The organism is Agaribacter marinus, from assembly GCF_030160655.1.
GTDB lineage: Bacteria > Pseudomonadota > Gammaproteobacteria > Enterobacterales > Alteromonadaceae > Glaciecola > Glaciecola marina.
Window position 1 is genome coordinate 173,014 of the sequence record NZ_BSOT01000009.1, and the last position, 57,671, is coordinate 230,684.

The window sequence follows — 57,671 nt, forward strand, 5'->3', positions numbered from 1 at the left end:
GACGATGCAAGCAGAGCAGAGAAATGAGTCTGCGTTTAGTCAAAATCTTCCGACAATTTCACGTTCAATCCCAGCCGCAATCAGCAAATATTTAGCGATATCTGGAGAGTTAGCAGCCTATTTGCCAAATCAATTTGAAACGTTCGAACAGATACGAGATTAGTTCAGTAGCTCCCCACTTAAAAAGGTTTCACTACTGCCAATAAGATAACAATCAGTAATGCAATTACTGGCGCTTCATTTAAGAATCTGAAAAATTTAGCGCTATGTTTATTTTGGTCTTTGGCAAATACCTTAACAAGGTGCCATAGGTAAAAATGATAGACGTAAAATAGCGATACCAATAACAGTTTTGCATGCAACCATCCGCTGACAGATAGCCACGCCGTGCCATATTGCGCAATGATTAAAACACCTAAGATAAGCGTCAGTAAAGCGAAGGGGGTAACAAAAAGCCACAGCCGCCTTTCCATTATCTTGAATTGGTCCTTAACGGCTTGGTCATTTGTGGAGGCGTGATAAACAAAAAGTCTCGGGAGGTAAAACAGACCTGCCATCCACGCGAGCATGAAAAATATATGGAATGCTTTTAACCAGAGAATGATCATTCTTCCTTCCTAAATATGTATAGCCCTATACTCAACATGCGCTAGTGTTGCCTTCTTAGTAAATATGAGTGCAACATGTTCCAAGTAATTACACCAACAACTCTGGAGGATGCAAGGTTAGTGTTTTGCAACAAATCTTCCGGTAACTCATGAATATTCATATATTGTCGCTCATCACGGCTAGATACCGTCAAATCTAAAATAACCACTGCGCCTTGTCGCCTATCTTGCAGCGCATCATGGACATCTGCCATGGTATGTTGTTGTGTTAACAGGTGCACGTCTTGAGAACTTAGGGTTTGCTCTTTTGTTTGTAAACCATAATCTAAATTCATCCATTTGTATTTTTGTACGTCTTTGCTCGCTTGATGCAATACAATTGTGTTCGGCTCAGCTTGTAGCAGGGATTTGAGCTCGTCGTCTTCTTGCGATACTACCAACTTAAACTTAGTATTCATTGCGGCCAATACGCCAGTCTGTTGCAATAAATCTCGAATTGGCGACGTAGTGTAAGGTAGGCCTTGATATTCCAGTTGCCGAATAAAAATAGAACGGTTGTTAAATATCTGTTTAGACGTTAGAAATGCACTAACAATAACGATAATGGCAGGTAGAATGACGTGTGAATCAGCGGCGAGTTCCATGGACGCAGACAAAGCCGCCATGGGAGCATGTAGCACAGATGCCAAAAAACCCGCTAAGCCTAAAAGGGCATAGGTAGTCGTTAAGTTGGTATCGTAAAAGCCTCTGAGAGGTTCAAATAGGATGACGCCGAGTAACATGCCTATTACCATTACTGCACCAATGATACCCCCCGGAATTCCTAGAGATATCGCAATGATGGCTAGTACAAACTTTGCTATAAATAGATAGACTAAAAATGAAAACGCATAGTCACTCGATAACAAGTTATCTACACTAATAAACTCTGCGCCTAAAGACTCAGGAAAGAAGTATCCCATGATGCCCGTGACCGTGCCAGCTAATATAAGACGATAAAACATGCCTACGCGCCTGAACAAACGCATCAGTAGCATTAACTGGCTATTGAATAGTGCGGCGGCTGTGCCAATACAAATTCCAAATACGATGAGATAAACGAGTTGTACGCCTGAGATAGGTTCAAAGCTTAAAAAGCCTAGTTCAGTCACGTTGCCAAACACTGCACGTGTAACCATTGAACCAACAGCTGCTGCTAACATCACAGGGATAAAAATATGTACTTTGTATTCGCGAAGTACCACTTCCATTACAAAAATTATCGCCGCAAAAGGGGTATTAAATGCCGCAGCAATCCCGCCTGCAATGCCACAACCCGCAAGTATCCTTAAGCTATTAAAAGGTAAATGTAGCCAGCGCCCTAGATAATGACTAGTCGCCGCTGCTAAGTGCACAGTTGGCCCTTCTTTGCCAACGACAAAACCGCTACCGAGAGCTAGTACACCACCAATGAATTGGTTGATAGAATTTCGCAGTGGGATGTGACCGTAGTAAATTTTTAAACGATGTATGACAAAAGGAATGCCCATTCGGTAATGCTTAAAGCCTGTAAGGCGTGCCACAAAAAATATAATGAAGGCTGCAAAAATAGGGAGTACTAATCGATTCCAATCAGACGTTTCAATATAACTGCCGACATTCCCAATTAATGAATATTGCCATAGGCCTATCAATGCTCTAAACACGACCACGACGGTCGCCGCCATTAAACCGCCAGCCAACCCAATCAAGCACAGTTGAATTGATGTGCTAGGAATTGACAGTATTTGGCGTAAAGACTGAAGCGACATTGATGTAAAGCCTGCTATTCTATGTTATTCGTTTGATTTTTATACCGTGTAGGGAAACAGATGTGTAGTCGTCTACATGAAGCCCTAATTTTCTTTAGATAATAAATGTATACTACCATAGAGAATTAGTGTTGGAGATTTTTGTTGCAAATAAATAAGTATAAACAACAAGTTGGATTTGTCCGCTTTTATGGAACGGTATTATTTGTCATTGCCTTAAGTTTTTGGGCTGGGTATGAAATTGCCACGACTAATCACACAAATGCACTTGAAGAAGTCGCGATGATCAACCAATCGATGGATAATTTGATGGAGGATAATCAGCGTCTTAATTCCGCGCTAAATAAGCGCAAGATTGAATTGGATGTTCAGCGCCTGACGAATGAAAAAACACAATTAGAAATACGTGAACTATTAAAGAATGAAACGGCGCTCAAACAACAAATTTCTTTTTATCAACGAGTGATGGCGCCAGAAACTACTCAAGATGGTTTTGTGGTAGAGCGAGTAGAAATAAATGCAACACAAAGTACTAACAATTTCGAAATGAAGCTAATGCTATTACAGCATGAAAATATCAAAGCGGTAATCAAAGGCACCTTGAATATTCAATTGGTGGGAAGCTTGAATGATGAGCCAAAAAGCTATGCAATCGATGATTTGCAAAATGTACCTAAAAACAGTTTAGACTTTGGATTCAAGTATTTTCAAGTATTAGTACTCAACGTCACACTGCCAGAAGGCTTTGAACCTGCAAGGCTTGAAATCTCTACCGATGTCTATAAATATAAGCGAAAGCGCGGTAGTTATAGCAGCACCGTGGATTGGAGCGACGCCTATGCGAGTGAAGAGCGAATACTTGATTAAAATACTCAGGTATTAGATAATCTATCCCTAGTAAATGATCGTCCTGGCACTTGAAGTTGAAACAGTGTCAGTTTTGTTGAGGTAAATAAACAGCATGTCAGTAGAATCAGTAGTGCCGATTGAGTTTTCGGATGCGGCAGCGCAAAAGGTGAAAACACTTATTGCGGAAGAAGAGAATCCTGCGCTTAAACTAAGAGTGTATGTGACGGGAGGCGGTTGTTCTGGGTTTCAATATGGTTTCACATTCGATGAAAAAGTAAATGAAGGTGATATGACAATTGAAAAAGATACTGTAACACTGCTTGTTGATTCGATGAGCCTTCAATATCTTGTTGGCGGCACTGTTGATTACACTGAAGGCTTAGAGGGCGCAAGGTTTTTTGTGAATAACCCAAATGCATCAACCACTTGTGGTTGCGGTGCAAGTTTCAGTATTTAGCGTTCTTTTTGTAAGAATCTCAGGCATATCGAGTCATCGTTTTCTTGATGGCTCTCTAGTTTTCAATTTTTCATATAAGCCTTTCTTTTTTTGGTAAGACTTCTACCTCCATTATCTCCTTATGTTATAAAGACGTTAATTTTATCTAACATGATAAGTGCGCTGTACTACTTGTATGCTGCAATAACGTTGTATGTTGCAATAACGTTGGTTGTTATCAAATCAGTGCATCCATTTTAGTGTAGTGAGTTTATTCATGCGTTTTTGAGGTATTGCAATGTATAAAGTATTTTCGAACGCTGCAAAGGTTTTAGGTTCTATAGGGTTTATGTTTGCTGTTTCTGCAACATGGGCAAATGATGGTAGCGACTCGCTTCGTGATTTAGCAAATGACGAAAGTGCGCTACAACAGGGTAAAAAGCTTTATCAACAAGTGTGTGCATCATGTCATGCAAGAGATCTCAGTGGATCTGTTGGCTTCAATTTGAAGGATGGAGAATGGGTGCATGGCGAGGCACCAACAAAGATTTTATCAAATATTAAAAAGGGGTTCATGAATGCTGGGATGCCAGGTTTTGGTTCTGTGTATACTGAACCTCAACTGAAATCCATAGTGGCCTACATATTGTCGGAAAGGGAGGGGTTTGCAGACCTCTCTTACAAAATTTACGCGATGGAAACGCCGGAAGATAAAGTCGTGACGTCAGAAAAGCTAATCAAGTCTGGAGAACTACCTAACAATTTCGCTGATTTTCGTTTGCCTGAGGTTGAAAATTATAGGATTGAGTTTGAAGGCGATTTTTATGCCCCGAGGGATGAAGTATCAAAAATTTGGGCGCAATGGGGGAAACCACTTGATATCGTTGTCGAAGTCGATGGCGAAGCGGTTGCTAAAGGTGGAAACCCTTGGGTGCCTACATGGACATTAAAACCTGGGAAGCAACGTTTAAAGCTCATTTATCATTCAGGGACTAATCGACCAAATCAACGCGATCTTATTTTGATCGTGACGAATGAAGACATGAGTATCAAATTATTCCCTATTTCTACCCGCGCTAGACAAGCAATGTCTGATAATAAAATTGAGATTATTGCGACTGGGAAAACACTTGTTCAACGGAAAAAAGTATTGGGCGTACCGTCTTACTCCGTGTCAGTCGGTACTCCAAATAATATTAATTATGCCTTTAACACACGGACTTGCTCTGTTGTTGCGATGTGGCAAGGGGATATGTTAAACGTTGGGCCGAATGTATCAGGGAGAGGTCAAGATGGTAGCTTAGTGCTAGGGGAATTTTTGTTTAAACATCCTCAAACCTTAGATGTAGCAACAGGCAGTGACGGTAAATGTCGTTATCAAGGGTATAAAATGCAAAGTGGTGACCCTATTTTCACTTATAAATTAAATGACACTCAATATACATTAACGCCTATCGCCGTTAACAACAAACAAATTGACTTTACATACACTATCGAAGCGAATGAGATGCTAAATCTTAATCTGCCTTTTGGCGAAGGTTTTGAATGGTTTGTATCTGACCAACGAGCCGATGTGGAATATTTACAAGTGTCTCCAGATAGCAGTGGTAAGTTGACTGTTTCAGCCAGATTAGATTAGGAAGTAAGTGCATATGATTTTTTATATTCGACGATTTTGTGCGATTTCTCTCGCACTTACATGTTTCGGCCATCTAAGTGTTTCGGCGCAACAGGCGCCAGAACATAAATACAAGCCTGATGGTTACTCAATAGTGACTATTGAAACGCCAAAAGATGTGCGTTTTCACGCCACCGGTTTAGATACAGACAAACATGGTATTGTTTATGTCGCTACGCGTTTTGGTGATGTTTGGCGTTTTGAAAATAACGAATGGACGAAGTTTGCTGAAGGCTTGCATGAGGCAACAGGGATACTCATTGATGATGACGGTAGCGTTGTGGTGGCACACAAACCCGAGCTGACAAGGCTAATTGATGCCAATGAAGATGGTGTTGCAGATGAATATCAATATCTTTCAGGTGGTTGGGATTTTCACGACAATTACCATGAGTTTACGTTTGGCCCCGTAAAAACCGGTAATGGTAGCTATTATGGTACTTTGAACTTAAGCCACAATGACCCAAATGCGTTCAAAATGGGTGCAATGGGATCCTCAGGAGGCTATCGCGGGTTTGCGTTTGAAGTTAATGCAAAAGGCGAGTTTTCACCTTTTGCATGGGGGCTTCGTTCACCTGCAGGTATCGGCGCTAGTCCAACTGGAGAATTGTTCTTTACAGACAATCAAGGTGACTGGGTACCTACGTCTAAACTACATTTGCTCAAGAAGGGTAAATTCTATGGACACCCTGTCTCATTAATTGAGGTCGACGGTTTTACGAAGGAAAGTATTCAGGCGCTCTCGCTGGATGCACTAGAAGAAATGAGCGAAACGCCAGTGGTGTGGATCCCCCATGGTGAAGTCGCCAGTTCTCCTGGGAACCCAGAATGGGATACGACAGCGGGAAGTTTTGGTCCCTTTAAAAATCAAATATTCATTGGCGATCAGACACAGTCAAATATCTTCCGTGTCCTTCTAGACAAAGTAAATGGCGAATATCAAGGGGCTGTGATCAATTTCATGAATAAATTCCAGAGTGGTAATATTCGTCTGGATTTTGATAAAAAAGGTCAACTGTGGGTTGGACAAACGGCTCGCGGTTGGGGGGCTAAAGGGGGTAAACCTTTCGGTCTACAAAAAGTTGTATGGGATGGGACAAATCCATTTGAGTTACTAGATATTAAGCTGACAAAATCAGGTTTTTCCTTGTCCTTTACTGACGAACTTGATGCATCGTCTGTTGTAAAAGCTAGCCTTTCTGCCCAGCAGTGGGGATATAAGTATTCCGGTAATTATGGTTCGCCTAAGATTGACTTGAAGTCACTCGATATTGCGTCGGTTACTTTGCAGGCAGACGGTAAGACGATTGATATTACCTTGCCACTTATGGCAAAGCAGGTCATTCAGATTGATTTTACTGGCCTTCGTGATAAAAGCGGTAGAAGCGTGAGTGTAGACAAGGTGTATTATACGCTAAATCAACTTATTAGTGCGCAGTAGTGGCTTAATTCACCGGGTTTTCGCCTTATAATTGGGATAAGCGTGAGGCACTGACTTGAGCAATTAGTACGCGCTAATTCGTAGAAAAGTGAATTTCAGCGCGTATTGCAATACCAACGGATGTTCTGAAGTCTTCTTCTCGGAGCCACAATAAAAATGGCTCTACTTCTAAAAAGAGCCAGTCTCTTAAGACTTGACGTTTATATCGGAAGCTGACAAGCATCTGCTCGGTGCGGTAACTGGGTTTTGACAAGCCATCTATCATCGCCGTAAACAGGTAGCTTGTTTCATTTTTGGCCAAATATATATATTGAAATTCGTGACGCCAAAACCAATCATCTGTTTTGTCTCTGAAATTGAAACTGTTGTTAATTTCAAATGCAGAATTGTTGGTCAGTTCTACACCTAACTCACCGTTTAACTCAAAACCGAGTTTATCTCGTGAATAATAATTAGTTTCAGCAAAATAAAAGAAGTCGACACCATCACTCAGGTGATAGACATCGCTGTACCTAGCCCTTGTATACAGCTGACTACCGCGGCCAAAGCCAATTCGGTAGCGCATATTGTCACTTTCTTCTTTTTTAAATTGTAACGCAACAACGGCTTGGTCATTTGCGCCGAGCTCCCTATTTCTTGCGGCCTTTACATTCTGTCCATTAACGTCATCTTCCTCATCTGAGAACAATAATTCTACTCGGTCTTCAAAGGCTGGAAATTTAGCACGTATCCTAAAGCGAAAGTCAGACTCTGCCCAGTCTCTGCTGCGAGGTTCCCATCCAAACCTCAGTCTTCCTTTAGTGGTCGCAGTATTATTGATGTCGTATATATCATTTACTTTGAATAGATTGTTTACGCTATTCGCCGTGCTATCAATGCCGTAATTAAGATAGCAATATGCGTTATCAATCCAATTTTGTTCTAAGCAGTATTTGTAATTTTCGATGTCATTGCGAGGTTTGTCTTGTGTGTTGACGTCAGCTTTTGGTTGTTGGGCGAAGAGAAAACAAGCGCTCAAAAACACGACACGCAGACATAAACTGAAGCTTTTATTATGAGCTCGCTGCTGTTTTGTTTGTGTTCGTATTTTAGTCGTTTTCGTCAAATGCAATAATTATGTCCGCTATACAAGTAAATGCAATGATATTCATTTGATTATGGGTATAATACGAACACATACGCGTTTGTATTACAAATGTTCCAGCAATATTTGGTAAAAGGAAAATCTATGTCATTCAGTGTTTGGGAAATTATTATCGTTTTAGCAATCGTTATTTTGTTATTCGGTACTAAAAAGTTACGTAATGTGGGTTCTGATTTAGGCACGGCACTTAAAGGCTTTAAGAAAGCGATGAATGAAGATGAGCCGAAGAAAGATGCGGACTTTGACGCGGTGGAAAGTAAAACAGAAACATCTGTAGAAAGTGAGTCTCAAACAAAAGAAAAAGTAAAAGATTAAGTTAGATGTTTGATATTGGCTTTTGGGAACTATTGATTATTGGCATTGTAGCATTGGTTGTATTGGGACCAGAGCGACTACCCAGTGCTATTCGTTCCACAATGGAAACTGTGCGAAGTGTTAAAAATATGGCGAATGGCTTTAAACAAGAAGTCTCTCATCAGTTAAAAACCCATGAATTGCACGAGCATTTGAGAAAAGCTGAGCAAGAAGGTTTGTCGCAAGTCGGTGATGACGTCAAACAAAGTATCGCAGAGCTAAAAGCCGCTGCGGCCTCTGTTCAAAGCCCATATAAAGCTGGCAACGAAGGCCAGAGTATTGGCAGTTTTGATGACCATGCTCATCATGACGGAGATACAGACGAACATCTGAATAAGCAAAATATCCAGAACCGTGGTGATGTTGAAGCGCAAGATGAAATAAGTTCATTGGAAGAAAAGAAACCCACAGATGTCTGAACCAAGTAGTTTAATATCTCATTTGATCGAATTAAGAAACAGGTTACTTAAAGCGGTTATTGCCGTCTTGCTTGTCTTTTTAGCGCTGTTTTATTTTGCGCAAGAAATATATGCGTATATTGCTACGCCACTTTTAGCAACTATGCCTGACGGTGCAAGTATGATAGCGACAGATGTTGCCTCGCCATTTTTAGCGCCGTTTAAACTAACATTGGTACTTGCCTTTTTTATCGCTATCCCAGTTGTGCTATATCAAGTTTGGGCGTTTATCGCGCCAGGTTTATACAAAAATGAGAAAAAATTAGTTGCGCCATTATTAATTAGTTCTACGCTTTTGTTTTATGCGGGCATGGCGTTTGCCTATTTTGTTGTATTTCCCCTCGCATTCATGTTTTTTAACAGTGTCGCGCCAGATGGTGTAATTATCAGCACGGATATTTCAAGCTACTTAAATTTTGTATTGAAAATTTTCTTTGCTTTTGGTTTAGCATTTGAAATACCGGTGGCTATCATACTCATGTGTTGGACTGGTATGACGACGGCAAGCAGTCTGCGAAAAAAACGTCCATTTGTCGTTGTAGGTGTTTTTGTCGTGGGTATGTTACTGACGCCACCAGACATAATATCTCAGGTGCTTTTGGCTATCCCTATGTGGTTCTTATATGAAGTCGGTATTATCGTGGGGGGCATTTATTCTCGGCAGTCACAAGATGACGATGATTACGATGCAACAGCAAGTGAAGATGCTGATGAGTCCCGCGGTGAATCGACAGATTTACAAAACAAATAGTGTACTTAACTAGGGGTTGTTGATCTTTGCAACTTGGCGCTGCAAATACTTAGAACAAAGGGCAATACATTTTAGGGAGAATATATGAAAGGCTTGGCGCTATCCGTTGTTTTAGTTACGTCACTTTTTGCAAGTGAAATCGATGCAAATGATGACAAACAACAACTTCCAACTCCTCAAGATTGCAGCAAAATTGTCAGCGATACTCAACGGCTTAATTGTTATGACAATTTTTTCAAACAGGCTGTTCCATTGGCCTCAGTAGATACCTCATCACCTAAATCGATAGTGATTGAGCAGGAAAACACAGAAAAGCAAGTTGAAATTAACCAAAGTGATACAGTGAAAACGGATGTTTTTGGTGTTGAGAATTTAAGAAATGAAGACAAAAAGCAAATGTCTTCTGTCTCTGATACTGTGATTTCGATAAAGAAAAATAAATTAGGCATACGTCGCTTTACATTGAAAAATGGCCAAGTTTGGCGCGAAACAGAAACAAGTCGATTGAAAATTGCAATCAATGAGATAGTCGTTATCAATAAAGGCGCCTTTTCGTCGTTCTATTTAACAACCGAAAAGTCCAACCGTCGTGTGCGAGTTAAGCGAATAAAGTAGTATGTTTGACGCAGGTGTGAACCTATTGGATAGGCGCTTTGATCCCGTCGAAGTGATACATAATGCAGCAGAAGCAGGGCTTACCGGCATGCTGATTATTTCGAGTGACATAGAAGAGTCAGACAAAGCGAGGCAGTTTTGTCATCAATATAATGGCAAACCTATACAACTGAGATATACCGCAGGTGTTCATCCACATGCCGCGAGTACATGGACAAATAAATCTTTTGATCAACTTCGGCTATTAGCCGCCGATAAGCTATGTGCGGCGATTGGTGAATGTGGACTTGATTTTAATCGGAACTTTTCGACACCTGAAGAGCAAAAGTACGCATTTTTGCAACAGCTCAAGATTGCTGAAGTATGTAATATGGGTCTGTATTTACATGAACGTGACGCATTTGCTACGCAGGTGGATATGCTACAAAAATATGCGGAAAATGCAAAATTTAAAGTAGCACATTGTTTTACCGGAGGGATTGACAACATTAAGACATATTTAGCATTAGATTGTTTTATTGGCATTACCGGTTGGCTGTGTGATCCAAAGAGGGCAGCAGAGCTGCGTGAAGCGGTTTCTCAATTACCGTTAAACAGGCTACTATTGGAAACTGATGCACCTTATTTGTTTCCTAAAAATATCAGGCCGCGAGCAAAAAACAATGAGCCCAAGCTTTTAAATGCAATTGCAATAATGCTGTCTGAACTCATAAATGTTGATATAGTCGAAATACAGCGCTGTAGCGCTGCGAATGCGCAACGACTTTTCTTATCCAAATGAGGCATTGAATGGACGTATCAACGCTGATACCAAAAAATAAAAGTTATTGGATAGCTGGAATTGTTGCTGTTTTTGCTCTAAGTTTGTTGGTACTTACTACTACTCTCACAGACAAAGGCGATTTAAAAAGCATTAAGGTCAATGCCGACTATTTGCTTGAGTACGGCGATGCCATATCGATCACTAAAGTGGTAAGTGACAATGAACTTAAATGGCTCTCTTTTGATACCTTAAATTCAGGTTTGTCTGAATACCCTCATTGGTTTAAATCAACGGCTAACGTTCCTTTTCCATTCGAAAGTTATTTGCTCGAAATAAATTATGGCTTGCTAGACCAAATAGACGTTTGGTTTGTTGACCCTGCAAGCGAAGAGGTGCTGGGCACCTATGCGGCAGGGGATCGTTTACCTTTCACTCATCGCCCGATTCAAAATGAAAAATTTTTATTCCCTGTGCCAAAAGGCAAAGAGAGTTTCGACATTTACGTAAGGGTTAAAAGTGATGGACCAATAAAAGTACCGATGCGTATTTGGAAAAAATCCGATTTTGTTGAATACAGTGGTTCGCACAATTTATTCATGGGTTTATTCTTTGGCTATATGCTTGCGATGGCATTAAGTAATTTATTTATCTATGCGACGACAAGAAATTTCACTTTCGCAATATATACCGGCTATGTGGTTTGCTTAGCATCGGTGGTTGCTACATTACATGGCGTAGGTTTTAGATATTTTTGGAGTGAAAGTGTGTGGTTTCAAGAGCGGGCTATTGCGTTCTTCGCCTGCGCGACGCTTGTTTTAATTATTCAATTTTCCCTTGAAATTTTGACCTTGAAGAAGCATAGCCCAAAGGCTTTCAAGGTGCTCAATGGCATAAAATACGTGTTCATTTTACTATTTTTTGCCTCGGCTATTTTGCCTTATACACTTGTTTTAAAAGCAATTTTGTTGATGAATGCTTTAGCAATGCCCATCATTTTGGCATCTGGCGTTTTGCTATCCATAAATGGCAATGTTATCGCGCGATATTTTACTGCCGCGTGGGCGGTGTTGTTAGTGAGTGGCATAACAGCAACAGTAGAAAACTTAGGCCTATTTGAATTATCTATCGATGCGAGCTATTTATTGATGGTAGGGGCTATCGTTGAAACTATGTTATTGGCCTTAGCATTAGCCATCAGTTTTAGTGGACAATTTAAAGATGCAGAAACGGCAAGGGCACTTGCGATTGAAAATGAACGGCAAGCCATTGCGGCCAAAGATGAGCTATTTAAGGTACAGGAAGAAGCCAAAAAGGCGCTCGAATATAGTGTAGAAGAACGCACGCTTGAGTTAGAAATAGCCTTACGCGAACTGTCTGATGCGAATAGAGAGCTTGAGCGTTTAAGTGCGATAGACCCATTAACCGGTTTAATGAATCGACGTTATTTTGACAAACGTTTACGAGCCGAAATTCGTAGAAGTCGTCGTGAGCGCACAGCAATCACTATTGCTATTTTGGATATAGATTTCTTTAAGAAAGTAAACGATAAATACGGGCATTTGGCTGGAGATGAGTGTTTAAAGTCATTCTCTGCTACCTTGCAAGAAGTGATAAAGCGCCCGGCTGACGTAATTTGCCGGTTTGGTGGTGAAGAGTTCGTTGTTATATTGCCAAATACTGAGCTTGAAGGTGGCTATAAATTAATGCAACGAGTTCGTAAGACCGTTGAAAGCAAGGTCATTCCTTTTGAAAACGACGAAATTAACATCACAGTAAGTATAGGAGTTACATCTAGAGTCATAAGCTCCGAAGATGAGCAAGAAGTACTCATCGCCTTCGCCGATAAGTTGTTGTATCAAGCTAAGCAAGAAGGCCGAAATAAAGTCGTTACCGACACATATTAGATTGCGAATGCTAGCACCAAAAAGTCACGTTCTTTACAATCGCGTATTACAGTCCTTTGTAAAGCATAAGAATCAATATATCCTTGCGTCTTTCGTCGCTTTGACCTTGTATGTGCTGTTTTTTATAACGACTAATTTATCTGATATTGAAGACCAACATAAACCCTACAGTGAAGTATTTTACCTTTCAAATGAAGTGCTTAGTGACGATGTCTATGCCATAAAAACGCTTGATGGGCATCATTGGGAGTTGAGGGATAACCTCAATTTTGGTATGACAGATAAAGTTATATGGATAAAAGTCAAAGTTAATCCTAAACAGACAACAATAAGCCGCATAATTCGGTTTCAAGATCCTCTGGTCAATGTGTTAAACGTATGGGTGTTTGAATCTGGCTCAAACAAATTGTTTAATCAATTAGATGCCGGTGACGCGAGTCCCTTCAATCAACGAGATATCGAAAATGGTTCCTTTTTGGTTGATATCGGTGATTCAAGCAGACCGTTAGACATATACATACGAGCACAAACAAATTTAGGTATGAACCTTTCTTTTAGCTTTTGGCGTGCGTCGGATTTTATTGCATACAATAGTGACTTGACGTTGTTTTACGGCGGCGTATTTGGTTACGCCTTTGCTATATTTTTCTTTAGTTTGATGATGTATGCCACAACACAAAACATTGAATATGTTTTTTACAGCGGTTATGTTGCGTCTTTTTCAATTCATTTAGCCGCGGTCACTGGATTTGGTTTTCAATATATTTGGCCTAATGCTCCAAATTTCCAGCAACTAGTCGCGACACTTTCGTTTAACCTAACGTTCTTCTTTATTGTGCTGTTTACGCGTCACTTTGTTTTATATGTTGGAAATAAAGAATATGCGTCGTTGAAAAACAGTTGGCAGGCTAAGGTATTTACGTTTATTGCGTTCACCTACGTTGCGTTGATTTTTGCCAGTGCCATATGGCAGACAACCTTTTTGTTACAGCTGAGCATACTGCTCTTGAATGTCTCTATATTTGGGGTCGTTTACATTTGTTTTACCTTGGCTAGGCAGGGGTTTAAAAACGCCAACTTTTTTGTTTGGGTATGGTTTGGTATTTTTATCACCGTCTTACTGGTAACACTGAATCGTTTGATTTTGAATGCGGTTGGATTGGATCCAACATTCATCCTTATCATTGGTTTTTTCTTTGAAACTTTGGTTATTGGGGCGGCACTGGTACTTATTTATAACCGGAATAAAAATAGGGCTACGCGTGATAAGTTATTGGCAATAAAAGACGAACGGAAAATGTTATCTGCCAAAGATGAACTCTTAGCGCTTCAGGCTGACGCAAAACAAAAGCTCGAATTAGAAGTAAAACAGCAAACTGCGCGCTTAGAGTCAGCACTAAAAGATCTCTCTAAGGCAAGTAAAGATTTAAAGCAGCTAAGAAATGTTGATAGCTTAACGTCCTTACCTAATCGTTTTATGTTCGAAGAATTAGTACAAAAGAATATTGTAGTTTCTGTCCGTACTCGCTGCCCAATTGCTATTGCCGTAATCGATATTGATTGTTTTAAGGCAATTAATGACGAGTATGGACATATTGGCGGTGATGAAGTGCTAAAGCATTTTGCACAATTGCTGTTAGCGCTTAGCGAGATACATGGTTTTGATGTTTGTCGATTTGGTGGGGAAGAGTTTGTCGTTCTTGCTGTAAATTTTGATAATAATAAATTACTGAATGTAATCGATCGTTTTCGGCTAGATTATGCTAAATCAAAAATTCATATTGGTGATCAATACCTATACTCTTCGTTTAGTGCTGGTATTTCATCTGCTCCGCTAGATAGTCAGAAAGCTTATTTAACATTGCTTGGCGAAGCAGATAAATTGCTATATCGAGCAAAGCAAAAGGGTCGCAATCGCGTACTTGCTACTGCATAATATACATTATTACGCTCATTTAAAGGTACACATATGTTTCCTTATCATAGACCAAGACGACTTAGACGCAGTGCAGCTATTCGTGATTTAGTGGCTGAAAATGCTCTCAGCACACACGATTTGATTTTTCCTATGTTTGTATTAGAGGGTGAAAATCGAACAGAAGATATTACGTCGATGCCCGGTATCAAGCGTTATAGCATTGACCGATTAGAAGACGAAGTGAACGAGTGCATTTTGCTTGGCATAACGAGATTTGCCTTATTTCCTGTAGTATCTGAGTCAAAGAAATCGCTTATGGCTGAAGAAGCTTATAATCCAGAAGGGCTTGCGCAAACTGCCATTAGCCGTTTGAAATCACGCTTTGGCGATAGTATTGTACTGATTGCGGATGTTGCACTAGATCCTTTCACAACACATGGCCAAGATGGGGTTATCGACGCCGCAGGCTATGTTATCAATGATACTACAATGGAAGTGTTAGTTAAGCAGGCGTTAAGTCAAGCGCAAGCCGGGGTCGATATTGTTGCGCCATCCGATATGATGGATGGTCGAGTAGGCGCTATTCGTGAAGAACTAGAAGCCAATGGTTTTAGTAATACTTGTATAATGGCTTACTCTGCCAAATACGCGTCTAACTACTATGGCCCCTTCAGAGACGCTGTTGGCTCTGCGGGTAATTTGAAAGGCGCTGATAAGAAAACGTATCAGATGAACTCAGCTAACAGTGATGAAGCAATACATGAAATTGGCTTAGATATAGAAGAAGGGGCTGACATGGTCATGGTCAAGCCTGGTATGCCATATTTAGACATTGTATTGCGTTGTAAAGAAGAGTTTAGAGTGCCCACCTTTGCGTATCAAGTGAGTGGAGAATATGCAATGCATAAGGCCGCTTTTGCGAATGGTTGGTTATCTGAAGACAAGGTCATTTTGGAATCTCTGCTTTCGTTTAAGCGGGCGGGTGCAGATGGTATTTTAACTTATTTTGCTAAGGATGCGGCTAAGCTTCTCAAATGCTAACCAACCGCCATCCTAAATGATTGATCATTTGCGTTTATGTGTTGAGATTTAGCTGCAAATTATCGATTAATCTTGTTTTACCCAAGAATGCCGCAGCTAATATGACTAAGTGCTGATCTTCATGGCTTGGCGGCATGAGCGTTTCTGCACAGCATATTTCCAAATAATCCGGTTTAAAACCGAGTGTAACCAAGTTGGATTTAGTTGCGGATAATAGCGAGGAATAATCTTTTCGGCCACTTTGGATTGCCGAAGCAATATTCGTAATTTCTTGGTATAACTTGGGCGCAACGCGTTTTTCATCTTCCGTTAAGTATTGATTGCGTGAGCTGAGGGCTAAACCTTCAGTATCGCGCTGCGTTGGTACACCATGAATACTTAGGTTCATTGAGAGATCGGTTACCATTGCTTTAATGACTTGCAGTTGTTGAAAGTCCTTTTCACCAAAATACGCTTGATTTGGTTGTACCATGTTAAACAGCTTACAAACAATTGTTGCTACGCCTCTGAAGTGTCCAGGCCTGCTAGCACCGCATATCATATAGGATATGCCGGGGACTTCAACGAACGTCTGTTGTTCTAATCCTCTGGGATAAATATCGTCGTTGTTTGGCAGAAATAACAAATCGACACCTAGTGCGGTAAGTTTTTCGATATCTTGTTCTAGGGTTCGAGGATAAGCGTCTAAATCTTCATCTGGTCCAAATTGAAGTGGATTGACAAAAATAGAAGCAACTACCTTTTCTGCGTTTGCTTTAGCTTGTGTTACCAATGATAGGTGCCCTTCATGCAGATTTCCCATGGTTGGGACAAAGGCAATTGTCGTTTTTGATACTTGCCAAGCGCGGCGTATTTCTCTTAGATGATTAATATCAGTGACTATTTCCATTTCAACTACTCAAATGAATGCTCAGGTCCGGGGAAGCTACCATTTTTTACTTCCTCAATGTATTGGTGAACAGAAGACGAAATGTCTTTATTTTGTGCCAAGTAATTTTTTGAAAATTTAGGCATATAGTTCGCGCTTATCCCAAACATATCATGCATCACCAGTATCTGCCCGTCGGTTTCTGGCCCTGCACCAATGCCGATGACTGGGATATCCAATTTGGCACTAATGAGTTGCGCTAACGCACTAGGTATACACTCAAGCACTAATAGTTGAATGCCTGCTTCTTGCAAATCAATAGCGGCTGAGAGCATTTCTTCTGCTTTATCACTCGTTCTGCCTTGTACTTTAAACCCTCCAAATACATTGACAGACTGAGGCGTAAGCCCTAAATGGCCGCAGACAGGAATTCCACGTTCAACTAATCCTTTTACACTCTCCAACAACCATTTGCCACCTTCGACCTTTACCATATTTGCACCGCATGACATCAGTTTGCTGGCATTTAGGTATGTTTGTTCAGGGGTTGCATAACTCATGAAAGGCATATCGGCGACAATGAGTGTTCTTTCAACGCCGTTCTTTACACTTTTTACGTGGTAGGCAACTTCTTCAACAGTAACACCTAATGTACTATCTTCACCCTTTAGTACCATGCCCAGCGAATCACCAATAAGCAGCAGGTCTATACCACAAGTATCAAACAATTTTGCGAAACTGGCGTCGTACGCAGTTAAACAAGCAATTTTTTCTTTTTCTTGTTTCATTTTAATGAGCGTTGATATTGTTACTTTTTTCATCATGTACTCGTGTCATATTTGTGTGTTCTACGGTGTTAAATCTAACAGCACCATGTTCAATGTCATCGGACCGAAAATTGCAGATAATCAAGCAATCAAGTTTGATACATCGATGTCCATATCGATGCGTCTAAGTCCATCAAGTTGGCACTTACTTACCCATGACGATATATTTTTCCCATCATGCATAATTAAGTCCGGTTCTATTTCAAATAAAGGAACTAAAACGAATTCTCTATCTTGCATACCATAGTGAGGCACTTTTAATCTAGGCTCATCAATATTCAAACGGTTGAATAACAGGATATCAAGGTCGAGTGTTCGTGGTCCCCATCTATCTGAATTTCGCACTCTTCCATGCATGTTCTCTATACTTTGCAAGGCATCAAGCAGTTCAATTGGAGAAAATGATGTAGTTATTTTGCAGACGGCATTTATATAATCTGGTTGTCCGTCAGAGCCCATTGGAAGGCTCTGATACAGATGAGAGCACGTTTGTACACAAATTTGAGGCAGTTTATGTATGTTTGCTAAGGCATCAAGCAGCTGTTTACTCGGCTCCTCTAAGTTGCTTCCCATACCAATATACGCGATATCAGTTAGCATCTTTCACCTTGTTTGATTTACTTCGGGGACGTCGGTTTCTGCGCTTTACAGGACCAAGCATCTTGCGCCGTTTGCTGTCATCGCCATGCTGAAAGTCATGCCACCATTCTGCTAGTTCTTGTTGTTTTCCGCCTTCGACTTCGCCGCGTAACACTAAGAAATCATACCCTGCCCTAAACTTAGCATGGTTCAATAAGACAAATGGTCGTTTAGACGTCCGCTTTTCTAAGCGATATTGCAAGGACCAAATATCTCGAATTGCACTGCTAAACCTTTTTGGTATCATGATGCGCTTAATTTGCTGACTCAAAGTTTCTACGCCAGCAATGTTCATAGCGTCGTATTGTGACATACCTGATTCAAATTGTAGCTTATTTGCGAGCTCCTCTAAGGGGTACCACAGGAATGTCGCATATAAAAAAGCGGGTGTTACTCTTAGTTCGTTTATCAAACGCTGATCGGTGTTTTCCAGCATCGCCCGCATGACCATGTATTCTTTTGACGATTTGTCATGTAGCGTAGACGGTAAACAAGGAAACAGTTGAAATATCAAATGTAATTCTAGTAATTTGTCTAGTGCACTTGCACCATAACCAGACAAAAATAGCTTATTTGTTTCTTCAAACAATCGCGCCGCCGGGATATTTGCAAGTGAATTACCCATTTGATGAATTTGTTTCTGCATATCGTCCGGTATGCGCATATTCAATTTTACGGCGAATCTTGCGGCGCGTAACATACGAACTGGGTCTTCAGAGAAGCGTGTCTGTAAGTCACCAATCATCTTGATTTCTTTTCGTTCAATGGAGGCTAAGCCGTCCGCAAAATCAAGAATTTCTTCAGTTTTCGCATTAAAGTACATGGCGTTGAATGTAAAATCTCGTCTCGCAGCGTCTTCTTCAATGGTGCCAAATACATTGTCGCGCAAAATTTGACCACTATCCGCTGATAAAGCATTTTGATTCTTTGCATCGCCATCAGGTGGTTGTTCTTTATGGTGGCCGCGGTATGTTGCAACTTCGATGATTTCACGGCCAAAATGAATATGCGCTAATCGAAAACGACGCCCAATCAAACGGCAATTTCTAAAAACATTTTTGACTTGTTCGGGTGTCGCATTCGTGACGACATCAAAATCTTTCGGGTGGTAGCCCATTAAACGATCTCTGACACAACCGCCTACCGCATAAGCTTGGTAGCCATTGTCTGCGAGTCTGTCCAGTACATCTAAGGCGTGCTTAGACAAATCGGAACGTCGCATATTATGTTCTTTACGCGGAATTATCTTAGCATTCAATGTTTTTATATACTCAATTTGCTCAACGTTATTATTGTTATTTGAGTTAGCATTATTTTCCAAGTTCAGACTACCTAAGTTCACTGGGTTATGAATTCACTACCGAGTATAAGCCATTTGATTCAGAAACAATAATTTCTGATTTCATTGGCATAAATGCAGGCTGCCATTCATTAATAGACCATGTAATTATTTCATTTACATTATTACTGTCTGGTAAGTCATTTACTGCTACACCCATAAATTCAAGGCAAGTCAGCAAGTTTTCTGCAGCATGTGCATGGTCAATGGCAGGTGAATAAGATTGTTTGGCAAACTTTTTACCCAAGGCATGCACAGCCACTGGCATATGCGCGTAACTCGGAACGGAATGAGACAAACTTTTATAAATTTGCATGTGTAAAGGAGTAACATCTAGTAAATCCATGCCTCTCACTACTTGGGTGACGCCTTGCTCTATGTCATCCGCTATCGCCGCCAAATGATATGCAATAGTACCATCAGCTCTACGTAACACGGGATCTTCAACGCATAAATGGCTATCGATTGATACTTCGCCTGCTAATTCATCTGCGAATGCAGAAATACTGCCATCATTAATAAACCTAACAACATGTGACGTTAGCGGGAGTTGTCTATACCTGCAATATTGATCGTAATATTCACTGCGCGCTTTAATTTGTTTTCGGCTACATGCACAGCCATATAAAAAACCAGATTGGTTTAAACGTTGCAAATATTGTTCATAGATGTCTTGTCGGTTTGTTTGGTATACAACCTCAGTATCCCAATATAGCCCATGATTTTCTAGGCTGTGTAAAATGGATTGCGCGTGTGTTGAATCGCATCTTTCTAGGTCTATGTCTTCAATCCTAAGCAACCACTGTCCATTGTTTCTTTTTGCCATTAAAAAACTAGTAAAGGCGCATACTAATGAACCAAAATGCAAAGGGCCGGTGGATGAGGGGGCAAAGCGCCCGATTGTTGGGTGCTCAGGCATATAGTATGAAGTATTTTTTGAATCCATAGCAGATAAAGGAGGCAGTTAGAAACTCCCTCCGATAGTGGCATTCAATTAGCCTTGTAGCTGTTTCTCTTTAATTTCTGCCATTGTTTTACAGTCAATGCATAAATCAGCTGTTGGTCTTGCCTCTAAGCGTTTGATACCTATTTCAATGCCGCAAGAGTCACAAAAGCCAAAATCGTCCTCTTCGATACGCTTCAGCGTTTTTTCTATTTTCTTAATAAGCTTACGTTCACGATCTCTTGTTCTTAGTTCTAAACTGAATTCTTCTTCTTGGGCAGCTCTGTCAACAGGATCCGGGAAATTAGCCGCTTCATCCTGCATGTGGTGAACAGTCCTGTCTACTTCTTTACGTAACTGGTCGCGCCATGCAAAAAGGATGGTTTTGAAATGCTCTAATTGAGCATCATTCATGTATTCTTCACCGTCTTTTTCTATATACGATGATAAGTTTGCTAATGCTAGCAATCCAATTGATTTATTGTTATCTGATGGCATATGCCTTTCTCCTAACCAAATACGCGACATTGTCTATATCAGTGGATTAACTAAAATAGATTGGCGTTGTGTCAGTTCCATTAGTATTAAATGAGCCTAATCTTTCTCTAAATGCTATACGTTTAGCAATGGTTTTGCGACCCAAAAAAAATCAAGGACGGTAATATGGGCATTTTTTCAGAAAAAGCAATCTTTTTTTATGGATCAATACGTATTTTATTTAATATCTTTATATCAATTGTCGAGACATCCGTAAATAATACTAGGGCTTGTTGATCTTTGCTGTACAAGTTTTGTTCAATCTGAGTGCATTTGATCGCGACACTTGATTGCAGGCATAGTTATTCTACGTCAAAAGCAAGTAACAAAGAGCAAGTGCACTCAGGTTGAACCCGAAGGGCAGGGCATGTGATTCATTTCTGCTGCTTTATCACTCCTTTATGTAGAATAACTACACGACAGTCGTGCTGCATTGCATAAATGAATCACAAACCGCTGCAAAATTGCACAGCAAAGATCAACAAGCCCTGGGATTTCTGTGTACATACTCATCGTCGCTTTCCACCCACAATTGCATTTTGTAGTTTAGTGGTCAAAATATTCTTGATCAATTTGTTTGCAAGGTTTGTGTTTACACCGATAAGATGCCCTTCGGCGTCGATTGTAACGACGAATGAGTTATTCACTAATTATGTGATACTCGGAATTTATTCATAATATACAAATCAATAAGGTGAACGATTCAATATGTTAACACTAGATATTAAATTAGCGTTTCCTGAAAAACGTGGCGACAAGGATAATACGGGTAAAACATTCGAGACATCACTATTGAGTTTTGATGCGGAAGCGGCGTTTATTGGTTTACATAACTCGATTGACCTCCTGTCCATTCAACGAGCGGCGAGGAAGTTGACAGGGCTAGGGCTTATTACTGCCAAATTAGCAGGTGATTGGACGCGGGAGCAGCAATATGCGTTTATGCAGAGTTTTGTTTCTCCTGCAGCGAAGCGAGTTGTAGTGTTTTCGCCAGTCACGACTAAATTGGATTTATCATGGTTGCAGTGTCATCAAGCTGCACTACTGTTTACTCGAGAACTCATCAATAGTACACCTGAAGATCTAAGTCCAGAAGTGCTAGTAAATAAATCGATTGATTGGCTACGAGCCTTATCGCCAAAAAATGTTTCAATAAAAACGTTCGTGGGCGAAGAGTTAGTTAAGGCTGGCTATCACGGAATATATCAGGTCGGGCGCGGCAGCGAGCGACCGCCTGTATTGCTAGCGCTGGATTATAATCCATTAGACTCAAGTCATACGGATATTGCCTTGGTTGGTAAAGGTATAACCTTTGATAGTGGTGGTTACAGTATTAAAGGCAGTGAAGGCATGTTAGATATGAAATGCGATATGGGAGGTGCCGCGACAGTTACAGGAGCGCTTGGTTTAGCGATTATGCAAGGATTAAAAAAACGAGTAAAACTTTTCCTATGTTGTGCTGAAAACTTAATTAGTGGTGATGCTTATAAACTGGGAGATATTATTCAGTATAAAAATGGCGTAAGCGTTGAAATTGTAAATACTGATGCTGAAGGCCGTTTGGTGCTTGCCGATGGTTTAATTGCTGCGAATGACGCTCAGCCAAGCATGATTATTGATGCGGCTACGTTGACGGGGGCGGCAGTAATGGCCGTGGGGAATGACTATAATGCAGTATTTTCGTTAAATGACACCTTATGCTCACAATTCTTAGATATTTGCGATGCGACAAATGAACCTCATTGGCGATTACCATTGACTGAGGCGCATCAGAATAAATGCCCATCCCCTTTTGCTGATACGGCGAATAGTCGACCTCAAAAAGGCGGTGGAGCCGGCGGGGCATCTAATGCCGCTGGATTTTTAAGTCGATTTGCGGGAGACAATAAACATGCATGGCTACACATAGATTTAGCTGCTGCGTACAATCGAAATGGCACTGATACTATGCCTGAAGGTGGCACAGCAATAGGTATAAGAGCAATTAGCGAATTATTGCTAGTGTAGGTATTCTAAGGTTCTTACCTGCTAGTAGTGTTGCTTTCAATATGACGATGCTAGTGTCGTTTCCATATCATTTTAGCGCCAGCAGGTAGTTCCGAAAGGCGGTGTATTAAATACCGCCTAAGCGCTCGGCTAATTCTTTGTATTTTTCAACGTCTTCTCTTGCAAACATGGGGTTACCATTTTCGTCATTTTCTTTTGACATTAGAAGGCTTTCACGTTCTAGTCTTTGGACTCTAACTTCCTGAATAGACAAATATTCAGCGACTTCTGTTACACTCATAAGCGCCATATAAAATTACCTTTAATAAATTTAACTTGGTAAACAATATAACGACCGTCAACGCTAAATAATTAGCAAAAAATTTAAATATTAGTCTAAAAAAAGGCGTGTTATGCAAGATATTTGGGCCGCGGCAATAATGCTTTTGCTTATAATGGATCCCCTTGGGAATTTACCTATATTTATGTCAGTGCTCAAGCATATTGAGCCAAAACGGCGGAAAGTTGTCGTAATTCGTGAGCTTCTTATTGCGCTTACTATTCTTTTTATATTTTTGTTTATAGGGCAGGGCTTACTTGAATTCTTGCAGGTTGAGCAGGAAACTGTCAGCATTGCTGGTGGAATTATTTTGTTTGTCATCGCGATTAAGATGATTTTTCCTTCGTCAGGCGGCATTATGAATCTCCCCGATGGTGAAGAGCCGCTCATCGTGCCGCTTGCAGTCCCCATGATTGCAGGCCCGTCAACGATGGCCGCATTGATATTACTGGCAAATCAGTCTCCGGATAAGATGCTTCATTGGAGCATCGCGTTATCAATCGCGTGGGTGATCAGTGCGTCAATATTATTACTTTCAAATAAGGTACACAAATTGCTTGGCGAAAAAGGCTTGCGAGCGATTGAACGTTTAATGGGGATGATACTCATAATGATCGCAATTCAGATGTTACTAAACGGGATAAGTGCATACGTTAAACATATAGGAACAATAATTTGATGTCATCAAAACTCAATACATTCGGTAAATTGAGAAATTTAGACGGTAATAGCAGTTTACTTATTGCGACTGCGCTTACTCAACGTATGGTGGTCAATGCACATTTGTTTTATACCTCATCAGATAACCAAGACGCTATTAAACATATCGACAAAATTATGGACGGTTTGTGGGATATTTGTGCAAAAAAACGTAAGAAATTAAATGCTGAGTCATTGTTGGATAAGCTTGAAACGTTTATTCCGGACCCTGAAGCTGAGGACAATATTGCAGCATACTCAGTAGTTGATTGTTGCATGGCAATGAGTGCATGTATATATGCAACGCAGAAGGAAGAGGATAGTCCTGCGGTTGTTGTTGCCAAACTGAGTCAAGGCGATATAGAACGGTTTTTGCGTATTACTGGTACTGAGGAGCTGAGTATACAATCGCTAAAAGAGACTCCGATTTTTAACTATGAATTAGACATTTTGGGATCTTTCTTGGCATTTGTTGAGGAAGGAAATATCAGCAATGAAGATATTAAGGAACTACGTGAATTTATTGTCGAGCAAGATATGAGTAATCTTGGTCTTGGTGCCGGTTTGTCCTGACAAATGAGCCGCTTTTATTGCTAAATGAATAGGCAAATATAATTGTTACTGGTGAAAAACCAATAACGCGGTGTGCAGAGATTTCGTCTTTTTTTGCTTATCTATTTCAAAACAATTGGGTAAATCTAGGCGTAAATTGGCTTCATGCTCAATATAAATCTTGGCGCCATCGGTCAGTGAATTTTCTTCAATCAGTGCGTTTAGACTGCTTTTGAGTAAGTTTTTGTTGAAGGGAGGATCGACAAAAACTAGCTCAAACTGAGTGTTTTGTTTTTTTAACAACTCAAAACTATCTCCATGATGTATTTTGACCTCTTGTTCAGCATCCAATTGCTTGGCATTTTCTTGTATCAAATGATAGTTATTTTTGTCTAGTTCAAAGAATGTGACTTCAGCAGCACCTCTAGACAGTGATTCAAAACCTAAACTGCCTGAACCTGCGTACAAATCGAGTACTTTTGTGCCAACCACTTCGCCGATAAGCCAATTAAACAGTGTTTCTTTCATCCTGTCTGTCGTTGGCCTTAAGCCTTCCGCATCGCGCACAAGCAATTTTCTGCCACGATGTTTACCTGCAATAATACGAACACTGCCTAATGCGCCTTGCTTTTTTGCTGAGGTTTTTGGAACAGAATGTTTTTTGCGTCTAGTATTTGATGGCATCTTTTATCGTTGAAGTGCTATTATTGTGGGCTAGTGTATATAAATCAGTAAATTTTAACTAGGGCTTACCCAAGGCTTACGGCCTTTTGTTTTTAGTGCCCAACAAACCTCAGAGGATTCATCTTGTTTAGTTGGTTTAAAAAAGATTCTGAATCAAAAAAATCAGACACCCCCCAATCCCCTAAATCGGAAATCATTGAACAAACTAACTCAGATATTGCGACGGGTGACAACGAGAAGGGTACGCACGATGCAAACAATCGCTCAGCTGAAATTGCAAAAGATAAAAGCGCAAACACAAGCGTAGAAAGTGAGACAACAGCGCCAAGTCCAGAAAAACATCTCGCGGACACAGGCGCAGATATAGCCGATGAGCGCTCTGATGCAGGTGAGACTGGTAATATATCTGAACCTGCGGATACTGACGCGAATACAGAGAATGACTTGCCCAACAATGCAGCAAAAAAGGCGGGGTTTTTCTCTCGTTTAAAAGAGCGCTTATCTAAAACTCGCGAGAACATTGGTAGCGGTTTTGTTGCTTTGTTAAAAGGTAAAACCATTGATGACGATCTTTATGAGGAGCTTGAAACACAGCTCCTGATCGCCGATGTTGGCATGAAGACTACGCAAAAGCTTATTGGTAATTTAACGCAAGAAGCCAAGATATCTCAATTAAAGGACGGCGATGCCCTTGCCAGCCTATTGAAACAACAGTTGTCGAGCATTATTAAACCCGTGAATATACCGCTAGACTTAAACGTGCTTGATGAAAATGGTCAAAAGTGCCCGTTTGTTATCTTAATGGTTGGGGTAAATGGTGTGGGTAAAACCACTACTATTGGTAAGTTAGCTAAACAGTTCCAGCAAGAAGGTAAATCTGTCATGTTAGCCGCTGGGGATACTTTCAGAGCAGCGGCAGTGGAGCAACTTGAAGTGTGGGGAGAGCGCAATGATATACCCGTTGTATCGCAGTTTACTGGGGCTGATAGCGCATCCGTGATTTTTGATGCTGTGGCATCCGCTAAAGCGAAGAATATAGACGTATTGATTGCAGATACCGCGGGTCGTTTACAAAATAAAGATAACCTCATCGAAGAGTTGAAAAAAGTTGTGCGGGTGATGAAGAAACAAATGCCTGATGCGCCGCACGAAATCATGCTGACTTTAGACGCTAGTACTGGTCAAAATGCGGTTAGCCAAACAAAGATATTTAATGAAGCCGTCGGTGTTACTGGTATTAATGTTACTAAACTAGATGGTACTGCCAAAGGCGGTGTTATCTTTGCGCTGGCGGATGAATTCTCTATACCAGTGCGATACATCGGTATTGGCGAAGGCATTGATGATCTTCGACCGTTTGACGCTGATGATTTTGTAGAAGCGCTTTTTGACTAAGCGTGCTAGATTAGCATTAGCTTTAATTATTAAAATAATAAGTATACTCGCGAATGATTAAGTTTGAACAAGTCAGCAAAACTTACTCAGGTGGTCAGCAAGCCTTGTCTAAAGTGGACTTTCACTTGGAGCCGGGTGAAATGGCCTTTCTGACTGGCCACTCTGGCGCGGGTAAAAGTACGCTTTTAAAGTTAATTAGCATCATGGAACGACCAACCGTGGGCAACGTATTAATTAACGGTCATAATTTAAATAACATCTCCCGCAATCAAATTGCCTATATTCGTCGCGACATCGGCATGATTTTTCAAAGCCATCAATTGCTAATGGACCGTTCTGTCTTTGACAATGTTGCATTACCATTGGTTATAGAAGGCCATTCGCGTAAAAATATTGCAAGCCGAGTTATGGCGGCGCTGGATATGGTTGGCTTGAAAACAAAAGCCAAACATTCGCCGGTAATGTTGTCGGGTGGCGAACAACAACGCGTGGGTATTGCGCGAGCGGTGGTTAATAGACCGCCGTTGTTATTGGCAGATGAGCCGACAGGCAACCTAGATCCGAAGCTATCGATGGAGATCATCCGGTTATTTGAGGATTTTAATCAGGCGGGTGTCTCGGTGTTAATTGCGACCCATGATTTGGGTTTGATTGCGCGAATGAAGTATCGAACGCTTACGCTTAAGCAAGGTAAAATGATTACAGACGGCCTTGAACAAAATGACGAAGGCGTGTCTTAATGAGCATTTTGTTTAAAGGCAGGCAACACGGGGCAAAACAGCAAGGTATAAGCCGTATTCAACTTTTTGTTATGTTCTTTGTTGATCATTTACGTCAGTCTTTGTACAGCCTTGGCGAGTTATATCGTACACCTTTTGCGTCATTGATGACCATCGGAGTACTTGGCTTCAGTCTTACGTTACCTGGTACCTTATATATTGTCGTTAAAAATACTGAGCAAATAAGTGAACAATGGCAACAAGCCTCAGAAATTTCCTTATTTCTTCGAAGTGATATATCCGATGCTAATGCCAAACAGCTTGTTAAACGACTTTCGGTGTGGTCTGAGGTAGAGAGTATTAGTTACTTACCTGCAGATAAAGCACTGGAAGAATTTGAACAGCTCTCAGGCCTCGGAGACGCCATAGGTTATTTAGAAGAAAACCCCTTACCTGCGGTCCTTTTAGTCGTACCGACCTCTCGACACGCCACGCCAACTGCTGCAAGTTTATTGCTCGATAAACTGCGACAAGAGCGAGAAGTAGAATTGGGTAAACTAGATATAGAGTGGTTGGAGCGTTTATACGCAATTCTTGATGTTGCTAAAGAGCTTGTATTCCTCTTGGCGTTGTTATTGTTCTTTGCTGTGGTGTTAATTATCGGCAATACGATTCGCTTAAACATCATGAATAAAAAAGATGAAATTTTGGTGATGAAATTAGTCGGGGCGACGGATGCCTTTATTCATCGTCCCTTCATGTATACCGGATTTTGGTTTGGGTTTATTGGTGGGGTTTTTGCTTGGCTGACCATTAGTATTGTACTTTTTTGGATAGATTGGAATATGCAAGACACGCTGGCGCTATACAATCTTAATTTAGACATTACCGGCATGGATTTTGGTGCAATTGGCGTTATGCTACTAATATCCGTTGGTCTAGGTCTAATGGGGTCATTTCTTTCTGTTCGACGTCATGTAAGAGACATCGAACCTCAGTAAGTTTAGCGAACTTTAGTCACTGGGTAGTCTTTTGATACTGGGATAGAAAAGCTATTTGCCCACTTTATCGCAGACTGAAAGTATTGATTAGCTTCATTTGTTGACAATGATAACTCGCCAGCGGCTTTAAATGTAGTGTCCCAATGCGCTGATTCAAACCCTATGCACAATCGCACCATATCATGTAAAGCGCCTTTCTTATCGACTAGCGCGGTTTCAATTTCAGGTGCAAGTGTTACTTTCTGCATCAGCTCGTTAATGTCTCTGTCTAGTATTACATCAATAAGAGAAAACAAACCGGTTAAAAAGCCGCTTACACTCGCTTTTTTGCCACCGTTATGTTGCGTAAGGAGTTCACAAAAACGTGCTCTTATTAACGACACGTGTAATAACTCAGTAGTATTGCCGGTATTTATGTGGGTTAACGACACTATTGCAACAAACTTTCTAAGCATGACTTCACCAAGGTAATTTATTGCATGTTTGATCGAGTTAATTTGATGCGACTTGTTCACCATTGGATTGTTAATGAATCTAAATAGTAGATAAGACAGCGTTGCATCGTGTTCAAAAATTGCGTTTATTTTTGGGATATCTAATTCAGATTTTGCTAACTGTGAAATAAGGTCCAACATGGCAATATGACTTGCGGGTAAATCTTTCGTTGGCTCTTCTTTTCGTGATAAGAAAAAGAATCCTTGATAGTAATCAAACTCATGAGGCTTACAGCGTTCAAAGTTTTCATGGGTTTGAACATCTGTCACGATGATTTTTAGGTTGTTGTTTATTGTTTGCTGACGTAACTTTTTAACATCCATTGGTGCTACGCGATTCATACTCACTTTCACGTAATCAACGTATTTTAAGGTCAGCTTATTTACAAACTTCTTTTCGCTGCAAACAAAGCGAAAACCGAGTGCTTTTAACTCAGATATACGCGTCAGTACGTCTTCATTATTTTCTTCAATGCAGTCTATTTCAAATAGCGTATCTGCCGGCGATAGATCTTCAGGAATGTCGTTCATTAATTGAGTGAAAGAAAGGCTAATGATGCTTAGGTAGCCTTCGAGCAACTCTGTCCACGCAACACCAGAATTTTCACTTTGTTCAATCGTTTGCTCAGTAATCGTTTTGGCAAACGCGCTGTCGATGCCATCTCTAAATGTCAATTGGTAGGCGAAAACTCTACCTTTTTCGGTAAAAATTGGTTCGCGAGCAAAAACAATCATAGTTAGTCTCTTTTTCCTTGAAATACTGTCATCATTAGCTGGCACATTTTTTCATTTCTTCTGCCCATTCCATTGCTTCATAATAGGCGCTGTAAAGTGATGTTTCTTCAATTTTTAGTTGTTTGCTAAGTTGAGTTATGGTCGCAAAGTCTGCTTTTTCAAAAGCAATGCACATTTTTAATTGAGCACCGTAGAGTGTATTAGCATCTTGGGAGCAAAGCGCTTGTTTTACCTCATCTGAAAACGGCAACGATTGCGTTATTTTTTGCATTGGTATGTCAATTAGCGCGTCAACTAACGAAAACAGTCCCATAATGAAACTGCTCGGTGGATTCTGATTCATTTGCATTAGTTCTGCCTGCAATTTACAAAAATGCCCTCTTACTAAGCTCATTACCAGTAAATCAATGGGTTTACTTCCTTTGAGGTTAGCTATTGCCAACAATGCAATAAATTTTTTCAATTCTAAGCTGCCTAAGTATTTTAGCGCATGCTCTAAAGATGCTATTTTTTCTCGCTTGTTGAATGTTGGGTTATTAATGAATCGCATTAATTTGAATGTTAAACCGACATCTTTTTCAAACACCTTATTTAACGAGTCAAAGTCAAAGTCTGCTCTTGAGCTTATGCCTACTAATTCCATTACTGAAGATGCCGACGCACCAAGATTTTTGTGTTGAATCATTTCTGGTTTAGACAAAAAGTAGCCTTGGAACACGGTAAATCCCATGGATTTGAATTGTTCAAACTCTTCATTCGTTTCAACTTTTTCGGCAACCAACTTGATACCAAGTTTTTTAAATTCAGCAATTTTATTTGTGACGATGGGGTTTTCAGTGTGTAAGAATTCGGCTTCAATCTTAATGTATGTAACCAATGGGATTAGCGTGTCCCATTTGTCTGAAAAATCGAAATCGTCTAGTGCAAGTGTGTATCCTAAGCTTTTTACATGCTTGCATGCGTCAACTAGCGCTTGCGTCACTTCAATCGTTTCGACAATTTCGATAACCGTCTTTTTACGGTCAAGCGTAGTCGGAAAACGATGAATTAGCGTATCTTGATGAAAATTAATAAATGCTATTTTGTTCGATGTGATATTTTCTAAGCCAATACTCAGATGGCTATTGGCCAACATATTACTAGTGGCTTCGTCAGGGGAGATATCAGGGAAACAATTTTGTTTGCCATCACGAAAAAGCAACTCGTAAGCCACGACATTTTTGTCAGCATTATAAATAGCTTGTCGTGCAATATGTGCAATCATTTATTGTTTCCTGTTGAGAATGCAATCCATTTGCTGAGCGAACGTATAGCTTTATCGTCAATTTGGGTATTTGTATTAATTTTAATTATCAGCAAAAAGTTATATAAACTTTAGTAATGATGCTTGTGTTTTTTTTATTAATCCTTATATTTACATGTCCGATGTTATGAAAGAATTCTTAATATCCATAGGTCTAATCACTCAGTCATGCTAAAGAGTCAGTGAACTGGAGTAACAATGAAAGAAAACATGCAATCTTTTGCTCTTACAGTCCCCGCTAGCGGTAGCCTAGAAAGCTATATTCAGGCGGTGTCTAGTATTGACATGTTAACAGCAGAAGAAGAAAAAGGCTTGGGCGAGCGCTTACAAGCAGATGGCGATTTAGAATCGGCACGTAAATTAGTAATGTCTCATCTTCGTTTTGTCGTACATATTGCTAAATCATATTCAGGCTACGGCCTACCGCAAGCTGATTTAATTCAGGAAGGTAATATTGGCTTAATGAAAGCAGTTAAACGCTTCGACCCTACAGTGGGTGTTAGGTTGGTGTCATTTGCTGTGCATTGGATAAAAGCTGAAATTCATGAGTATGTGTTAAAGAACTGGCGAATTGTTAAAGTTGCGACGACCAAAGCGCAACGTAAACTTTTCTTTAACTTACGCAAAGCTAAAAAACGTTTGGGTTGGTTTACACACGAAGAAGTGCAAAAAGTAGCAGAAGATTTAGGCGTTAGTACAAAAGAAGTACTCCAAATGGAGTCTCGTATGAGCAGTCAAGATCAAGCGTTTGATTTGTCTAACGATGATGATGAGTCTTCAACGTTTAGCCCTGCTCAGTATCTGGAAGATAAATCACCAGATGTAGAAACAACCGTTATTAATAATGATTGGGATACTGCGGCAACTAAGCGTTTGTATGCGGCACTTAAAACCTTAGATGATCGCAGTCAACACATCATTGAAACGCGTTGGTTGGCCGATCAAAAAGCAACCCTGCAAGATCTTGCTGATGAATATCAAGTGTCTGCCGAACGTGTTCGTCAAATTGAAAAGAATGCGATGAAAAAGCTACAGTCCGCTATGATATAGTGTTTACTATATAGTTTAAAAGCAGCGTAATCGCTGCTTTTTTTGTACCTGAAACTTTATGAACAAGTCTTCTTTTTTGCTTAACTAATTTGCCTTTAAAAGGCTACCCAACTTTTTCAGGGAGTACCCAATACTGCCCAGAGAATTCGGCGACCGATTGTTCGTTATCTAAAATTTCTACTTTTAGAGATACTGGGCATTTCTTTTTCTTTTCTAAAATTTGAAATTTTGTTTGCACACTTTCAATGTTGCATAGTGCTCTGGGACGCATAGTAATCGGCTTGTGATAGTGAATAGATGCGTCGCCAAGGACAATTTCACCACTCAGTCCTTTTTGCTTGAGTTGTAAAAATATCATTCCCCAGCCTGTGAGCGTCGCGAGAGAATAAATACTGCCAGCAAACATACTGCCGTGCAGATTAATATTTTTATTTAATGATGCCCTTGTTTCAATTGTGCGCTCTGTATATTGATGCAGCTTTATTCCCATGTGTTCGCTGATTGGAATGCGTTCATGCCAAGTCAGTTGAAGCTCTTTGCACCATTTCGGATGAAGAATTAATGCGTGTTTATCGGTGAGCGTTTTACGCATTTGTTTGCGTTTAAGCTTTCCAAGCTCATTTGGTGCATCATCAATTATTTCAAACCCGCAACTTTCAAAAAAAGGGATAGACGCTTCGCGCGAATTGGTTACAGCCCGTTCTGCGCCCAATTCTCGTGCTACAGACTCTAGCGCCTCCATCAGTAAGTGCCCGACACCTTTACGGCGATGTACATCACTTACCGCAATATAGCGTATTTGGGCTTCTTCAGGCGTGTTAAGGTGAACTCGTCCACAGGCAAGAATATCTCCCTTGTGGTCTTTAACTATTCGGTGTTCACTGACGCTTTCGTACTCATCTTTTTCAGAACCTTCGGGATAATTCCAAGGTTTCCTTAACAATAACCAGCGAAAACTAAAATAGTCAGCGATTTCCGCTTCTGTTTTTGGTTCGTGAACGATCAGCAAGCGTTAATCCATTGAATTACTAGCAAGACAATCATTGTATAGCTAAATTTACAAAAGTGCACACTGCACTTTGTTTCAATCTTTTGCACCGACGTCTACCTACAAAGGTTATTGACCTTTCTATCGGATTTTGTACACTTACCGCGTTATTTACTTCATTTAAAGACAAAAAAGGAATTATGTCTCATGCATTTATTTATTCAAACTTCATTGAGTGTACTGTGTTGTGCAACACTACTAGCCGTTAGTACGCAACAAGCTATTGGGCAAGCGCAAGAAAAGAAACTGCCTTGCGACGAGCTAACAGAAAAAGCACTCGCTAAAACCAGTCCAGAAACCGTGCAAAGTATCACGGCTTTTACTCCTGCAAAGGTGCTACAACGAAAAGATCCTAGATACCCAAGCTTAGCGGCAAGAGACGGCAAAGAAGGTTGGGTGAAAATTAGTTATGTCATAGACACCGAAGGCAAGGTTAAAGATCCTGTGGTGGTCGACAATGGAGGGAGCTCAAGATTTAAAAAGGCGGCAATGAGTGCTATTAAAGAATGGCAATATACTCCCGCAATAAAAAATGGTAAAGCGGTAGAGCAATGCCATCACTCCATTCAAATCGATTTTTCTTTACTCGGCCAACATGGTGCGAGTAGAAAATTTATTGTTATGTATAGAAAAGCGAGTCAAGCGATGGATGAAGGGGACTTGGCTAAAGCAGAAAAAATTGTAAAGAGAATGAAGGAAAAAAGCGGCGGTAATCGCTACGAAAATGCATGGCTATGGGCATTGGATGCGTCGATAGCGACGGAAACAGGTGATTTACGCAGAGAACTTAATAGTATTGATAAGGCGCTAGCCAGCAGCAAAACTCATGAGGACGAATATAAAACATTTAAGGATGACTACCTTGCCTCATTATATCGAAGAAAATTTGCGTTACATTTGGAGTTTAATGAGTTTTCTACTGTACTTTATACGAGTAGGCAAATCAAAACGCTTGAGAATGGCGATGATATCATCGCGCCACTGCTCCCTTACATTCAGAAAGTTGAGGACTTTATAGCGTCTGAGGATAATATCGTTGTAAACCGAACACTTTCGGAATCTGGTCGTGACTTTTATTATCTAGCAAGGAGCAAGTTTGGTTTTTCAGATATCAACGGAAAATTAGATGCAGTAGAAGTTAGGTGTGATAGCCACAGAGAAAAATTCACGGTAGCGACGGATCATATTTGGTCAATACCAGAATCCTGGGGCGATTGCCAAGTACTTATAGAGGGCAAAGAGGGAACGGAATTTAAGTTGGTTGAGGTCAGCAAGGTTTAAGTTTTATATCTTATCTGTTACACCTTAAAATGAAAGGTAACGGGGCCGTCGTTGAGTAAGTTTACTTGCATGTCAGCGCCAAATATACCTGATGCGCATTGCATGTAGTGGTCATTTACATGTTTTATGAACGCGTTATATATCGCTTCTCCATGCTCTGGAGAGGCGCCTTCCGAGAAGCCAGGGCGATTCCCTTTATTGGTTTGAGCTACCAAGGTAAATTGTGACACTACTAACAGTTCGCCGCCTACATCTTTCAAGCTTAGGTTCATTTTTCCCGCGTCATCAGAAAATACACGATAGCTTAGGACTTTCTTTGCTAGCTTCTCTACTTGCACATTGCTATCTGTTTTTTCAACGCCGAGAAACAGCAATAAACCGGCATTAATACTGCCGACGCAATGTTCGTCTACAACGACACTTGCTTGCTTGACTCGCTGAATTAAGCCTATCATTGAGTTGTACTTATATTTTTTGCAATGTGCTTCATTGTTCGAAGCAAGCTCTTCTTAATACCGATTTCTTGCGCGCTATGACCCGCGCTATCAATAATACTCAGTGTTGAGTTGTGTAGATGCTCATGCAATTTAATCGAGGCGTCGACCTTACAGACCAAATCATAGCGCCCATGAATAATGAAAATTGGAATGTGCGTAATTTTATACGCGTTGTTAATGACGTGATTTTCTTCAATAAAACATCTATTGTGTATGTAATGACACTCTAGCAACGCTAGGCTTTTCATCTGCAAATTGGAAGCAATCTGATTTGGTGATGTCTTTTTATCTGGGACCAATTTAGATATTGCCACCTCCCATGAGAACCATTGCTCACAGGCCAACTGGCTTATATTTGGATCGCTTGATTGCATTCGGGCATAAAAACTGTCGGCTATGCACTGCCAACTATCTTTACAATCGACGCCTTTTACAAAGTTTGCATATTCTTTTGGAAAAACTTGAGCAGCGGCGCCGGTTGGTGACAAAAACCAAGCGTAATCTTCTTCTCGACCTAAGAATGTCCCTCGAAGCACTATATGGCTAGTTCTGTCTGGATGCTCTATTGCATACAATAGTGCAAGTGTCGCTCCCCAAGAACCGCCAAACAGCGCCCATCTTTCTATTTTTAAATATTGCCTGATAGATTCAATGTCGGCGATCAAGGCTTGTGACGAGTTGTGTTTAATATCAGCAAAGGGTTGAGACTGGCCACAACCTCGTTGGTCATAGGCAATAACAAAATATGTATCTAAGTCAAAAGGCCATTGATAAGAACCGTTTATCCCAGCACCGGGGCCACCGTGGATAAATAACACTGGAATACCATTGGGATTGCCCGCGAGTTCTACATGGAGTTGATGGTTGTTTGATACCTTGTGCTTAAACGACTTAAATGTCATTATTTTCCTATACTTTTAAGGCCGTGCATCATTTTAAAAAAGTGTCTATTCATGTGCGTTGATGCATAATAGTCACCAGATTAACAAGAAAAATGAGCAGAACTCAAATGATGTTCATTTATTCATCAGTTTTACCTTATTCAAAGGACACAAGATATGCGTAAATCCACCGTAATTATTAGCTTTTTGCTACTTGCATTGTCTGGTTGTACTTCAACTATTCAAGACACCTATTTTAATATGTGGGAAAAACTGGGCGTTGAAAAACGCGATATTCTAGTGGATCGCGTTGAAGACGCTCAAGAAACACAACAAGAGGCACAACAACAATTTTCGAGCGCCTTGGAAGAATTCAGTGCATTAATAAATTTTGATGGTGGCGAATTAGAAGATGTTTATAACAACCTGAATGATCAATTTGAGGCAAGTAAAAGCACAGCAGAAGATGTAAGTAATCGTATTGATAAAGTTGAATCGGTTGCGGGTTCACTTTTTCGTGAATGGGAGAGTGAATTAGAGCAGATCACTAATCAGAACCTGCGCAGAGATAGCCAAAAGAAGTTAAGCTCAACTAAGCGTAACTATGAGTCATTAGTACGCTCTATGCGCAAAGTTGAAGCCAGTATGGCACCTGTTCTCTCTGCATTACAAGACAATGTGTTGTATTTAAAACATAACTTAAACGCGAATGCCGTGGGTGCACTAAAAGGCGAGCTCAATACTATTCAAAAAGATGTAAAGGATCTGATTGCTGAGATGTCGGCCGCAATCAAACAGTCGGATGAATTTATTGCGACTATTAAGAGTTAACATTGCATAGGCATCTGTATACGCCGATACGGGTATAGGCAGCAAGCACAAGCTAGCCCTTACCCATCGGCATCGCTAGATGACTACTCTTAGCATGCTTCGTTTATTCTTCGTCAGACGTGTCAAGCCCCATCTCTGCCATAATCGCGCGGGCTTCGGCAGGTATTCGATGTGTGTTGTCTTTTCGTAAGTCGTTATCATCTGGCAGCGGTTGACCAGTGAATGCATGCAGAAAGGCTTCACAAAGCAATTCAGAATTTGTGGCATGACGAAGGTTATTTACCTGGCGTCTTGTTCGCTCATCCGTTAGGACTTTAAGTACATTGATAGGAATGGAAACTGTCACCTTTTTTACTTGCTCACTCTTCTTCCCATGCTCTGCGTAGGGGTGCAGATATTTACCGTTCCATTCAGCCATCGTAATACTTTTGTAGTTTGTTGTTATATCGAAATTCTAACTGGATTAAATAAAAGATCAATCTAGACGTGTAAACTGCTTTACGTCTATTTGTTTCACGCAGGCGCATACCTTGCTAAAGTGCAGATATATGAAAACGTTGATACGCACATGAATACACGTACAATTGTATAATACTTACAAAGCTGCACTTGCTTATAGCGCTCAACTGCCTATTTGTACTGGAGAACCACTTGATTACTAAAGATGATGTAACTGCTTATATTCAGACAAGAAAACCCTTGGTGTTTGATGTTTTTAAGACGTTCTTTAGCTATGTCCGCAGTGAACGGATAACGGTATCTGCAGGCCATTTAGCTTATGTAAGCTTGTTATCATTGGTGCCGGTAATTATGGTTTTTTTCATGATTATGTCGGCATTTCCTGCATTTGCTGATGTGAGGGAAGAATTAGAAAACTTTATTTTTAGTAACTTTGTACCCACTGCGGGTGATGTAGTACAAGAGTATATGGGCGGTTTTGTCGCCAATGCTTCTCAGATGGGGGCCGTTAGTATATTTTCTTTGTTGATTGTTGCCTTACTACTTATCTCTAACATTGATAAGACCTTTAATCATCTATGGAAGACACAGGCTCAGCGACCTTTAATTTTTACCTTTGCCATTTATTGGATGGTGATTACCTTAGGTCCTTTACTGATTGGCTCAAGTATTGCCGTAAGTTCTTATTTGGCAACGATTGCAGCATTTGCCGATGATTATACGCCTGGCTTTGGCACCGCATTTCTCAAACTCGTACCCAGCATCGCCGCAATTAGCGCTTTTCTTATTTTGTATATGGTTGTTCCCAATCGACCAGTACGCGCAAAATATGCCTTGTTTGGCGCTATTTTAGCAGCCGTTTTGTTTGAACTTACTAAAAAGGGGTTTGCGTTTTATGTGTCAAGCTTCCCGTCATATCAGGTGATTTATGGCGCACTTGCCACTATTCCTATTTTATTCGTGTGGGTGTACTTGTCGTGGATTGTCGTACTTGTTGGGGCCGTGTTTACCTACGCAATCACGACTGTTAGTGAGGAATATGCAGCGAAAATTGCACCTGCGGGTAAAAAGTTGGTCTAGACTGTTGTTTACTCCCCTAAAGCATAATTAAATAAAGATTGTGACTAAAAATATACTTTAGTCACAATCTTCTACCTTATTAGGTGCAACTTCATCGCACCATCATTGAATAAATATTTCATCGTCATCAATGTCTGCTGATATTTTGTGCGTATTTGGTGCGCTAGCTTGGCGTGGGGCACTAATAAAGTGCGGGTTGTCTAAATGTGCTTTATTAAACAACAGCATTAGTATGTGTAAGAAGGCCAACATAAGACAGTTTTTTGTAAGCATATAACTACACTTACAAGAAAAACTGAACAAATAAGAAAGCCTATTATCGCTAAAATAGTACACTCCACTTACGTTATGAATGCAATATTCTTTATTATAAACATAGAGATAAAAACAATTTGTTACATTTGGATATTTCACTTTTGTGCGGCGTCATCTTTGTTTAGTGAGCTTGGAGTCAATGCATAAAGCTTCGGTAAAAATTTATTTAAGCATATATTTTTTCCTTATTGACAATCTGGCACTCCAATTGAATCTGTATGAGTGAATAATTATTCAACATGCAACAACTACATCATTACACTCATTTTCAACACCAACGTTAAATGCGTTGTTATCTCAATACTTATGGAGAACTAGGATGGCTTACTTAGAACCCAGCGAATTTGCGACCAAGATGGTCGATTCGGGTGAACAAAAAGTTTTTATGTCTACACGCGACACTATCATTCGTGCTTATATGGCTGGCGCAATACTCGCGCTAGCGGCATTTTTCGCGATTACTGTTATTACTAAAACAGGTAACCCATTAATAGGTGCAATTTTATTCCCTGTAGGTTTTATCATGTTATACCTGATGAAATTTGACCTACTAACGGGTGTATTTACATTAGTGCCACTTGCTGTGCTTGACAAAAGAAGAGGGTGTACCGTGTCTACCATGCTTCGAAACTGGGGCTGGGTTTTCGTCGGTAATTTTGCCGGTGCATTGACCGTTGCATTCTTCGCTTCGTTTATCTTGACCTACGGGTATCAAATCGATGGCGGTGCAGTGGCAGAAAAGGTAAGCACAATTGGTGAATCAAGAACGCTTGGTTACAAAGAACAGGGTGCTTTGGGCTGGTTTACTATTTTCATTCGTGGCATGTTGTGTAACTGGATGGTATCGATGGGCGTTGTTGGTGCAATGATTTCTACCTCTGCTGGTGCAAAAATGGGCGCTATGTGGATGCCAATTATGTTGTTCTTCTATATGGCTTTTGAACATTCAATCGTAAACATGTTTTTGTTCCCGTTTTCAATGATTATGGGTGGTGAGTTTACTGTTGTTGATTACTTAGTATGGAACGAGATCCCAACGGCACTTGGCAATTTGGCTGGCGGCTTCTTATTCGTTGGTCTACCCATTTACTTAACTCACGTAAGAACAAAAGGTGAACGTAAATTAGGTAAAGAACAAGCCGCACTTTAAGGGTTTAAACAGTACTTAATCAATAGCTGTCGCATCTTACCAAGACAGCTACTTTGAACAAATGTTTGTTTTCTCTCAATGCTAACATTTGTTAATAATTCAGTTGTTTAGTTATTCAGGACGCTTTATATTCTTGTAATGTAAAGCGTTTTTTCTTTTAACGCGTAATTTATATCTTTGCTACCACTAGCGGTCTTACAGACAACAATGACAAAACTACTTCGCATCAGTGCTGGTCAATACAGTGCTAAAGGCCTAAAAAACATCAATCAAGACTTTTATGGCTTACACATACCCAAAAATCATGCACTCCAAACAAAAGGCATAAGTGTTGCTATTGCTGATGGCATAAGTAGTAGCCAAGTTAGTCAAGAAGCAAGCAAAGCGGCGGTAAAGGGGTTTTTAAACGACTACTACAGCACATCTGAATCTTGGAGTGTTAAAACGTCGGGTCAACGCGTGATTGAGGCGATAAATTCGTGGTTATTTGCGCAAACAAGCCGAAGCCAGCACCGGTTTAATCTAGACAAGGGATACGTGTGTACATTCAGTGCCATTGTTTTTAAATCGTCTAGTGCGCATATTTTTCATGTGGGCGACTCGCGCATTTTTCGTCTACACAATGATACACTGGAACCATTAACCGATGTCCACCGAACCGTTGTATCAAGTAGCGAATCATACTTAAGTCGAGCACTGGGTATGGGTGCGCGAGTTGAATTAGATTATTCAATCGTTGATCTTGAGCTCGGTGATACTTTTTTGTTAATGACAGACGGTATATATGAATATCTCGACAACAAGGCACTGGGTCAAATCTGCGCAGATTTTCGTGGGGATGAGCAAGGTGCCGCCGAACACATTGTAAATGCAGCGCTAAAAAATGGTAGTGATGATAATGTTACAGTGCAAGTGATGCGTGTAGCAGAACTACCCGAAAAAAGCGCCGTAGAAGCGTATCGTGATTTAAACCTGCTGCCCTTTCCACCCGCGCTGCACGCTAGGATGCAATTTGATGGTTATTCTATTGTTAGGCGGCTTCACGCAAGTGCGAGAAGTCATGTTTACTTGGCTGTCGACAATGACACGAATGAACAAGTCGTCATCAAAACATTGTCGTCAGAATTGCGTGAAAGTGCGGAACATATTGAAAAATTTCTGCTTGAAGAATGGATTGCACGGCGAGTTAACAGTGCACATTTATTAAAGCCATGCGAACAAGCCAGAGAACGGCACTACTTTTATGTGGCAACAGAGTACATTGAAGGTCAAACCCTTGCTCAGTGGATGGTAGACAACCCCAAGCCCACAATAGCCGCTGTGCGTGAAATCATAGAACAAATAGCGAAAGGGTTAACGGCGATGCACCGCCTCGAAATGTTGCATCAGGATTTGCGCCCTGAAAACATCATGGTTGATAGCACTGGCACAGTAAAAATCATCGACTTTGGCGCGACCAGAGTGGCGGGTTTACAAGAAACTTATGCACCGTTACGAGAAAACGAGATTTTAGGTACAGCACAATATACAGCACCAGAATACTACCTTGGTGAATACGGCACAGTATTGTCGGATCAATTTTCCTTAGCGGTTATCGCTTATCACATGCTGTCTGATCGTTTGCCGTATGGCATTAAAGTTTCATCTGCAAATACGCGCTCTGCGCAGCGAAAATTGAAGTATCGCTCAGTACTACATGATGACTTAGCCATTCCAGTGTGGGTTGATGATACTTTGAAAAAAGCACTACACCCTGACCCCTTGAAGCGATATGACGCCATTAGTGAGTTCGTTTACGATTTACGTACGCCCAGTACAGGATTTAAAAATCGCACACGTAGGCCGTTAATTGAGCGCAACCCTGTTGCGTTTTGGCAAGGCGTGTCGTTGTCACTTTTCATCATAATAATATTTTTAATTAAGACTTACATCATTGTTCACTAAGGACGTGATCGTTAGTTATATGTTTGTATGATGCATGTTTAAGAAAACAACTGTTTTAAAATATTGGACGTAAAGTTTTTTCGCAGATAAAAACCTCTAGGGCGAGTTAATATTTTACTGCCGTTTTCGCCAATGGCATCCGTTAAGGCTTTTCCATTGGCCGCTTTGGGTCTAATTTGCATCACTTCGCCTATGCGCGCGTTAATTTTTTCGACATGCCCCAAGCAAATCATATCCATTAGTTCTTCCCAATCTTGCTGCAAGAGAGAAAGTTCGGATGCATTGGGTTGCCAAATAAACCCTTGCCCAATAAGCTTGTCGGCGGGCACAATTTCACGTTCGCCTTGCACCGGTATCCACAATACTTTTTGTAGTTTGTTTTTAACGTTGCTGTTTTCCCATGTTAAACCAGATACACCGGTAAGTGGTGCATAGCAAACGTAGGTGGTTTCGAGTGGAGTATTGTTATAGGAGAGCGGCAGTGTCTTTAATTCGATCCCCAAGTCTGGAAAGTCTTGTTGTGGCTTGCTGCCAGCGCTTGCCCCTAACGCCAATTCTATTAATTGTCCTGTCCATCCTTTTTCACGTTTAAAGTTGTTTGGTACCGCCACATTTAGCTGTTCTGCAAGTTCGCCAAAGGTAAGCCCGGCGATTGCCGTAACGCGAGCCATTAACGCCGTTTCGTTTGCCGGGGAAGAAGGTTTGTTCAGCAATTCGTTAATCCTTTGTTAAGTTATGCTTTGATTACGCGTAAGTTTATGAAAGAATGCTGTAATATTAAAGATTTAACGCGCTAGGTAATCTGTGTGATTGATACCGAAGGATTCCGCGCGAATGTTGGCATTATTATCTGCAACAAGCAAGGCCAAGTCTTCTGGGCTAGACGATATGGCCAACATTCATGGCAATTCCCGCAAGGGGGAATTGACCAAGGCGAAACTGCTGAACAGGCAATGTATAGAGAACTATACGAAGAAGTTGGGCTAAAACAAAAAGATGTGACAATCCTTGCAGTCGGCCGAAATTGGCTTAGATATAGACTGCCTAAGCGTTTAGTGCGAAAGGGCAGTGATCCCGTGTGCATTGGTCAAAAGCAAAAATGGTTTTTGCTGTCACTTACATGTGATGAAAAAGATGTAGATTTAGCATCTAGTGGTCATCCCGAGTTTGATGATTGGCGTTGGGTGAGCTATTGGTATCCAATTCGAAATGTCGTGTCTTTCAAACGAGATGTATACCGGCGCATAATGAGTGAATTTTCGTCTGTTGTTATCAATAATAGTCGAAATCACTCAAATCAGCAGCGAAAAGGACGTAAAAAGCACAAAGGCAGGAATGCCTAACAACGAAGAGCCGCCTAATTGGATAACGTGGGAAACGTATGCTGACGATACTCAAACAAATCATTCAAGAAGTTGGTCAACTTCCCAATCTACATGAATCGTTAGATAGGCTTGCTACACTTGTAAAGCAAAATATGGGCGTGGATTCTTGCGCTGTCTATCTAGCGGATTGGAATACTAGACGGTATGTGCTAACTGCCACTGACGGACTGGATAAGTCAGCTATTGGTCAAGTGAAGTTATCATTTGATGAAGGCCTGATTGGCCTAGTGGGTGATAGAGAAGAACCCCTGAATATCGAAAATGCCCCGCAACACCCGAGTTACAAACATTTTCCAGAAGTTAACGAAGAGCAATATAACGCGTTTATTGGTACGCCGATTATTCATCAACGTAAAGTCTTAGGTGTTATTTCCCTGCAACAAGAGAGTAGCCGTAAATTTAGCGAAGATGATGAAGCTTTTTTGGTGACCTTAGCCGCCCAAGTCGCTTTATATATAGCAAATGCCGAAATGCAAGGGCAAGTTAGTTTCAATGAAGATAGAGTCTTAGACGGCAGAGACCAGCGCATTCTGAACGGAATTCCCGGTTCTCCTGGCTTAGCTATAGGCATTGGATATGCCGCCGATTTTAAGCACGAATTAAAAAATCTGGTCACCCGACGTGCCCCCGACACTGAAACACAGATTAATCGTTATCGACAAGCAGTAGATATTACTCGAAAGCATGTCGCTGAGCTTTCTACCGGGCTAAGCAATGCATTGCCAGATGACGTAAAGGCTATTTTTCAGCTCTACAACCAGCTGTTAGACGCAAATAGTTTGGGCCGTGAAGTTGAAAACAAAATAAAAGAAGGCTGGAATGCGTCGTCGTCTCTAAAGTTTGTCGTAGAAGCCTACGCTCAACGTTTTGAAAATATGGATGATCCCTACATGCGTGAGCGCGCAGTAGATATCATTGACCTGTCCAATCGAATCCTTGCAAACATTATTGGTGACGTTGAAAAGCCGCAAACCTTGGAGCCTAATATTCGCTACATTTTGGTTGCTAACGAAGTGAGTGCGCCGATGCTTGCTGAGTTTCCACCAGATCAACTGGCCGGGATTGTGTCGATTAAAGGCTCGAACAACTCTCACGCCGCAATCATGGCGAGAGCTATGGGAGTGCCGGCGGTAATGGGCTTACCTAGCGTGTCGGTAAACTTATTAAAATCTCAAGAGCTATTTATTGATGGTTACTCTGGCAGACTTGCATTGAATATTGATGTGGGTGCAAAGCAAGGGTATCAGCACCTTATTAATCAAGAGTTAGCGCTCTTTGAGAAAATTGATAGCGAAGCCGATGCACCACCAATAACGCAGGACGGCACAAAAATTTCTTTGCTGGTGAACGCGGGTTTATCTGCAGATTTGGAGTTAGAGCAATATCGTCAAGGCGATGGTGTCGGTTTATACCGGACAGAAATTCCCTTTATGATGCGCGATCGCTTTCCGTCTGAGCGCGAGCAGTGCGAGATTTACAAAGATGTCTTGGTGACTCATCCCAATAAAGAAATTACGATGCGCACCTTGGATGTTGGCGGTGATAAGCCCCTTGCATACTTTCCTATTTCTGAAGAAAACCCGTTTTTAGGTTGGCGAGGTATTCGCTTAACACTCGACCATCCAGATATTTTTTTAGTGCAGGTAAGGGCGATGTTACGGGCTAGCTTAGGCTTATCTAATTTGCATATTTTGCTGCCAATGATTTCTAGCGTGAGTGAAGTCGATGAGGCTAAACGCCTAATTAAACAAGCCTTCTTAGAAGTAAAAAGCGAAGCGATGGAGCATCAGCAAATGCTTTCTAAGCCGGCAGTGGGGGTCATGCTTGAAGTGCCTGCGGTATTGTTCCAGCTACCGCAATTAGCTCAGCGTGTGGACTTTTTCTCTGTTGGTACAAATGATATGACGCAATATTTACTTGCGGTAGACCGAAACAACCCAAGGGTATCATCCCTATATTCCAGTTATCACCCGTCCGTAGTGAATGCTCTGCAGCTAATACGGGAAGTGTCGACGCAATATAAAGTGCCTGTTACTGTTTGTGGTGAGTTAGCGGGCGAGCCAATGGGAGCACTCTTATTGATTGCGATGGGTTATCGTAAGCTCAGTATGAACGCGCACTCGTTACGTAAAATAAGTTGGGTTATCCGAAATATTTCGGTAGATGATACGCGCGAAATTCTCGATGATATTTTGCGTTACGAATCGCCTCAAGACGTACAAAGTAAATTATCTGAATACTTAGAAAATCAAAAATTAGGCGGTTTGGTAAGGGCTGGAAAGTAGTTGGATCCGCTGCTAATTACAGTATTGTTGTGTATTTTGTTAGGCGCGGTTGTGGGTCTTATGGCGGGGCTACTTGGCATTGGTGGCGGTCTAATCATCGTGCCAACGCTACTGCTGATTTTAGAAAATGTACTCAATATTGAGATTGAACATGGTATGCCTATTGCCTTGGCTACATCACTGTTTACCGTTATTTTTACTGGTTTGTCGTCTACTCGGTCGCATTATAAATTAGGAAATATTGTACCTAGCATTGTTTTATTATGCGCGGCGGGTATCGCCATAGGCTCAGTCGCCGGGGCCTTTTTTGCTACGAGCGTGTCGGGCGTGATGTTGCAGCGTATTTTTGCTGTGCTTGTTATTTTGATTGCAGCTCAAATGATATTTTTTACCCCTAAAATATCGAACGCCCCCTTAAATAAGGTTAGTCTATCCTGCATTGGTTTGGGGAGTGGTTTTATTGCGGCACTAATGGGGATTGGAGGCGGCGCGTTAATTGTGCCGTCTTTAGTGTGGTTTCAAGTAAATATTAAAAAAGCTATTGGTTGTGCAAGTTTTTGCGGAGTGATTATTGCGTTATTTGGCAGCATTGGCTTTATTACATCTGGTTACAACAAAAACTACCTGCCTGCGTATTCATTTGGCTATGTTTATCTTCCGGCGGCCTTTGGGATTGTGTTAACATCTGTGTTCACTGCGCCGATTGGGGCAAAGTTAACACGTAAATTTGACACTGCGAAGTTAAAGCGCGTTTTTGCCGGTTTTTTAGTACTGGTAAGCATTCGTATGATTATAGGATTAGAATAATAAATGTCAGCTGGCAATCACCTCGTTTTTCCAAATATTGACCCCGTAATTTTTGAGATTGGCCCAGTCGCGTTGCGTTGGTATGGCTTAATGTATTTGTTGGGTTTTGCCGCCGCGTATTGGCTCGCAAATAGACGCATAGCGCGCATGGGATGGACTAAAGAGCAGTTAAGCGACTTGCTTTTTTGGTGTTTTATGGGCGTGATTTTAGGTGGCCGAATAGGCTATGTCTTTTTTTATCAGTTTGAACAGCTAGGAGATGACCCTCTTTATTTGTTTAGAATATGGGAAGGCGGTATGTCTTTTCATGGCGGGTGTTTGGGTGTCATTGTTGCTGCGTATCTTTTTGCGAAAAAACAAAAATGGTCTTTTTTACAAGTAGGGGATTTTATCGCGCCATTGGTACCTGTTGGTCTTGGCGCGGGTCGAATAGGTAACTTTATTAATGGCGAATTGTGGGGACGTACAACGGATGTCTCTTGGGCATTTGTATTCCCGACCGGTGGCCCTGAACCTAGGCATCCTTCTCAATTATATGAGTTTTTTCTGGAAGGGGCGGTATTGTTCGTCATCCTATGGTTGTACTCAGCCAAACCTCGTCCTGTAGGCACTGTTGGCGGTGGCTTTTTACTTGGCTATGGTGTATTCCGCTTTATTGTCGAATTTTATAGAGAGCCAGATTCGCATTTAGGCTTATATTCGTTTGGTTTGAGTCAAGGGCAAATGCTGTGTATCCCTATGATATTGGCCGGTTTAGGTCTAATCGTTTATGCCGTTAAAAGTAAGCAAAAGGGAGCGTAAATGAGCCAGTATGAAGCACTATGTAAGCGCATTGTTAGTGAAGGACAATGGGTAACAAATGAGCGAACAGGGATTCGCTGCCTAACGGTAATTAACGCAGATTTGACTTACGATGTGGGTAACAATGAGTTCCCCTTAGTTACCACTAGGAAGTGTTTTTATAAGGCCGCAATTGCAGAACTTCTTGGATATTTGCGGGGCTATGACAACGCCGCAGATTTTAGAGCGATTGGTTGTAAAACATGGGATGCAAATGCCAATGAAAATCAGGCGTGGCTGAATAACCCCGCGCGCACAGGCAAAGATGACATGGGGCGTGTTTATGGTGTTCAAGGACGACGGTGGCAAAAGCCTGATGGTAGTACTTTGGATCAACTTAAAAAAATCGTCGATAATTTGTCAAAGGGTATAGATGATAGAGGCGAAATCCTCACCTTTTATAATCCAGGCGAATTTCATTTAGGTTGCCTTCGCCCATGCATGCATACGCATACCTTTTCGTTATTGGGTGATACCTTACATTTAACTAGCTACATGAGAAGTTGTGATGTGCCGCTAGGTCTCACTTTTAATATGCCTCAATGCTATGTTTTATTGGCATTAATCGCCCAAATCACCGGTCATAAAGCCGGCAAAGTATTCCATAAAATTGTAAATGCGCATATTTATGAAAATCAGTTGTCGTTGATGACGAATGAGCAACTGCTTCGAGCACCTTTCAAATCCCCTAAATTACATATAAATCCAGACATCAAATCGCTTTCTGATATCGAAACGTGGGTATCTGGCGATGATTTTAATGTAACAGATTACGAGCATCATCCGGCAATAGCGTATCCGTTTGCGGTTTAGTTTTTGAAGCTAATTATGCCGGTAAAATGCAATGCAGCTACCGGCGGTCATAAAAACAAGTGTCGGCATTATAAGGTAGCTATGCCAATCATTAGTATTGCTAACCATGAAATTAAATATACGGGCGTCCGCAAAAAAGGTATGCCTAGCGTGTAGACGATTGCATGGCTAACTCGGGCGATGAAAAATATTTGCGCCCATTGCGCAATCGCAGCGTGGTTGGTTTCAGGCGCAATAACGCCAGCAGCCAATACTACAGAAACAAACGCAGGTAACGTTTCAACCATATTGAGATGCGCTCTTAGAGAACGTTGCGCCCACAGTGGCGCTTCAGGTTGTTGTTTTGGGTAATTTTCAGGGTAGTTGTGCAAGAACAATGGTATTCCCCACGTAAACGCCCGTGAAATTATATACGGTATCCACAACGAGATTGTCAGTAATCCACTAAGTGCGAGATAAAAATATGTCGTTTCCATAAAAAACCTTTAATTAATTGTTAAGTTTGAATAGTGACGCGATAGAGAATTCGTCTTCTCTATCGTGTAATAAGGACATTGACGTATTTACAATGAAGTGGGTGATTTATCTTTGATTTTTCTCCACTCAGTATTGGATATTTTAATGCGACCAGGAACGTCTTCTAACCATATTGCTTGAATACTGTTGTCGAGATTAAGGTACAATTTTCCGTCTACAATGCGCCATACTTCAGGATCACCCACAAACTTCTTGCCCACAGACACCCCATAGGCGCAATATCCTCCGTATGCCGGCACGTATTTCATTGGATCCTTTTTAAACACTGCCAAATTTGCTTCGTTAGCGAATTGATATGTTGCTCCTTGATAATCATATACATAGTGGCCGCTCCCCTTTATTGGGCGCTTACTTGTTTGGTAGGAAACAACATCGTATCCCTGAACAGCTGGTGTGCTATTTGTATAGTTATTCGCCAGTACCTCTACTGAAAAGGCAACTAACATAAATACTGTGAGGAAGTAGTGTTTTACATTCATTGGTATTCTCCTAAATTAATTGTTGTGATTTAAAAAAGAAAAGCGGTTGCTTTCTTAAACGCCATAATTAAATAGAATTGCTTGATGATAAATAATCAAAAAAATTGATTTAATACTGATTCGTACAAATTGTTCGTACGAACACTACATCGTATCGAAAAGGTGCTTTATCGTATTTATTTGTCTGTTCAATAGTGATTTGTTCCCTTAAATTCTGGTAGCTTATCCCTATGCAGTATTGTTCACAGCAGTTGAGGCACATATTTGATGGACGCACTTACCGAAATCTTAAATACCTTACGTATGTCTAGCAGTCTATATTTCAGGACGGAGCTAAGTTCGCCTTGGGGCGTTGAAGTGCCCAAAAAGGCAAATGTTGCTCGATTCCACATTGTTATCCGCGGTCAATGTTGGCTAAAAATTGATAATGATGAAGCAATATATATGTCAAATGGGGATTTAGTAATTATCCCGCATGGCGCATCACATACGCTAGCAGATAAGCCAACAACGAGTATACGGCCCTTATCAGAAGTACTCGATGAGGTATCGTATGAGGGAGAAGGCCCATTAGTATATGGTGGTGGTGGCGCAGGTTGTTGTCTTGTTTGTGGTGAGTTTTCATTCGATGATTTGGGTAATCATCCGTTGTTAGAGAATCTTCCCACAAAGCTCTATCTATCGGGCAGAGACACGTATAATACGCTATGGCTAGATAGTGCTTTGGGATTCATTGCACATGAAGCGGCTAAGCTTGATTCAGGTGCCCACGCCATAATAGACAGGTTGTCAGAAATTATTCTGATTCAAGTGATACGTGCAACATTGGATAGCAGTATAACTCGCATTCCTTTTTTGTCAGCGTTCACCGATGCGCGCATCAAACGAGTACTTAGTGCTATTCATGCAAAACCTGAAGAAAACTGGAGTGTTGAGCGATTGGGCCGACTAGTCAACATGTCTCGATCATCATTCTCTAATCGTTTCAGTGAGCTAGTTAGTATGACCCCATTACAATACGTTATCCTTGTTCGCTTACAAAAAGCTAGTCGTCTACTTACCGAAACTTCTACTCCGTTAATTGCTGTGGCTGAGGGTATTGGTTATCAATCAGAAGCAGCATTTAGTCAAGCATTCAAGAAGCAATATGGCATGAGACCCGGTGAATTTCGCCGTATACATTCTCGAATGGCGGCATAGCGGAGTTTACACTTTGGCGAAAATAGACATACAAGCACATGATATTTCAAATGCATTGAAGGCAGTTCGCGACTGCACCCAATGTACAAACTTACCGCTTGGGCCCAGACCTATTTTACAAGTAGATCCCACTGCAAAAATACTGATCGCTGGTCAAGCGCCCGGCAGAGTGACACATCATAAAGGTATTCCTTTCGATGACCCATCAGGCAACCGCTTGAGAGATTGGATGGGCATTGATAGAGATACATTTTACAATGAAAAGCACATTGCTATTTTGCCAATGGCTTTCTGTTATCCAGGCACAGAGAAAAACGGTGACTTACCGCCTCCACCTCAATGTGCTGAAATATGGAGAAAACAGTTGCTTGTTAAATTGCCAAACATTCGTTTGACCTTGCTGATTGGAAAATATGCACTAGATTGGCATCTCAGCAGAAATCAAGCGAAAACACTCACTGAAACGGTGAAAGGATGGGAAGCATATTGGCCAAGTATGTTACCTATGCCCCATCCAAGCCCACGCAATAATCGTTGGCTGAAGAATAATCCTTGGTTTTCTGATCAAGTGCTTCCAAGGCTCAAGCAGCAAGTTTCGCTATTGTTGTAAATTGGGAGGAGGCCTTGAAAAAATGCGCATATGTTCAGTGTCATTTGCTCCAGTGGACAGCACTTTCATCCACCTGACCAAGCCATAAATACTAATCTAGTCAAAACAACAATTTACCTTGATACAAAAAAATACCGTTTCTTGGTAATTAAATATAAATATTTGTGAATATGTGCAGATAACTTTTATAATGATTAACAAGCTGCAGTTAAGCGCCCTATATTTACCACGGACGGTACATTGGAAGAAACTCAACTTATGTCTTTACCTGTATTGATTTGTGATGATTCTGCTTTTGCCCGCAAAGCAATGGCTCGCTCTTTACCTGATGGGTGGGATATAGATATTTCTTTTGCAGCACATGGGCAAGAAGCCATCGACGCGATAAAACAGGGAAAAGGTGATATTTTATTCCTTGACCTGAATATGCCTGTGATGGACGGTTACGAGACAATGCAGGCAATTCGCGAACAAGACTTGCCTACAATGGTTATTGTTGTGTCTGGCGACGTGCAAGAAGAAGCACACAAACGAATGAAGGCAATGGGCGCAATAGATTTCATTCGCAAACCAATAGACAACGCAAAACTAACTGACATTTTGTCAAAGTACGGCATTTATAATGGTGAAACCAGTGCCGCTAATCGCGCCAAGCAAAAAGATGTCAAAGTTGGGTCGAGCCAAGAAGAAAAAATTGATGCCTTCCGCGAAATTTCAAATGTGGCAATGGGTCAAGCAGGTGAAAGCTTAGCGCAAGTATTTAAGCAATTTGTCAATCTCCCCATACCTAATGTCAGCATGGTACATACCAACGAATTAGCCATGACCTTGGCATCCATTGATAGCGAACAGCAAGTGTCGGCGGTGTCAAAAGGGTTTGTTAGTAAGCATATTAAAGGCGAAGCAATTATCATCTTCAATGATGCTAATATTAAGTCCGTACGAAATTTACTCGGCCGACAGCGACATAGCACTTTACCGAGTGATATCGAAGTACTGATGGATGTATCTAATATCATTATCGGTGCCTGTATAAATGGCCTCTCGGAACAGTTAGAAGTTAGATTCACGCATAATTCTCCGATTATTCTTGGCATTCATTGTGACTTAAATGAAATGGTGACGAATAACATTTCTCGGTGGGAGCAGGTGTTGGTTATCGAAATAGCTTATGCGATTTCCAAAGAAAATATTAATTTTGAACTGCTGTTGGTGATTCCTGGTACAGAAATAGACGCGACGTTCAAGCAGCTATTGGACATTAGAGGGGCTGCTTAGTTATGAATGTAGCGCAAACTCAACTTCAAAATAGTGGGTGGCAGCAAGCCTTAGTCTCGTCTATTGAAGTCGGCATTGTTGTTGTCGACAAGTCCTTCGTCGTAGAGGAATGGAACCAGTTTATGCAAAATCATACTGGTCATGACGTTGCGAATGTACGCGGGTATTCTTTATTCAACTTTTTTGAAGATCTTGACAAAGATTGGTTAATCAACAAATGCCAACCTGTATTTGAAATGAATACTCCAGTGTTCATGATATGGGAACAGCGTCATTACTTATTTAAAGTGGGGACTGCACGCCCGGTTACGTCACCAGCTGAATATATGTATCAAAACATAAGTATATTCCCAATAGCCGACGATAGTGGCAATGTTGAGCGTATTTGTTTCTTGGTTTATGACGTCACTGATCATGCGATGAGTAAGCAACGTATTGAAGGCTTAAATAACCGCCTAAAAGAGATTAGCCGTGTTGATGGCTTAACGCAGCTATTTAATCGTCGTCATTGGCAGGAATGTTTCGAAAGAGAATATAAGCTAGCGATCCGGCATAAGAAACCAGTGTCAGTGTTAATGTTAGACATTGATCACTTTAAAAAAGTCAATGACACTTATGGGCATCAAGCGGGCGATGCTGTTATTCAGAGTATCTCTAAAATCATTAAAAAAGCGACGCGAGAAACAGATATTGCAGGTCGTTATGGTGGTGAAGAGTTTGTTATTTTGTTACCCGATACGCCTGCAGAAAGTGCCTTTACTGTAGGTGAAAGAATTAGAAAAGCGTCAGAAAAAACGGTCGTTACGCATGAAGATTCAGAGATAAGTGTTACCGTAAGTGCTGGCATTGCTGAGTTTAGCCCCGTCTATAAACAACCGCTTGTTTGGTTGGAGGCTGCAGATCAAGCCTTATACGAAGCCAAAAATGCGGGCAGAAATCGGGTTATTGTTACTGCGTCTGCTGCGGAATAATCTTATTTTCCCTAGCATCGTAGGGGGGAATTAAGGCCTAATGCCTATCACGTCAAGTGGGCAGAGTTCATCATTGTGCAGATATTTCATTAAAAAACTCAGTTCATTTTTTATATCATTGTCATTCAGCAGTACCGACTCTTCTGTATGTTTTAAGCAAAATATGAGATGCCAAAATACGCGTTCTTGATGCGTATATACTTCAAACAGTTGGTTTTCTTGCAGCGTCCACTCCTCTAATGTATCCCAAAGAAAGCCTTGCAGTTCTCTATACACAATCCTGTGCTCCCAAAATGCCTCAACATAATGGGTCAACTGCGTTGACTTACTTTTGATAAATACCGAGATAGACAATTATGTGACTCTGCTTGCTTGTGTTTTTCATTAAGTATAGTTGAATGTTGTAAATATGCGGCCTTGTGCCGACGAAACTATTTAACGCTATGATTTTTATATAGTTAATTTACATGCAAAAATTAGATAGAATTGGCTTTGAAGGTATTACGCTGATCTTAGTAGCCTAAGTAACTTAACCAGCCATAAATTTCTTTGCTCAGATATTGGCTTTGTATTGGTGAAAGCGTGGTACCGACAATGGTGCGCTGCCGGTAATGTGTTTTGATTTGTCGAATTGCACTGATTTTACGCTGTTTTTTAGTTGCCAGTGCCCAGCGACTGTCCCAATCGCTGACAAGATCAAGTACCGGCAGTGGGCTATTAGCAATCAACTCTGGTAGCTCATTATTCAATTCACGATTGGGTGCGTAAGGTGACATCAATACTAATCCATTTGCATTGCTTACATTGGCCTTGAGTAAACAATAAGCTGACATACCTTGAGCAGCTATGATGCGTCTAGCGCCAAGGTTTTTGGCTGATGATAAGATCGATTTTATATAGCTACTGCTTTTATCTGCACAACTTGTTGCTTGCGCGAGTGTAAAGTTTGACGCGCCGGACATTGGGTTTATTAATACTGTTGTTAACTCTTTATCGCTAGCGACATTGTCGTTACTGGCTTGTGCATCGTTTGCGTTGTCCGTAGGGCTACTTTCACTTTCATCGCCAGTCGTCGACGCATCATTGTTACTAGCTACTTGTTCATCTACGTCATAAGTACTTTTAGGCAAAAAGGTCAAAATCACTTGCCAACCTGCATCCGCGAGCTGATTTGCGAGCGGCTTCACGTAAGCTAGGTGAAGATTTTTACCATAAGTATCAGGCAGCATAAGGATTGTGCCTTTTCGAAAAGCGGTGTTCGAATCCATGACAAAGTATATCTGCTCGTCATTTTTAAATAAAAAAGTCTCGTATTCATCTTCATGAAACTGTTTAGAAAAATCAAAAAAGTGCTCACTGCTTTGAGCTGACGGTATATCGGTATTTGCTTGTGTCTCATTGTTATTGGCATCTGCCAAGTCTGCATTGGACGTTTGTCCGAGACTATAGCGGCTAGCCAACAACAGGCTTAGGAATAGCGTTACCAATAACAATAGGCTTTTATTTACCACGGAACCTACAAATTCGATTGAATGTGAATACACTTATATCGGCTAGGAAGGGTAAATGTGAAATATTATCCGTCGGCGGAATGCAATTTTAGCGCTTTGTAACAAAAGAGAAGTCGGGCGTACTCTCAAAACGTAGGCGTTCATTTGTATTTGGGTGCACAAACTCAATAAAACTTGCGTGTAAACAAAGCCGATTTGCCATTTTAATCCCTTCTGCACAGGCATATAAGCGATCGCCCAAGATGGCATGGCCTAAAGATAGCATATGTACACGCAGCTGATGTGAGCGGCCAGTGACTGGTTTTAGTCGTACGAGTGAATATCCGTCATATGATTCGATAAGGTCATAGTGCGTTTTTGCAGGCTTTCCGCGCTCAAGGTCCACCATTTGTTTGGGTCGATTTGGCCAATCACATATGAGTGGTAGCTCAATAGTGCCGCTTATTTGTGTTGGCGCATCTTTTATTAGTGCGTAGTACGTTTTGTTCACTTGGCGTAATTCGAATTGTTTTGAAATATGCCGGTGGGCAGGCTTGTTAAGTGCGACTATCATGATGCCCGACGTCGCCATATCTAAGCGATGGACAATTGTCGTCGTTGGCAACACGCGGGCTAGGCGAGATTGCAAGGAGTCTCTATGCTCAAGCGCTTTGCCCGGCACACTTAATAAGCCACTTGGCTTGAGCATGACCGCGATATCATCATCGCGGTACAAAAATTCAAGATACGGAAATTGCGGTGGTTTATACTCCAGTAAGGCCATTATTTTGGATTATTTATGACCAAACGCAGACTATCTAAATAAGGCTCGGCATCAGAAATGACTTGGCTTAGATGCGTTTTTTGCTCAACCAAAAATGCAATCTCCTCATCTCTAATGCTTGGGTTAGTTACTTGTAGTTTGCTTAAACGCTGCGCTTCATTTTCGATAGTGTTTTGCATATTTGCTAGCGCGTTTTCACGAAGCTCTCGCAAAGATTCGTCAGCAAGTGCCAAGCCTTTTTCAACACCAACTTTTAATTGATCCGACAGTGCGGTAATTAACTGCTGTGCCATTTTTGGCTTCACTTTAAAGATAGCGTCAAATTCGGTATCTTCAATATCATATTTAGCATTCACACAAAGTCGAATGGGTGTTGCCGGTAGGTAGCGATAGAGTTGCCATTTAGCATCGGTGACTGGCGCTAGTACACACACTATTTCTAACCAGAATGCGCCTACCGCTGCCTCTGGTTGATTAACAAAACATACACTGCTCTTGCCAATGACATCGGTAAGTACTGTGTCAATACAGTGCGTTACAATTTCGCTATCGCCACTAAGGTAATGTACGTGCTCAAGTTGAGTTGCAACGCTTCGTTTATAAGTGACTTCAGTGCCTTCTTCGCTTAAACCCGGCACTGGGAACAACATCGATTCTCCTTGACGAAGAATAAAGACTTGGTCATCTTTTTCTTCTTGTATCACGCCGAGTGAATCAAGCAATCGAGACATGAATTTTAACATATTGACGGGGTTTTCAGCGCCGATGATCCTATCAATAACATCATCCACTTTTTCGCCGCCCGAAGAGTTCAGTTCTAATAGTCGATCTCTTCCTTGTTCAATATTTTGCTTCAGGGTTTTGGTTAATTCATTCGCTTGCTCAACAAGATCTTGCCAATTTTCGATATCTTCCGGGCATTGAAGTGCGGCATGCAAATCAGTATGTAAGGCTTCATATACGTCAGAGCCGACCGGGCAGGTAGCCGTAAACGCGTTTAATCCGTAATGATACCAATTAAATAATACGGCTTGCGGATGGTCTTCAAAGTAAGGTAAATAAATGTTCACGTCATTCATTTGACCGATGCGATCTAGGCGTCCAATTCTTTGTTCAAGTAAATCGGGATTAAGCGGTAAGTCAAACAAGACCAAATGTCGGCAAAATTGGAAGTTACGTCCTTCAGAGCCAATTTCACTGCAGAGCATAATTTGTGCACCTTGCTCACTCGTAGCAAAAAAGTGGGCAGCTTTGTCACGCTCAACAATACTCATCCCTTCATGGAACACCGTATGCCTAACGCTGGTTTTTGCGCGTAAGTACTCTGATAATTGAAGTGCGGTTGACGCGAAGGCACAGATTAATAGTACTTTTTCGCCATTTAACTTCTCTAAAAAATCGATTAGCCATTGAATGCGTGTATCAAATATCGGCCATTTATCATCTAAAATGGCGCAACGTTCAGGGTGTAACTGTGTTGCTATATCGTCTGTCGGGTCTCTCAACAACGCATATTCTTTGGGCAGCTTCAATGGACACGAATGCGCTATCCTTGTTGGGAAGCCACTGATGGATGCTCGCCTATTTCGAAACAACAGACGACCAGTACCATGTTGGTCAATGAGCTCGCTCACCAGTTTTTTGCGTTCTTCGTTATTGTCTAAGGCGTCAATATTTATGTCAGAAGTGACTTTATTTAATAAGGCAATATCTGCTTCGGTTAATGCTTCATCTTCAAGCAAGGGGGTTACCGCTTGTGCAAGTTCGGCATATTTGTCTTCTTCGTCAACAAAATTTTCATATGAATGAAAACGTGCGGGATCGAGCAATCGCAATCGCGCAAAGTGGCTTTCGTGCCCAAGTTGGTCAGGGGTTGCGGTCAATAGTAAAACACTGACGGCTATATCACTCAGTTTTTCAATTGCGGTGTATGCGTTCGAAGGCGCTTCGGGCGTCCATTTTAGGTGATGTGCTTCATCGACGACTAACATGTCCCAATCAACCGTAATTGCTTGGTGTAAAACTTCTTCATTTTCAATGAATGATTGACTACAAAGTATCAACTGCTCTTGACTGAATGGGTTTTCCCCACTTTCTTTCACGGCTTCAATGCGTTCTTCATCAAATACAGAAAAGCGTAAATTTACGCGACGAAGCATTTCAACCAGCCATTGATGTACTAAGGGAGACGGCACGCAAATAAGTACTCGCTTAGCTCGCCCGCTCAATAGTTGCTGATGGATAATCAGTGCCGCTTCAATCGTTTTACCTAATCCGACTTCATCCGCGAGCAACACACGGGGCGCATAGCGTTTGCCTACCTCATGCGCAATATGAATCTGATGCGGAATGAGTTCGACACGTGCGCCTATTAACCCGATGACATCTGAGCTAGCAAATTCGTATTGTTTTTGCCAACAAGCAAGTCGAGAGTCAAACCACTTGGGATCATCAAGTTGCCCAAGAAATAGGCGTTTTTCGGGTTGGTGTACTTTTACGTGATGATCAAGTGCAACCTCAACAATTGATGCGTTTTCTTTTGAGTCTTGTCGTTCGCCTGAATACGTGTAGAGACCCTCTTGCTCTACAACGGTTTCGACCACAATGGACCAACCGTCAACGTGAGTGGCAACTTCACCTTCGCTCAAAATAAGGCGTGCTAAAGCGTTTTGCTTTTTCGCATAATTTCTTTCTTCATTTGCGGCTGGGAATAAGACTGATACCGAGCGGATATCTTCCGCCATAACAACACCAAGCCCTAGGTCTACTTCACTATTGCTCAACCAACGCTGACCGACTGCATACTCAATTTGCTGTGACATTTACACCTAAAAATTATGATTGG

General features: G+C 41.1%; 57 protein-coding genes and 1 pseudogene (1 of these 58 running past the window's edge). 34 read left to right on the forward strand and 24 right to left on the reverse strand.

What is annotated here, in order from left to right:
- Positions 1-163: the end of a UPF0149 family protein gene (locus QQK00_RS16400; RefSeq protein WP_284218758.1), read on the forward strand. 464 nt of this gene lie to the left of the window's left edge; only the last 163 of its 627 coding nucleotides appear in the window; the start codon falls outside the window, past its left edge; its stop codon occupies positions 161-163.
- Between the two features lie 16 nt (positions 164-179).
- On the opposite strand, the gene hemJ is transcribed toward QQK00_RS16400, so the two are convergent.
- Both hemJ and QQK00_RS16410 read right to left on the reverse strand, forming a co-directional pair.
- A complete protein-coding gene (gene hemJ / locus QQK00_RS16405; protein ID WP_284218759.1) occupies positions 180-608 on the reverse strand; it encodes a protoporphyrinogen oxidase HemJ in 429 nt (142 codons plus the stop codon).
- Positions 609-649: 41 nt separating this feature from the next.
- The gene (locus tag QQK00_RS16410; RefSeq protein WP_284218760.1) at positions 650-2,398 is read right to left on the reverse strand and encodes a chloride channel protein; all 1,749 of its coding nucleotides are present in this window, start codon (positions 2,396-2,398) and stop codon (positions 650-652) included.
- A 144-nt stretch (positions 2,399-2,542) separates the two neighbouring features.
- Between QQK00_RS16410 and QQK00_RS16415 the strand changes: the two genes are divergently transcribed.
- The 4 genes from QQK00_RS16415 to QQK00_RS16430 all read left to right on the forward strand — a co-directional run bounded on the left by QQK00_RS16415 (position 2,543) and on the right by QQK00_RS16430 (position 6,802).
- Entirely contained in the window at positions 2,543-3,265 is a 723-nt protein-coding gene (locus QQK00_RS16415; RefSeq protein ID WP_284218761.1) for a DUF6776 family protein, read from the forward strand.
- A gap of 94 nt (positions 3,266-3,359) precedes the next feature.
- A complete protein-coding gene (gene erpA / locus QQK00_RS16420; protein WP_284218762.1) occupies positions 3,360-3,704 on the forward strand; it encodes an iron-sulfur cluster insertion protein ErpA in 345 nt (114 codons plus the stop codon).
- A 277-nt stretch (positions 3,705-3,981) separates the two neighbouring features.
- The gene (locus tag QQK00_RS16425) at positions 3,982-5,322 is read left to right on the forward strand and encodes a c-type cytochrome (RefSeq protein WP_284218763.1); all 1,341 of its coding nucleotides are present in this window, start codon (positions 3,982-3,984) and stop codon (positions 5,320-5,322) included.
- 13 nt (positions 5,323-5,335) lie between these two features.
- Positions 5,336-6,802, forward strand: coding sequence for a DUF7133 domain-containing protein (locus tag QQK00_RS16430; RefSeq protein ID WP_284218764.1), 1,467 nt, complete (start codon positions 5,336-5,338; stop codon positions 6,800-6,802).
- A gap of 73 nt (positions 6,803-6,875) precedes the next feature.
- Here QQK00_RS16430 and QQK00_RS16435 read toward each other — a convergent pair whose 3' ends face one another.
- Positions 6,876-7,907 (reverse strand): hypothetical protein, encoded by a 1,032-nt coding sequence (locus tag QQK00_RS16435; RefSeq protein ID WP_284218765.1) that lies wholly within the window; start codon positions 7,905-7,907, stop codon positions 6,876-6,878.
- A 123-nt stretch (positions 7,908-8,030) separates the two neighbouring features.
- Between QQK00_RS16435 and tatA the strand changes: the two genes are divergently transcribed.
- The 8 genes and pseudogenes from tatA (at position 8,031) to hemB (ending at position 15,750) form a co-directional block, all read left to right on the forward strand.
- A complete protein-coding gene (tatA, locus tag QQK00_RS16440) occupies positions 8,031-8,261 on the forward strand; it encodes a Sec-independent protein translocase subunit TatA (protein WP_284218766.1) in 231 nt (76 codons plus the stop codon).
- A gap of 5 nt (positions 8,262-8,266) precedes the next feature.
- Positions 8,267-8,557: pseudogene (gene tatB, locus QQK00_RS20450) on the forward strand (Sec-independent protein translocase protein TatB); the annotation flags it as partial.
- Between the two features lie 154 nt (positions 8,558-8,711).
- Positions 8,712-9,509, forward strand: a complete 798-nt coding sequence (gene tatC, locus QQK00_RS16450) for a twin-arginine translocase subunit TatC (protein ID WP_284218768.1) — start codon at positions 8,712-8,714, stop codon at positions 9,507-9,509.
- 84 nt (positions 9,510-9,593) lie between these two features.
- Positions 9,594-10,124: a hypothetical protein gene (locus QQK00_RS16455; RefSeq protein WP_284218769.1), complete on the forward strand. Its 531-nt coding sequence runs from the start codon at positions 9,594-9,596 to the stop codon at positions 10,122-10,124.
- A 1-nt stretch (position 10,125) separates the two neighbouring features.
- Positions 10,126-10,905, forward strand: a complete 780-nt coding sequence (locus QQK00_RS16460) for a TatD family hydrolase (RefSeq protein WP_284218770.1) — start codon at positions 10,126-10,128, stop codon at positions 10,903-10,905.
- Between the two features lie 8 nt (positions 10,906-10,913).
- Entirely contained in the window at positions 10,914-12,791 is a 1,878-nt protein-coding gene (locus QQK00_RS16465; RefSeq protein ID WP_284218771.1) for a sensor domain-containing diguanylate cyclase, read from the forward strand.
- A 7-nt stretch (positions 12,792-12,798) separates the two neighbouring features.
- On the forward strand, positions 12,799-14,727 hold the full coding sequence (locus QQK00_RS16470) for a sensor domain-containing diguanylate cyclase (RefSeq protein ID WP_284218772.1): 1,929 nt from the start codon (positions 12,799-12,801) through the stop codon (positions 14,725-14,727).
- Between the two features lie 33 nt (positions 14,728-14,760).
- Entirely contained in the window at positions 14,761-15,750 is a 990-nt protein-coding gene (gene hemB / locus QQK00_RS16475) for a porphobilinogen synthase (RefSeq protein ID WP_284218773.1), read from the forward strand.
- Positions 15,751-15,784: 34 nt separating this feature from the next.
- Here the strand turns inward: hemB and panC are convergent, their stop codons facing one another.
- From panC to dksA, 6 genes are all read right to left on the reverse strand, one after another.
- Positions 15,785-16,639 carry a pantoate--beta-alanine ligase gene (gene panC, locus QQK00_RS16480; RefSeq protein ID WP_284218774.1) on the reverse strand — a complete coding sequence of 285 codons (855 nt, stop codon included), beginning with the start codon at positions 16,637-16,639 and terminating at the stop codon, positions 15,785-15,787.
- Between the two features lie 5 nt (positions 16,640-16,644).
- Entirely contained in the window at positions 16,645-17,439 is a 795-nt protein-coding gene (panB, locus tag QQK00_RS16485; protein WP_284218775.1) for a 3-methyl-2-oxobutanoate hydroxymethyltransferase, read from the reverse strand.
- 87 nt (positions 17,440-17,526) lie between these two features.
- Positions 17,527-18,045 (reverse strand): 2-amino-4-hydroxy-6-hydroxymethyldihydropteridine diphosphokinase, encoded by a 519-nt coding sequence (gene folK / locus QQK00_RS16490; RefSeq protein ID WP_284218776.1) that lies wholly within the window; start codon positions 18,043-18,045, stop codon positions 17,527-17,529.
- Entirely contained in the window at positions 18,035-19,327 is a 1,293-nt protein-coding gene (pcnB, locus tag QQK00_RS16495; protein WP_431307754.1) for a polynucleotide adenylyltransferase PcnB, read from the reverse strand. Before pcnB ends, folK begins: the two co-directional genes overlap by 11 nt.
- A 103-nt stretch (positions 19,328-19,430) precedes the next feature.
- Entirely contained in the window at positions 19,431-20,369 is a 939-nt protein-coding gene (gene gluQRS, locus QQK00_RS16500; RefSeq protein WP_284218778.1) for a tRNA glutamyl-Q(34) synthetase GluQRS, read from the reverse strand.
- A 48-nt stretch (positions 20,370-20,417) separates the two neighbouring features.
- Entirely contained in the window at positions 20,418-20,864 is a 447-nt protein-coding gene (gene dksA, locus QQK00_RS16505; RefSeq protein ID WP_284218779.1) for an RNA polymerase-binding protein DksA, read from the reverse strand.
- Positions 20,865-21,611: 747 nt separating this feature from the next.
- Here dksA and pepB point away from each other — a divergent pair.
- Positions 21,612-22,910 (forward strand): aminopeptidase PepB, encoded by a 1,299-nt coding sequence (pepB, locus tag QQK00_RS16510; RefSeq protein WP_284218780.1) that lies wholly within the window; start codon positions 21,612-21,614, stop codon positions 22,908-22,910.
- A 106-nt stretch (positions 22,911-23,016) separates the two neighbouring features.
- Here the strand turns inward: pepB and QQK00_RS16515 are convergent, their stop codons facing one another.
- Complete coding sequence (locus QQK00_RS16515; protein WP_284218781.1) at positions 23,017-23,199, reverse strand: helix-turn-helix domain-containing protein; 183 nt, start codon at positions 23,197-23,199, stop codon at positions 23,017-23,019.
- Positions 23,200-23,302: 103 nt separating this feature from the next.
- On the opposite strand from QQK00_RS16515, the gene QQK00_RS16520 reads away from it, so the two are divergent.
- Both QQK00_RS16520 and QQK00_RS16525 read left to right on the forward strand, forming a co-directional pair.
- Entirely contained in the window at positions 23,303-23,908 is a 606-nt protein-coding gene (locus QQK00_RS16520) for a YhgN family NAAT transporter (RefSeq protein WP_284218782.1), read from the forward strand.
- Positions 23,908-24,501 carry a DUF416 family protein gene (locus QQK00_RS16525; RefSeq protein ID WP_284218783.1) on the forward strand — a complete coding sequence of 198 codons (594 nt, stop codon included), beginning with the start codon at positions 23,908-23,910 and terminating at the stop codon, positions 24,499-24,501. The genes QQK00_RS16520 and QQK00_RS16525 overlap by 1 nt, the downstream gene beginning before the upstream one ends.
- A gap of 45 nt (positions 24,502-24,546) precedes the next feature.
- Here QQK00_RS16525 and rsmD read toward each other — a convergent pair whose 3' ends face one another.
- Positions 24,547-25,164, reverse strand: coding sequence for a 16S rRNA (guanine(966)-N(2))-methyltransferase RsmD (gene rsmD, locus QQK00_RS16530; RefSeq protein ID WP_284218784.1), 618 nt, complete (start codon positions 25,162-25,164; stop codon positions 24,547-24,549).
- A 123-nt stretch (positions 25,165-25,287) separates the two neighbouring features.
- Here rsmD and ftsY point away from each other — a divergent pair, with 123 nt between their 5' ends.
- Genes ftsY through ftsX form a run of 3 tightly spaced genes read left to right on the forward strand, consistent with a single transcriptional unit; the run spans position 25,288 to position 28,279 of the window.
- On the forward strand, positions 25,288-26,559 hold the full coding sequence (gene ftsY, locus QQK00_RS16535; protein WP_284218785.1) for a signal recognition particle-docking protein FtsY: 1,272 nt from the start codon (positions 25,288-25,290) through the stop codon (positions 26,557-26,559).
- A gap of 53 nt (positions 26,560-26,612) precedes the next feature.
- On the forward strand, positions 26,613-27,299 hold the full coding sequence (gene ftsE / locus QQK00_RS16540; protein ID WP_284218786.1) for a cell division ATP-binding protein FtsE: 687 nt from the start codon (positions 26,613-26,615) through the stop codon (positions 27,297-27,299).
- Positions 27,299-28,279: a permease-like cell division protein FtsX gene (gene ftsX, locus QQK00_RS16545; RefSeq protein WP_284218787.1), complete on the forward strand. Its 981-nt coding sequence runs from the start codon at positions 27,299-27,301 to the stop codon at positions 28,277-28,279. Before ftsE ends, ftsX begins: the two co-directional genes overlap by 1 nt.
- A 2-nt stretch (positions 28,280-28,281) precedes the next feature.
- On the opposite strand, the gene QQK00_RS16550 is transcribed toward ftsX, so the two are convergent.
- Together QQK00_RS16550 and QQK00_RS16555 are read right to left on the reverse strand one after the other, a co-directional pair.
- Positions 28,282-29,508, reverse strand: coding sequence for an EAL and HDOD domain-containing protein (locus tag QQK00_RS16550; protein WP_284218788.1), 1,227 nt, complete (start codon positions 29,506-29,508; stop codon positions 28,282-28,284).
- A 34-nt stretch (positions 29,509-29,542) separates the two neighbouring features.
- Entirely contained in the window at positions 29,543-30,772 is a 1,230-nt protein-coding gene (locus QQK00_RS16555) for an EAL and HDOD domain-containing protein (protein ID WP_284218789.1), read from the reverse strand.
- Between the two features lie 237 nt (positions 30,773-31,009).
- Between QQK00_RS16555 and rpoH the strand changes: the two genes are divergently transcribed.
- On the forward strand, positions 31,010-31,861 hold the full coding sequence (rpoH, locus tag QQK00_RS16560) for an RNA polymerase sigma factor RpoH (protein ID WP_284218790.1): 852 nt from the start codon (positions 31,010-31,012) through the stop codon (positions 31,859-31,861).
- A 103-nt stretch (positions 31,862-31,964) separates the two neighbouring features.
- Here the strand turns inward: rpoH and QQK00_RS16565 are convergent, their stop codons facing one another.
- A complete protein-coding gene (locus QQK00_RS16565) occupies positions 31,965-32,870 on the reverse strand; it encodes a bifunctional GNAT family N-acetyltransferase/hotdog fold thioesterase (protein WP_284218791.1) in 906 nt (301 codons plus the stop codon).
- Positions 32,871-33,056: 186 nt separating this feature from the next.
- Between QQK00_RS16565 and QQK00_RS16570 the strand changes: the two genes are divergently transcribed.
- Complete coding sequence (locus QQK00_RS16570; RefSeq protein WP_284218792.1) at positions 33,057-34,190, forward strand: energy transducer TonB; 1,134 nt, start codon at positions 33,057-33,059, stop codon at positions 34,188-34,190.
- Positions 34,191-34,207: 17 nt separating this feature from the next.
- Here the strand turns inward: QQK00_RS16570 and dtd are convergent, their stop codons facing one another.
- Both dtd and pip read right to left on the reverse strand, forming a co-directional pair.
- The gene (gene dtd, locus QQK00_RS16575) at positions 34,208-34,645 is read right to left on the reverse strand and encodes a D-aminoacyl-tRNA deacylase (protein ID WP_284218793.1); all 438 of its coding nucleotides are present in this window, start codon (positions 34,643-34,645) and stop codon (positions 34,208-34,210) included.
- Complete coding sequence (pip, locus tag QQK00_RS16580) at positions 34,642-35,589, reverse strand: prolyl aminopeptidase (RefSeq protein WP_284218794.1); 948 nt, start codon at positions 35,587-35,589, stop codon at positions 34,642-34,644. Before pip ends, dtd begins: the two co-directional genes overlap by 4 nt.
- A gap of 156 nt (positions 35,590-35,745) precedes the next feature.
- Between pip and QQK00_RS16585 the strand changes: the two genes are divergently transcribed.
- Positions 35,746-36,399: a DUF2959 domain-containing protein gene (locus QQK00_RS16585; protein WP_284218795.1), complete on the forward strand. Its 654-nt coding sequence runs from the start codon at positions 35,746-35,748 to the stop codon at positions 36,397-36,399.
- 103 nt (positions 36,400-36,502) lie between these two features.
- Here QQK00_RS16585 and metJ read toward each other — a convergent pair whose 3' ends face one another.
- On the reverse strand, positions 36,503-36,817 hold the full coding sequence (gene metJ, locus QQK00_RS16590) for a met regulon transcriptional regulator MetJ (protein WP_284218796.1): 315 nt from the start codon (positions 36,815-36,817) through the stop codon (positions 36,503-36,505).
- Between the two features lie 236 nt (positions 36,818-37,053).
- Between metJ and QQK00_RS16595 the strand changes: the two genes are divergently transcribed.
- The 3 genes from QQK00_RS16595 (at position 37,054) to QQK00_RS16605 (ending at position 41,347) form a co-directional block, all read left to right on the forward strand.
- Positions 37,054-37,938, forward strand: a complete 885-nt coding sequence (locus QQK00_RS16595) for a virulence factor BrkB family protein (protein WP_431307755.1) — start codon at positions 37,054-37,056, stop codon at positions 37,936-37,938.
- 634 nt (positions 37,939-38,572) lie between these two features.
- On the forward strand, positions 38,573-39,403 hold the full coding sequence (locus QQK00_RS16600) for a formate/nitrite transporter family protein (RefSeq protein ID WP_284218797.1): 831 nt from the start codon (positions 38,573-38,575) through the stop codon (positions 39,401-39,403).
- Positions 39,404-39,610: 207 nt separating this feature from the next.
- The gene (locus QQK00_RS16605) at positions 39,611-41,347 is read left to right on the forward strand and encodes a bifunctional protein-serine/threonine kinase/phosphatase (RefSeq protein ID WP_284218798.1); all 1,737 of its coding nucleotides are present in this window, start codon (positions 39,611-39,613) and stop codon (positions 41,345-41,347) included.
- Positions 41,348-41,385: 38 nt separating this feature from the next.
- Here the strand turns inward: QQK00_RS16605 and mutH are convergent, their stop codons facing one another.
- Positions 41,386-42,057, reverse strand: coding sequence for a DNA mismatch repair endonuclease MutH (mutH, locus tag QQK00_RS16610; protein ID WP_284218873.1), 672 nt, complete (start codon positions 42,055-42,057; stop codon positions 41,386-41,388).
- Between the two features lie 96 nt (positions 42,058-42,153).
- Between mutH and rppH the strand changes: the two genes are divergently transcribed.
- The 5 genes from rppH to QQK00_RS16635 are packed head-to-tail and all read left to right on the forward strand — an operon-like array spanning position 42,154 to position 47,477.
- Positions 42,154-42,690 carry an RNA pyrophosphohydrolase gene (gene rppH, locus QQK00_RS16615; RefSeq protein ID WP_284218799.1) on the forward strand — a complete coding sequence of 179 codons (537 nt, stop codon included), beginning with the start codon at positions 42,154-42,156 and terminating at the stop codon, positions 42,688-42,690.
- Positions 42,691-42,728: 38 nt separating this feature from the next.
- Positions 42,729-45,017: a phosphoenolpyruvate--protein phosphotransferase gene (ptsP, locus tag QQK00_RS16620; RefSeq protein ID WP_284218800.1), complete on the forward strand. Its 2,289-nt coding sequence runs from the start codon at positions 42,729-42,731 to the stop codon at positions 45,015-45,017.
- On the forward strand, positions 45,018-45,824 hold the full coding sequence (locus QQK00_RS16625) for a sulfite exporter TauE/SafE family protein (RefSeq protein ID WP_284218801.1): 807 nt from the start codon (positions 45,018-45,020) through the stop codon (positions 45,822-45,824).
- Between the two features lie 3 nt (positions 45,825-45,827).
- The gene (lgt, locus tag QQK00_RS16630) at positions 45,828-46,625 is read left to right on the forward strand and encodes a prolipoprotein diacylglyceryl transferase (RefSeq protein WP_284218802.1); all 798 of its coding nucleotides are present in this window, start codon (positions 45,828-45,830) and stop codon (positions 46,623-46,625) included.
- Entirely contained in the window at positions 46,626-47,477 is an 852-nt protein-coding gene (locus tag QQK00_RS16635; protein WP_284218803.1) for a thymidylate synthase, read from the forward strand.
- A 68-nt stretch (positions 47,478-47,545) separates the two neighbouring features.
- Here QQK00_RS16635 and QQK00_RS16640 read toward each other — a convergent pair whose 3' ends face one another.
- Together QQK00_RS16640 and QQK00_RS16645 are read right to left on the reverse strand one after the other, a co-directional pair.
- The gene (locus QQK00_RS16640) at positions 47,546-47,953 is read right to left on the reverse strand and encodes an MAPEG family protein (protein WP_284218804.1); all 408 of its coding nucleotides are present in this window, start codon (positions 47,951-47,953) and stop codon (positions 47,546-47,548) included.
- A gap of 87 nt (positions 47,954-48,040) precedes the next feature.
- A complete protein-coding gene (locus QQK00_RS16645; RefSeq protein ID WP_284218805.1) occupies positions 48,041-48,493 on the reverse strand; it encodes a YHS domain-containing (seleno)protein in 453 nt (150 codons plus the stop codon).
- Between the two features lie 267 nt (positions 48,494-48,760).
- Here QQK00_RS16645 and QQK00_RS16650 point away from each other — a divergent pair, with 267 nt between their 5' ends.
- From QQK00_RS16650 to QQK00_RS16665, 4 genes are all read left to right on the forward strand, one after another.
- Positions 48,761-49,693 carry an AraC family transcriptional regulator gene (locus tag QQK00_RS16650; RefSeq protein WP_284218806.1) on the forward strand — a complete coding sequence of 311 codons (933 nt, stop codon included), beginning with the start codon at positions 48,761-48,763 and terminating at the stop codon, positions 49,691-49,693.
- 13 nt (positions 49,694-49,706) lie between these two features.
- Positions 49,707-50,303, forward strand: a complete 597-nt coding sequence (locus QQK00_RS16655; protein ID WP_431307750.1) for a uracil-DNA glycosylase family protein — start codon at positions 49,707-49,709, stop codon at positions 50,301-50,303.
- A 258-nt stretch (positions 50,304-50,561) separates the two neighbouring features.
- Positions 50,562-51,581, forward strand: coding sequence for a response regulator (locus QQK00_RS16660; RefSeq protein WP_284218875.1), 1,020 nt, complete (start codon positions 50,562-50,564; stop codon positions 51,579-51,581).
- A 2-nt stretch (positions 51,582-51,583) separates the two neighbouring features.
- A complete protein-coding gene (locus QQK00_RS16665) occupies positions 51,584-52,552 on the forward strand; it encodes a sensor domain-containing diguanylate cyclase (RefSeq protein WP_284218807.1) in 969 nt (322 codons plus the stop codon).
- Between the two features lie 30 nt (positions 52,553-52,582).
- Here QQK00_RS16665 and QQK00_RS16670 read toward each other — a convergent pair whose 3' ends face one another.
- The 4 genes from QQK00_RS16670 to rapA form a co-directional block, all read right to left on the reverse strand.
- Positions 52,583-52,828, reverse strand: a complete 246-nt coding sequence (locus QQK00_RS16670; RefSeq protein WP_284218808.1) for a hypothetical protein — start codon at positions 52,826-52,828, stop codon at positions 52,583-52,585.
- 236 nt (positions 52,829-53,064) lie between these two features.
- Positions 53,065-54,096 (reverse strand): DUF3530 family protein, encoded by a 1,032-nt coding sequence (locus tag QQK00_RS16675; protein WP_284218809.1) that lies wholly within the window; start codon positions 54,094-54,096, stop codon positions 53,065-53,067.
- A gap of 55 nt (positions 54,097-54,151) precedes the next feature.
- Positions 54,152-54,826, reverse strand: a complete 675-nt coding sequence (locus QQK00_RS16680; RefSeq protein WP_284218810.1) for a pseudouridine synthase — start codon at positions 54,824-54,826, stop codon at positions 54,152-54,154.
- Positions 54,826-57,648 (reverse strand): RNA polymerase-associated protein RapA, encoded by a 2,823-nt coding sequence (gene rapA, locus QQK00_RS16685; RefSeq protein WP_284218811.1) that lies wholly within the window; start codon positions 57,646-57,648, stop codon positions 54,826-54,828. The genes QQK00_RS16680 and rapA overlap by 1 nt, the downstream gene beginning before the upstream one ends.
- Positions 57,649-57,671: the final 23 nt, after the last annotated feature.

Bases quoted from the DNA above. Each gene is read 5' to 3' on its own strand.
- hemJ (WP_284218759.1), bottom strand. From the start codon at position 608: ATGATCATTCTCTGGTTAAAAGCATTCCATATATTTTTCATGCTCGCG.
- QQK00_RS16410 (WP_284218760.1), bottom strand. From the start codon at position 2,398: ATGTCGCTTCAGTCTTTACGCCAAATACTGTCAATTCCTAGCACATCA.
- erpA (WP_284218762.1), top strand. From the start codon at position 3,360: ATGTCAGTAGAATCAGTAGTGCCGATTGAGTTTTCGGATGCGGCAGCG.
- QQK00_RS16425 (WP_284218763.1), top strand. From the start codon at position 3,982: ATGTATAAAGTATTTTCGAACGCTGCAAAGGTTTTAGGTTCTATAGGG.
- QQK00_RS16430 (WP_284218764.1), top strand. From the start codon at position 5,336: ATGATTTTTTATATTCGACGATTTTGTGCGATTTCTCTCGCACTTACA.
- tatA (WP_284218766.1), top strand. From the start codon at position 8,031: ATGTCATTCAGTGTTTGGGAAATTATTATCGTTTTAGCAATCGTTATT.
- tatC (WP_284218768.1), top strand. From the start codon at position 8,712: ATGTCTGAACCAAGTAGTTTAATATCTCATTTGATCGAATTAAGAAAC.
- QQK00_RS16455 (WP_284218769.1), top strand. From the start codon at position 9,594: ATGAAAGGCTTGGCGCTATCCGTTGTTTTAGTTACGTCACTTTTTGCA.
- QQK00_RS16460 (WP_284218770.1), top strand. From the start codon at position 10,126: ATGTTTGACGCAGGTGTGAACCTATTGGATAGGCGCTTTGATCCCGTC.
- QQK00_RS16465 (WP_284218771.1), top strand. From the start codon at position 10,914: ATGGACGTATCAACGCTGATACCAAAAAATAAAAGTTATTGGATAGCT.
- QQK00_RS16470 (WP_284218772.1), top strand. From the start codon at position 12,799: ATGCTAGCACCAAAAAGTCACGTTCTTTACAATCGCGTATTACAGTCC.
- hemB (WP_284218773.1), top strand. From the start codon at position 14,761: ATGTTTCCTTATCATAGACCAAGACGACTTAGACGCAGTGCAGCTATT.
- panC (WP_284218774.1), bottom strand. From the start codon at position 16,639: ATGGAAATAGTCACTGATATTAATCATCTAAGAGAAATACGCCGCGCT.
- panB (WP_284218775.1), bottom strand. From the start codon at position 17,439: ATGAAAAAAGTAACAATATCAACGCTCATTAAAATGAAACAAGAAAAA.
- folK (WP_284218776.1), bottom strand. From the start codon at position 18,045: ATGCTAACTGATATCGCGTATATTGGTATGGGAAGCAACTTAGAGGAG.
- gluQRS (WP_284218778.1), bottom strand. From the start codon at position 20,369: ATGGATTCAAAAAATACTTCATACTATATGCCTGAGCACCCAACAATC.
- dksA (WP_284218779.1), bottom strand. From the start codon at position 20,864: ATGCCATCAGATAACAATAAATCAATTGGATTGCTAGCATTAGCAAAC.
- pepB (WP_284218780.1), top strand. From the start codon at position 21,612: ATGTTAACACTAGATATTAAATTAGCGTTTCCTGAAAAACGTGGCGAC.
- QQK00_RS16515 (WP_284218781.1), bottom strand. From the start codon at position 23,199: ATGGCGCTTATGAGTGTAACAGAAGTCGCTGAATATTTGTCTATTCAG.
- QQK00_RS16520 (WP_284218782.1), top strand. From the start codon at position 23,303: ATGCAAGATATTTGGGCCGCGGCAATAATGCTTTTGCTTATAATGGAT.
- QQK00_RS16525 (WP_284218783.1), top strand. From the start codon at position 23,908: ATGTCATCAAAACTCAATACATTCGGTAAATTGAGAAATTTAGACGGT.
- rsmD (WP_284218784.1), bottom strand. From the start codon at position 25,164: ATGCCATCAAATACTAGACGCAAAAAACATTCTGTTCCAAAAACCTCA.
- ftsE (WP_284218786.1), top strand. From the start codon at position 26,613: ATGATTAAGTTTGAACAAGTCAGCAAAACTTACTCAGGTGGTCAGCAA.
- ftsX (WP_284218787.1), top strand. From the start codon at position 27,299: ATGAGCATTTTGTTTAAAGGCAGGCAACACGGGGCAAAACAGCAAGGT.
- QQK00_RS16550 (WP_284218788.1), bottom strand. From the start codon at position 29,508: ATGATTGTTTTTGCTCGCGAACCAATTTTTACCGAAAAAGGTAGAGTT.
- QQK00_RS16555 (WP_284218789.1), bottom strand. From the start codon at position 30,772: ATGATTGCACATATTGCACGACAAGCTATTTATAATGCTGACAAAAAT.
- rpoH (WP_284218790.1), top strand. From the start codon at position 31,010: ATGAAAGAAAACATGCAATCTTTTGCTCTTACAGTCCCCGCTAGCGGT.
- QQK00_RS16570 (WP_284218792.1), top strand. From the start codon at position 33,057: ATGCATTTATTTATTCAAACTTCATTGAGTGTACTGTGTTGTGCAACA.
- dtd (WP_284218793.1), bottom strand. From the start codon at position 34,645: ATGATAGGCTTAATTCAGCGAGTCAAGCAAGCAAGTGTCGTTGTAGAC.
- pip (WP_284218794.1), bottom strand. From the start codon at position 35,589: ATGACATTTAAGTCGTTTAAGCACAAGGTATCAAACAACCATCAACTC.
- QQK00_RS16585 (WP_284218795.1), top strand. From the start codon at position 35,746: ATGCGTAAATCCACCGTAATTATTAGCTTTTTGCTACTTGCATTGTCT.
- metJ (WP_284218796.1), bottom strand. From the start codon at position 36,817: ATGGCTGAATGGAACGGTAAATATCTGCACCCCTACGCAGAGCATGGG.
- QQK00_RS16600 (WP_284218797.1), top strand. From the start codon at position 38,573: ATGGCTTACTTAGAACCCAGCGAATTTGCGACCAAGATGGTCGATTCG.
- QQK00_RS16605 (WP_284218798.1), top strand. From the start codon at position 39,611: ATGACAAAACTACTTCGCATCAGTGCTGGTCAATACAGTGCTAAAGGC.
- ptsP (WP_284218800.1), top strand. From the start codon at position 42,729: ATGCTGACGATACTCAAACAAATCATTCAAGAAGTTGGTCAACTTCCC.
- lgt (WP_284218802.1), top strand. From the start codon at position 45,828: ATGTCAGCTGGCAATCACCTCGTTTTTCCAAATATTGACCCCGTAATT.
- QQK00_RS16635 (WP_284218803.1), top strand. From the start codon at position 46,626: ATGAGCCAGTATGAAGCACTATGTAAGCGCATTGTTAGTGAAGGACAA.
- QQK00_RS16640 (WP_284218804.1), bottom strand. From the start codon at position 47,953: ATGGAAACGACATATTTTTATCTCGCACTTAGTGGATTACTGACAATC.
- QQK00_RS16645 (WP_284218805.1), bottom strand. From the start codon at position 48,493: ATGAATGTAAAACACTACTTCCTCACAGTATTTATGTTAGTTGCCTTT.
- QQK00_RS16650 (WP_284218806.1), top strand. From the start codon at position 48,761: ATGGACGCACTTACCGAAATCTTAAATACCTTACGTATGTCTAGCAGT.
- QQK00_RS16660 (WP_284218875.1), top strand. From the start codon at position 50,562: ATGTCTTTACCTGTATTGATTTGTGATGATTCTGCTTTTGCCCGCAAA.
- QQK00_RS16665 (WP_284218807.1), top strand. From the start codon at position 51,584: ATGAATGTAGCGCAAACTCAACTTCAAAATAGTGGGTGGCAGCAAGCC.
- QQK00_RS16680 (WP_284218810.1), bottom strand. From the start codon at position 54,826: ATGGCCTTACTGGAGTATAAACCACCGCAATTTCCGTATCTTGAATTT.
- rapA (WP_284218811.1), bottom strand. From the start codon at position 57,648: ATGTCACAGCAAATTGAGTATGCAGTCGGTCAGCGTTGGTTGAGCAAT.